Origin of the sequence: Roseofilum sp. Guam, from assembly GCF_017746735.1 — a bacterium.
Taxonomy (GTDB): Bacteria; Cyanobacteriota; Cyanobacteriia; order Cyanobacteriales; family Desertifilaceae; genus Roseofilum; species Roseofilum reptotaenium.
In genome coordinates, this window is the sequence record NZ_JAGHZN010000008.1 from 1 (window position 1) to 57671 (window position 57671).

At 44.2% G+C, this 57671-nt stretch carries 35 protein-coding genes and 1 pseudogene (1 of these 36 running past the window's edge); 18 read left to right on the plus strand and 18 right to left on the minus strand.

The window, feature by feature from the left end:
• Positions 1–454: 454 nt before the first annotated feature.
• From J7529_RS03960 to J7529_RS03970, 3 genes are all read right to left on the minus strand, one after another.
• Positions 455–2512 (minus strand): DUF6077 domain-containing protein, encoded by a 2058-nt coding sequence (locus J7529_RS03960; protein ID WP_318727922.1) that lies wholly within the window; start codon positions 2510–2512, stop codon positions 455–457.
• Positions 2513–2913: 401 nt separating this feature from the next.
• Positions 2914–4794: a mechanosensitive ion channel domain-containing protein gene (locus J7529_RS03965; RefSeq protein ID WP_318727923.1), complete on the minus strand. Its 1881-nt coding sequence runs from the start codon at positions 4792–4794 to the stop codon at positions 2914–2916.
• Positions 4791–5369 (minus strand): FHA domain-containing protein, encoded by a 579-nt coding sequence (locus J7529_RS03970; protein WP_318727924.1) that lies wholly within the window; start codon positions 5367–5369, stop codon positions 4791–4793. The genes J7529_RS03965 and J7529_RS03970 overlap by 4 nt, the downstream gene beginning before the upstream one ends.
• Before the next feature lie 200 nt (positions 5370–5569).
• Between J7529_RS03970 and J7529_RS03975 the strand changes: the two genes are divergently transcribed.
• From J7529_RS03975 to J7529_RS04010, 8 genes are all read left to right on the plus strand, one after another.
• A complete protein-coding gene (locus J7529_RS03975; protein ID WP_318727925.1) occupies positions 5570–6052 on the plus strand; it encodes a type II toxin-antitoxin system VapC family toxin in 483 nt (160 codons plus the stop codon).
• A complete protein-coding gene (locus J7529_RS03980) occupies positions 6039–6230 on the plus strand; it encodes a hypothetical protein (RefSeq protein WP_271939440.1) in 192 nt (63 codons plus the stop codon). The genes J7529_RS03975 and J7529_RS03980 overlap by 14 nt, the downstream gene beginning before the upstream one ends.
• Positions 6231–6300: 70 nt before the next feature.
• Entirely contained in the window at positions 6301–7050 is a 750-nt protein-coding gene (gene phnC, locus J7529_RS03985; RefSeq protein WP_318727926.1) for a phosphonate ABC transporter ATP-binding protein, read from the plus strand.
• Positions 7051–7179: 129 nt separating this feature from the next.
• Positions 7180–10674 (plus strand): PAS domain S-box protein, encoded by a 3495-nt coding sequence (locus J7529_RS03990; protein ID WP_318727927.1) that lies wholly within the window; start codon positions 7180–7182, stop codon positions 10672–10674.
• Between the two features lie 103 nt (positions 10675–10777).
• Positions 10778–12280: an adenylate/guanylate cyclase domain-containing protein gene (locus J7529_RS03995; RefSeq protein WP_318727928.1), complete on the plus strand. Its 1503-nt coding sequence runs from the start codon at positions 10778–10780 to the stop codon at positions 12278–12280.
• On the plus strand, positions 12277–13140 hold the full coding sequence (locus J7529_RS04000) for a DMT family transporter (RefSeq protein ID WP_318727929.1): 864 nt from the start codon (positions 12277–12279) through the stop codon (positions 13138–13140). Before J7529_RS03995 ends, J7529_RS04000 begins: the two co-directional genes overlap by 4 nt.
• Positions 13141–13209: 69 nt before the next feature.
• The gene (gene glyS / locus J7529_RS04005) at positions 13210–15348 is read left to right on the plus strand and encodes a glycine--tRNA ligase subunit beta (RefSeq protein ID WP_318727930.1); all 2139 of its coding nucleotides are present in this window, start codon (positions 13210–13212) and stop codon (positions 15346–15348) included.
• Between the two features lie 158 nt (positions 15349–15506).
• Positions 15507–15851: a hypothetical protein gene (locus J7529_RS04010; RefSeq protein ID WP_318727931.1), complete on the plus strand. Its 345-nt coding sequence runs from the start codon at positions 15507–15509 to the stop codon at positions 15849–15851.
• Positions 15852–16215: 364 nt separating this feature from the next.
• Here J7529_RS04010 and J7529_RS04015 read toward each other — a convergent pair whose 3' ends face one another.
• The 3 genes from J7529_RS04015 to J7529_RS04025 all read right to left on the minus strand — a co-directional run bounded on the left by J7529_RS04015 (position 16216) and on the right by J7529_RS04025 (position 17499).
• Complete coding sequence (locus J7529_RS04015; protein ID WP_271939426.1) at positions 16216–16455, minus strand: CopG family transcriptional regulator; 240 nt, start codon at positions 16453–16455, stop codon at positions 16216–16218.
• A gap of 138 nt (positions 16456–16593) precedes the next feature.
• Positions 16594–16722, minus strand: coding sequence for a hypothetical protein (locus tag J7529_RS04020; RefSeq protein ID WP_318727932.1), 129 nt, complete (start codon positions 16720–16722; stop codon positions 16594–16596).
• 84 nt (positions 16723–16806) lie between these two features.
• Positions 16807–17499, minus strand: a complete 693-nt coding sequence (locus J7529_RS04025; protein ID WP_318727933.1) for a class I SAM-dependent methyltransferase — start codon at positions 17497–17499, stop codon at positions 16807–16809.
• A gap of 120 nt (positions 17500–17619) precedes the next feature.
• Here J7529_RS04025 and J7529_RS04030 point away from each other — a divergent pair, with 120 nt between their 5' ends.
• Positions 17620–18741 carry a WD40 repeat domain-containing protein gene (locus J7529_RS04030; RefSeq protein WP_318727934.1) on the plus strand — a complete coding sequence of 374 codons (1122 nt, stop codon included), beginning with the start codon at positions 17620–17622 and terminating at the stop codon, positions 18739–18741.
• A gap of 277 nt (positions 18742–19018) precedes the next feature.
• Complete coding sequence (locus J7529_RS04035) at positions 19019–19783, plus strand: HEAT repeat domain-containing protein (protein ID WP_318727935.1); 765 nt, start codon at positions 19019–19021, stop codon at positions 19781–19783.
• A gap of 59 nt (positions 19784–19842) precedes the next feature.
• On the opposite strand, the gene J7529_RS04040 is transcribed toward J7529_RS04035, so the two are convergent.
• Positions 19843–20427, minus strand: a complete 585-nt coding sequence (locus J7529_RS04040) for a DUF3611 family protein (RefSeq protein ID WP_271939419.1) — start codon at positions 20425–20427, stop codon at positions 19843–19845.
• Between the two features lie 490 nt (positions 20428–20917).
• Here J7529_RS04040 and J7529_RS04045 point away from each other — a divergent pair, with 490 nt between their 5' ends.
• Entirely contained in the window at positions 20918–21313 is a 396-nt protein-coding gene (locus tag J7529_RS04045; protein ID WP_271939416.1) for a PadR family transcriptional regulator, read from the plus strand.
• Positions 21314–21788: 475 nt separating this feature from the next.
• Here the strand turns inward: J7529_RS04045 and accD are convergent, their stop codons facing one another.
• The 5 genes from accD to J7529_RS04070 are packed head-to-tail and all read right to left on the minus strand — an operon-like array spanning position 21789 to position 26293.
• Positions 21789–22754: an acetyl-CoA carboxylase, carboxyltransferase subunit beta gene (gene accD, locus J7529_RS04050; RefSeq protein ID WP_318727936.1), complete on the minus strand. Its 966-nt coding sequence runs from the start codon at positions 22752–22754 to the stop codon at positions 21789–21791.
• 35 nt (positions 22755–22789) lie between these two features.
• Positions 22790–23005 carry a hypothetical protein gene (locus J7529_RS04055; RefSeq protein ID WP_271939410.1) on the minus strand — a complete coding sequence of 72 codons (216 nt, stop codon included), beginning with the start codon at positions 23003–23005 and terminating at the stop codon, positions 22790–22792.
• Between the two features lie 4 nt (positions 23006–23009).
• Entirely contained in the window at positions 23010–23792 is a 783-nt protein-coding gene (locus J7529_RS04060) for a prepilin peptidase (RefSeq protein WP_271939467.1), read from the minus strand.
• Between the two features lie 33 nt (positions 23793–23825).
• Positions 23826–24119, minus strand: a complete 294-nt coding sequence (locus tag J7529_RS04065; RefSeq protein WP_318727937.1) for a hypothetical protein — start codon at positions 24117–24119, stop codon at positions 23826–23828.
• Positions 24120–24148: 29 nt separating this feature from the next.
• On the minus strand, positions 24149–26293 hold the full coding sequence (locus J7529_RS04070; protein ID WP_318727938.1) for an IMS domain-containing protein: 2145 nt from the start codon (positions 26291–26293) through the stop codon (positions 24149–24151).
• Positions 26294–26513: 220 nt separating this feature from the next.
• On the opposite strand from J7529_RS04070, the gene pdhA reads away from it, so the two are divergent.
• Positions 26514–27545, plus strand: coding sequence for a pyruvate dehydrogenase (acetyl-transferring) E1 component subunit alpha (pdhA, locus tag J7529_RS04075; RefSeq protein WP_318727939.1), 1032 nt, complete (start codon positions 26514–26516; stop codon positions 27543–27545).
• 206 nt (positions 27546–27751) lie between these two features.
• On the opposite strand, the gene J7529_RS04080 is transcribed toward pdhA, so the two are convergent.
• Positions 27752–28138, minus strand: a complete 387-nt coding sequence (locus J7529_RS04080) for a hypothetical protein (RefSeq protein WP_271939398.1) — start codon at positions 28136–28138, stop codon at positions 27752–27754.
• Positions 28139–28457: 319 nt separating this feature from the next.
• A complete protein-coding gene (locus J7529_RS04085) occupies positions 28458–28715 on the minus strand; it encodes a hypothetical protein (RefSeq protein WP_271939396.1) in 258 nt (85 codons plus the stop codon).
• Between the two features lie 151 nt (positions 28716–28866).
• Here J7529_RS04085 and J7529_RS04090 point away from each other — a divergent pair, with 151 nt between their 5' ends.
• The 4 genes and pseudogenes from J7529_RS04090 to J7529_RS24625 all read left to right on the plus strand — a co-directional run bounded on the left by J7529_RS04090 (position 28867) and on the right by J7529_RS24625 (position 30851).
• Positions 28867–29439 (plus strand): hypothetical protein, encoded by a 573-nt coding sequence (locus tag J7529_RS04090; RefSeq protein ID WP_271939394.1) that lies wholly within the window; start codon positions 28867–28869, stop codon positions 29437–29439.
• A 151-nt stretch (positions 29440–29590) separates the two neighbouring features.
• Complete coding sequence (locus J7529_RS04095; protein WP_271939392.1) at positions 29591–30043, plus strand: SRPBCC family protein; 453 nt, start codon at positions 29591–29593, stop codon at positions 30041–30043.
• A gap of 155 nt (positions 30044–30198) precedes the next feature.
• Positions 30199–30441: a hypothetical protein gene (locus tag J7529_RS04100; protein WP_318727940.1), complete on the plus strand. Its 243-nt coding sequence runs from the start codon at positions 30199–30201 to the stop codon at positions 30439–30441.
• Positions 30438–30851: pseudogene (locus J7529_RS24625) on the plus strand (PIN domain-containing protein). Before J7529_RS04100 ends, J7529_RS24625 begins: the two are co-directional and overlap by 4 nt.
• A 211-nt stretch (positions 30852–31062) precedes the next feature.
• On the opposite strand, the gene J7529_RS04110 reads toward J7529_RS24625, so the two are convergent.
• Positions 31063–31398, minus strand: a complete 336-nt coding sequence (locus tag J7529_RS04110) for a hypothetical protein (RefSeq protein ID WP_318727942.1) — start codon at positions 31396–31398, stop codon at positions 31063–31065.
• Positions 31399–31833: 435 nt separating this feature from the next.
• Between J7529_RS04110 and gltB the strand changes: the two genes are divergently transcribed.
• Positions 31834–36426: a glutamate synthase large subunit gene (gene gltB, locus J7529_RS04115; RefSeq protein WP_318727943.1), complete on the plus strand. Its 4593-nt coding sequence runs from the start codon at positions 31834–31836 to the stop codon at positions 36424–36426.
• 159 nt (positions 36427–36585) lie between these two features.
• On the plus strand, positions 36586–38070 hold the full coding sequence (gltD, locus tag J7529_RS04120) for a glutamate synthase small subunit (RefSeq protein WP_318727944.1): 1485 nt from the start codon (positions 36586–36588) through the stop codon (positions 38068–38070).
• Positions 38071–38283: 213 nt separating this feature from the next.
• On the opposite strand, the gene J7529_RS04125 is transcribed toward gltD, so the two are convergent.
• The 3 genes in view from J7529_RS04125 to J7529_RS04135 are tightly spaced (at most 49 nt apart) and all read right to left on the minus strand, a layout consistent with a single transcriptional unit that may run on beyond the window.
• Positions 38284–45993, minus strand: a complete 7710-nt coding sequence (locus J7529_RS04125; protein WP_318727945.1) for a polyketide synthase — start codon at positions 45991–45993, stop codon at positions 38284–38286.
• A 49-nt stretch (positions 45994–46042) separates the two neighbouring features.
• Positions 46043–52837, minus strand: coding sequence for a type I polyketide synthase (locus J7529_RS04130; protein WP_318727946.1), 6795 nt, complete (start codon positions 52835–52837; stop codon positions 46043–46045).
• A 5-nt stretch (positions 52838–52842) separates the two neighbouring features.
• On the minus strand, positions 52843–57671 hold the 3' portion of the coding sequence (locus J7529_RS04135) for a type I polyketide synthase (RefSeq protein ID WP_318727947.1). The gene runs 946 nt beyond the window's last position; only the last 4829 of its 5775 coding nucleotides appear in the window; its start codon lies beyond the right edge, outside the window — the gene reads right to left on this strand; it ends in the stop codon at positions 52843–52845.

Sequence of the window (57671 nt, forward strand, 5' to 3'; positions counted from 1 at the left end):
TTCTGTTGTTGATTCCTTGATTTCTATCTTCAGCCTTCCTACCATTTTTCTCTCTCCTTTGATATAATCTTTACACAGATCCCCTTGCCCTTAGCGATCGCACCCCTTTCACCCCCCCTCAATTGTAGCAAACATTTAAGGATTTGATATAACTCTCCCTTTCTCTGCTATAGTCATTTTAATTAAGATTGACACACCAAGGTTTATCTACAACAACGGTATCTGTAGGGGCGAACGGCCGTTCGCCCCTACAACCATGTCCCATCCTTAATTACAACAACTATATATGTTGTGGAAGCGAGTTTAAAACTTGCCCCTTTCTCCTACTACCAGCTCTGTGATTGATGTTATTCGGGCTGTAGCCCTGGACTTAATTAATCCGAAATATTTAAGAAATTAGTTTGCTTATTGTTGCTACTGTACTTTATGATAGCGCGAAGCATCGCATACATAATTATAAAATCCAAAGAGCATAATGATCGATGATGGTTACCTGAAAACCTAATGAGGAGAGAATAGCATTAATTTCGGGTTCCCAGGGATTACTCAGGGGGACAATGGCTGCTTTTATGGAGAGTTGAGGAATAGAAGATTGTAAAACTTGGGGAGCGTTTGAGGGACGATTTACGCCACTAATATATTGGGATAAAATACGGCGCTGCTGTGCTTCTAATTCAGGGAAAAAGTTGGTGACGTTTAGATAGCTTTCGGTGACAACAATGGGATATAGGGGAGTTCGAGGGACAATCATCCATCGGGCTAGTTCATCTCCAGCGACTTCTTCACCTACAGGAGAAGCGGGAGCTAAGACATAGCTTCCAGGGGGAACTTTAGCTTGAATGCGGTTAATGAGATCGAGCCGTTCTTGGGGGAGTTTGGGTTGGGGAGGAAAGCGGTATTGAATATGGTTAAAGTCGATTTGGGGAGAGTAGGGGTTAGGGGAAAGGGCGGTGGTAAGAACAATCAGAGCGGTGGAGACGAAGGCATAAAAGGTGATTTTAGCTTGCTTTTGATAGTGGAAAAAGGAAGAGGATATGAGAGGAAAACTGAGTAAAATGCCAAGAAGAAGATGGCGAGGAATGATCCACCATAAGCGGCGAAACGTGGGGACTCCGGTGAGGTTAACTGCCCAAAATTCTTGCAGGAAGGGATTCATAAATAGGAGCATAAAGATGAGGATTGTCCCTAGAAGAAATCGGCGCAGGTTGAGATCGGTTAAAACTGCCCAACTGGCTAAAGTGGCTACCCAAAAAAAGTATCCTCCCATGCCGTGTTTGAGGTGTAGCACGAAGTCGTTATTGATAATAGCTTCAAAGTTGAGATTGCTCATGTTGGGGGAGGAGGTTTTGACTTGGGTGATGAAGAGGAGGGCGATCGCCAACGGATAAGCACAAGTCGTCAAAACAGATACCGCTATCCAGGTGGCTTTCCTAGTAGGATTCCAATATCCGCAAGTGGTGAGAAATACTGTCAGAGGAGCGGCATAGAGAGCGGTAGAGCTACAGCCGACGGCGGCAATATTAGCCAAGGTGAGAATCATCCATTTCCAAGCACTAGGTGCAGTTAGATACCGGAGAGTATAGACAATAATCAGGGGGACGAGGATGGCAACAAAAAGGGGTTTTCCCTGTTGCAACCGCGCTAGGGAGAAATTTCCTAACCCAGCAGCCGTGGTTAAAATTACTAATAAAAAAGTGGTAACAGTGGTGACACTTAACCAGTGACGAGGGACGATCGCCCGGAAAAAGAGAGCAGAGGCAAAAACAACTAGGGGTGCGATCGCTAAGGGTTGCCAGAAGTTACGAACCCAGAGATGGGAAATGCCGGTTATTTGGCTGATGACTGCGGCTAAAAGTTCGATTGAATGCACCCGATAGACGGGTAACAGTAGGGGAACATTGGGCACACCATGCATCGTGTCTTGTACCATCAGGGGGCGATCGGGATGATCTAGAGCGGCTACCATCAGGTTTAGATAAAAGGCATCATCCCCATGGGTACGATGGATAATCGCTGTAGCGATAATAGCGAGAGCGCCTAATCCAAGCAGCCATTCCCAGGAGGCAATAGTCGGTGATTTTAAGACCAAATTTTCTGGAGATTTGCGGAGCAGTTGCCCGTAGGAAATGGTTAATCCCAACGTGGCTAGACTCCAAAACAGGACAAAATTATCCGTAATTCCATAAATGATGACTAGGATTACTGCTATACCCAAAGGAAGCGCTAAATCTTTTCCAAGCTGCTGTTTAGGACGTTCTGGGCTGTCTTTTGCTAGGGAGAATGAGTCAGGAATAACAGTATGAAAACTGAGGAAAAAACCGACAATGGCTAAAATAAGGGCGATCGCGGAAAATGGTAATAGAGTCTCAAATGTCGCTTGACGCAACACCATGGTATTACACAACAGCGTCCATACCCCAATCAGCCAAACCCAAGATAAACAGGACACTTCAACGATTAATCCTGCCCATCCTTGGCTCTCCTTCATCTGGGTGAAATTGGTAAAATTCATAGCAATCCTAAAACGGTTAATCCAGCCAAACCTAATGGATTATACAGGGATCTACCGTTGACAGCTAGAGCAAGTCCTAAATATAATCCTAATCGTATGAAATTATTTTAGATCTAAAGGAGTAAAACAATTGAGTGAGGAATGCTTTAGTTTATGATGGCAAACCATTATTGGAAAATTCTTAGAATTGTATTGTATAGAAATTCTTTCTTCTATGGAGTACAGCTTGACAGCTAGACTCCAAGCAATATAATCGATTGCCTATTGACTAGTACTTCGCGCTCTCTTGAATTTTAAGAATTCCGCTATCAATCAGGATAGAGTAAGTTGAAAATTTATAAGTTATGACTTACTCTATTTTGGGGGCTGAGTATCACTTCGTTTTAGCCAAGCTACAACCTTCAATCAGCATAAAAGCGGTAAAAGTCATAACTATCTTGAAAAGGGATATCTTGAAAAGCGTGATGAATGATTTGGCGATCGCACAGCACCTGCCCTAACGCCACCGCTTGTACTTGTTTCAGCTTCAGTTCTCTCATCCACCAATCTACCGCTTCGGCAGCCACAAACACACCCGGATAGAAATTCCCCCGATACCATCGATCCTTGATTTCTACTCCTTCTTCCCCTTGCATTCTCTGCACTAGATACGCTAATGCTGTATCGGTTAACTCTAAGGGGGAACTATTCTGGGGTTGGGGATTTTCTTTGCCTTTTTGCAACTGCTCTACAACTCGGTCTAAATGGGTCGATCGCAAACGTAAATCCCGTTGAGGATAAGGAATCTCCATTTTATAGTAGCGCAGTGCTCTCTCTAAGCGAAAATAGAGGTCACTTTTAAGATTAAACTGTTGGCGCGGTTCCCTCATCCACACCAATAACTCAAAATCCAAAGAACTCTCCCCAAACCCCTTAAATAAAACATGGGGAGGAGGTTCAACCATCACATCTGGATGTAATTTAGCCGTATTCAGCAGGACAGAGCGTACCTGTTCTGGGTCACAATCGTAGGAGACTCCCACCGGTAAGCGCAACCGCGACACGGGGTTACCATGGCTCCAGTTAATCACCTCGGTTTCCAAAAACCGGGAATTGGGTACAATGATGGACACCCGATCCAAGGTTAAAATCTGGGTACTACGAGCGCCTACCTGTTCCACCGTTCCCATTAAGTTGGCTACTTCTACAAAATCTCCCACTTGTACATGGCGCTCGAAGGTAATAATCAAACCACTAATCAAATTATTGGCGATATTTTGCAGTCCAAACCCAATCCCTACCCCCAACACACTGGCGATAATCGTGAGGGAGCTAACATTCAATCCCCAAATTTGTAAAATAATGAGTAAGCCTAAAAACATGAGTAGGGATTGCACCAACACCCCTAAAACATCTTGCACGGCGCGATCGGTATCCGTAAAGGCTAGGACACGGTTGCGGAAGAGCCGAGTGAGCGATCGCACCCCAAACCATAATCCCACCGTCAAGGCAATCAATGTCAGCAGATCCAGCAGAGAATAACTATTCTCATTCAGGATAAAAACTGGGTCAGTTAAACTCTGGAAAACGAGATCGAAGAGCCAATAGCGCGATCGCCGCAACCAGGGAAACAGATCCGTGAGATAATAGCCCACTGCATACCATAATCCCAACAACAGCCCCAAGCGGCCTAATTTCATTAACCGATGCAGTAATTGATCCGGGATTTGCAAGTGCCTAAACTGACATCTCTCGGAGTCGATCAACAGTCTGAAGTAATGCTCTGACAACTCCACCCCCTTATTCACCCCCACATGAAGGCCGATCGCCACCAAAAGCACTCCCAACATCACAAATACCGCTTCTCGCAGGTACTTAGCCGTACGCTCGTACTGAGCTGTTTCAATTCCGCTTAAAATCCAAGCCGCATAGCGCCGTGCTTGGAATTCTGTGGTTCGCTCGCCCCGCACATCCACCGGAGTCACGGTTAACAAATAAGTATCATTAAAACTTAAAATCGATTGCTCATTATCCCGGTCGATCGAGTATTTTGGCAGAGGTAAACCGTACTTTAAATGGGTTTGCAGCAATTGTTCAAGCTTCGTATTAATCACCTCTGCTCTCTCAGAAGCGGGAAAGCCCACAATCCCCCTAATTTCAAATAAAACCTTACCATCCATTTCCACCGTTGCCCGTTGTTCGATGGGGCTAAACGGAGAGCGTCCCCAACTCGGGTAAGCCACTAGAGTGAACCAACACACCAACAGGCTAATCAGTATCCAACGCCATCTCAACTGAATCATCTGTGCAATTCCAGACTTACCGCTTCTTCTACCGTAGGTCTAGAGGGTCTAGACTTCTCTAACAACCAACTCATCAGGGCCCAAGTTCCCACTGCCATACAACCTGCCATCAGTGCGCCGACCATACTAATGATCCAGGACTGAGACCACCAAGGCGTTGATGGGACTGGAGTTTGAGAATTCAGTGTAGATCGCCGGGCAGTTTCCGGTTCAGTCGCTTGCGGATCGGTCTGATTGACCAACGTTAATGTGATGGGATAGGGGCCAATTTCGATCCGGTCTTGACTCTGAAGAGGTAAGGTTCCTTGCTGCAAGAGATGATTATGTAATCGAGTCCCATTAACACTATGGTCAGTCAATAGGATCTGCTTGCCTTCGAGGGTAATTAAGGCATGGAACCGAGAGACTTTCTTATGGTTGAGGACGACGGGGGTAACCATCTTATTCTCCACGGTTTTGGGCATTGCGTCCTCCTCTCGACCGAAGGCAACAGGTAAGGGAAATAGGTAGTCTTGGCGATCGCCCGTTTCCGGATCTTGCCAAGTTAACTGAATCAAAAACGGCTCCTCAGACATAGGGAAAGGGCAAACATGGTTGTTTATAACCTATAGTTTTAGCGTTGAATTGACAACGATGAGCGCTCATAAAGGCAAAAAATAGGCAAGCTCTTACTGCCTATTGCTTAGGGCGAAGTTCTAGATAGCGATCTCCTTACCCAATTCTGCATACAGGGAAATATTGGGATATCATAGGTGATTAGCACTCAACTAATATTATGCCTAGTGTTTACCTTGAAACCTCAGTTATTAGCTACCTTACGGCACGCCCTAGTCGTGACCTTATTATTGCTGGGCATCAACAAATCACTAGCGAGTGGTGGATAACCGAACGTCCTAAATTTGAGATTTATATTTCAGAACTCGTTATTCAAGAAGCTCGTAGGGGAGACTCTAATGCTGCACAAGAAAGATTAGACTTACTGGAACCCCTAGCTGCTTTAAAAATTTCTCCTCTTGCCCTACAACTGTCTGAACTCTTTTTACAGAAAGCTGCTATTCCCCAAACAGCAGCAGCCGATTCTCTGCATATTGCGATCAGTGTGATCAATGGGATAGATTATTTACTCACTTGGAATTGCAAACATATTGCCAATGCCATAACCCGAAAAAAGATTGAACAAATCTGTCGTGAAAGGGGTTATGAACCCTCAGTTATTTGTACCCCTGAAGAATTAATGGAGGATAATGATGAAACGTGACCCCATTGTGGAAGAAGTCCGTCAAGCACGAAGGGCGTATATGGAGGAGTGCAATAACGATCTACAAACTCTATATGAGGATCTTAAACGTCAGGAAGAACAGAGTCAAAGAACGTACTATTCTTTTGAGCCAAAACCCTCTCCATTCAAACTTACAGGAATTTCTTCTAGCCAGTAGTAGGCTGGCAAGTTTAAGAATGATTAATTATTGAATGGTTAATGGTTAAAGTGTTGATGGGAGGACTCAGTTGCTTAAAGTTGAAGGACTGACCAAAATTTATTCTGGAAATCAAATGGCCTTAGATGAGGTCAGTTTTACTCTGGTTCCTCACCAGTTTACCGCCGTGCTGGGGTTGAGTGGAGCTGGAAAAACGACCTTGATGCGGTCTATTCTACAACTGATGCCTGTCGATCGCGGTCGAATTTGGTTTGGAAATCAAGAGCTAACCAACACTTCACCCAAGGAATTACAAAAAATTCGCGCTCAGATCGCCTTAGTTGCCCAACAGTTTAATTTAGTCCGTCGTCGCAGTGCCTTAGAAAATTGTTTGGGAGGACGGTTGCGGGAGGTATCCCTATGGCAATGTTTGAGCGGACAGTTGCCGCGATCTCTATTACTCGAAGGAATGGCTGCCCTAGAGCGGGTTAAACTGATGGATATAGCCTTTCAACGAGCCGATTGCCTATCGGGAGGACAACAGCAACGGGTGGCGATCGCCCGTGCTCTAACACAAAATGCTCAGTTAATCTTAGCGGATGAACCAGTAGCCAGTCTCGATCCGCAGACTTCCCATCGTATCTTACAGATTTTGCGATCGCTCTGCGAGCAAGAAGGATTAACCGTTTTATGTAATTTACATCAAGTGGACTTAGCCCAAACCTATAGCGATCGGATTTTGGGGCTACAAGCTGGCAAATTAGTCTTAGATGTAGCCACCGATCAACTCACTCCAGAGCAATTAAGTTATCTTTATACTGATATTCCCCAACTCACTTAAAGAAATACCGATTTGCATTTATCATAAGTATCAATCCGACTCAGCCCAGGCAGGTTGTCTATTCAAACACCCTAGAAATCACTCTGATCTGGCTTAAGCGTCTTGTTGTTTTCTTGGGAGTTTGCAAATATGCTTCATCCCCTTCCATCTTCACCGACTAGACTCATTATCGCCCATCCCCAACCGGAATCTTTAGCGTGGCTCTCTACCTTTTTACTGGAACAAGGGTATCATCTCGAATGGGCTACCGCTCCTTCCCAAGTGATTCCCTTACTTGATGCGGTAGATCCAAGTTTGATCTTCGTAGAAGTGAGTATCCCCAGCTTTCTCGCCCTAGAACTCTGTGAGTCCCTTCACACCGATCCGAGTCATAAAAATGTACCCATTTTTGCTCTAAATTCCTCCGGTACTTCCGTGGATAGAATTGCCTTTTTTGAAGCTGGAGTTAAGGATTATCTAGTGTGCCCCCTCAGCTTAATCGAACTGCGCGTTAAAGTTGAGAGTTATATTCAATACAACAGAAAAGACAAAGAAAATGTCGCTTTATGGCGATCGCTCCAGAAAAAAGACTATATTATTGAACAACTAGAAGCCAGTTGGGTCTTATCAGAAGAACGATTTCATAAAATCTTCTTTTCTAGTCCAAGTTTGCTGTTTTTGATGAGCTACGATCAGGGCACAATATTAGAAATAAATGAACACTTCATGGCATATACTGGCTACGATAGGGCGGAGGTGATTGGAGAAAAAATATCTAACTTGAAGTCCTTTTTATTCTCTGAAGATTGGGATTCTTTAGTTCAGAGACTTGAACAACAACAAGAACTGTCTAATATTGAAATTATCTTCAAAAACAAGGACAATCAACAAAGAATTGGCTTGATATCAGTCCAAATCATTAAACTGGGCGGCCAAAAGTATTTGTTATTCAACATTAATGATATCACTGAATTAACACACTCCAAGCAGTTATTACAAAACTCTGAAAATCAGCTTTTAGCCATGTTTGGGGCGATGGATGAAGCAATTATGGTCTTTAACTATGAAGGGAACTGTATTAAAATTGCTCCCACTCGCTCTCCGATCAGCTTGTACCACCAAAAACAAAAATCACCTCAAAAAAATGAATATCTTATTCCCTCTCAAATAGCTGAATTTAAAAAGTATTGGACGCGGTATGTCATCGATCAGAGAACAACCATAGAAAATCTTGAATACTGTTGGCCAATTGAAGGACAAGAACATTGGTTTATGTCCACAATTTCTCCCTTAAACAAAGATACAGCTATTTGGGTTTCCCGTGAAATTACTCATCGAAAAGAGACAGAAAGAAAACTCGGGTTACTGGAGAGAGCGATCGCCGCCAGCACCAATGGTATTACTATTAGTGACTCCACTAAACCCGGAAATCCGATCATCTACGTCAATTCCGGATTTGAAAAACTAACTGGTTATACAAAAGCTGAAATTCTTGGTCGAACTTGTACCATTTTGCAAGGAGACGATCGGGAACAATCCGGATTAACGATTTTAAGAAAAGCTCTAAAAGAGAAAAAAGCTTGCCGAATTACTCTCAAAAATCACCGCAAAGATGGCACAGTTTTCTGGAATGACCTCTCCTTATCGCCCATTTTCAACGAACAACAAGAACTCGTCTATTATATCGGTGTGCAAACCGATGTTACCGAACTACAGTTGGCTAAAGATACCCTCAATCAACAATATCATTTGTTGGAACAAGAAATAGAAGAGCGCAAACGAATCGAGTCTGCACTGCGGAAAAGTGAAATGAAGTATCGCCAATTGGTGGATTCGGCTAACAGCATCATATTGCAAGTTGATTGTAAAGGTAATGTCGTATTTTTTAACGAATTCGCCCAACGTTTTTTTGGGTATACAGAAGCAGAAATTATCGGTCAAAATGTTAAAGGTACAATTGTGCCAAACCAAGATATAGAGGGCAACACTCTACACTCCATAATCGATCATATTTTAGAGAACACAGACCAGTATGTTACCTATGAAAACGAAAATCAACTCAAGAATGGCGATCGCGTCTGGATTGAATGGACGAATCGTATACTACATAATGAATCTGGAGATATAACCGGTATACTCAGTGTAGGCATGGATGCCACAGCCCGGAAACAGACTCAACTGGCCCTACAAAGTGCCAAACAAGCAGCAGAAATTGCCAATCAAACCAAAAGCCAATTTATTGCTCGTATGAGTCATGAATTACGCACTCCTCTGAATGCAATCTTAGGATTTACCCAAATTCTGAGGCGAGAATCTCTTGTTAGTTCTGAACACCAGGAATATTTGCAAATTATCAATCGCAGTGGAGAGCATTTATTAGAACTGATTAATGATATTCTGTCCCTATCTAAAATTGAAGCCGGTAAAATTGGTCTCGAAGAAAGCTACTTTAATTTGCATCGTTTATTCTATGAAGTGCAGGATATTTTAAAACTCAAAGCTGACCAGAAAGGCATTTTGCTAGCAACCCTTATTAATCCCAACGTTCCGGGTTGGGTGATTGCGGATCAGAGGAAGCTGCGGCAAATTTTGATCAATTTATTATCTAATAGCGTAAAATTCACCCATCAAGGAGAAGTGAAAGTTCGGGTTTTTCCTGCACCTCAGAATAATCAGCTTCCGATCCAAGACTATATCTGGGAAATCCAAGATACGGGTGAAGGAATAGACTCACAGGAATTACCCTTATTATTTGAACCCTTTATGCAAACCAGCTCCGGGGTGAAATCTGGACAAGGGACGGGGTTAGGTTTGACTATTTGTAAACAACTGCTTCAACTAATGGGAGGGGATATTCATATCTCTTCCCAGGTGGGTGTGGGAACCTTAGTCAGAGTCCGACTGCCCTTACGAACCGTCCATCCGGAAGAAATTCCAGAGCAGAGAGTGGAAAAACAGGCGATCGCCTTAGCACCGAACCAACCCATCTACCGGATTTTAGTGGTTGATGACCATTGGGAAAATCGGCGACTGTTATTAAAACAACTCCAGCTTCTAGGATTTGAGCTGCATGAAGCCGAACATGGAGAACAAGCCTTAGACTTATGGAGAAGTTGGTCCCCCGATCTGATCTGGATGGATCTACGAATGCCAGTGATGGATGGGTATCAAGCCACTCGCTTGATTCGGATGCAAGAACAAAACACCGGCCGAGCTGCCATTCCGATTTTAGCCCTCACAGCCAGCGCTTTGGAAGAAGACCAAATCTTGATCGAAGAGGCTGGATGTAACGAATTGGTTTATAAACCCGTTACCCAAGCCGTTTTATTAGACAAAATGAGTCATTATTTAAGTATAGAGTACGTCTATGAAACCAGTGACGATCGGGAAATGATTGCACACCCGGTTGATCGGACAGAAGCACTATTAAATGGAACGCAGTTAATGAAGATGCCCATGGATTGGCTTAATCAGTTACATCAAGCTGCCACTCAAGCCGATGAAGAGTTTATTCAAAAACTATTGCAAGAGATTCCAGAGGCTGAGTCCGACTTAAGGGAGGCGATCGCCGATTTACTCCACCATTACCGCCTAGATCGGATTCTCGATGCTACCCTAGAGGCAATCGAGGGTTTGGCGTATTGAACTGAGGATCGATCCAAATGTTATAACGGGGAAGAGGCGATCGAGGCTCAGAAAGTTCGACTATTTTGTTCACGCCCCCCATTTTTCTTTGGGATTTCCGATAATGCAAGACCATACTGTTTTACCCTTGTCTAAGGATATTTTAGTCGTCGATGATAACCCGAATAATATTCGATTTTTATCCCATATCCTCACTCAACAAGGGTATCGTGTCCGCAAAGCTATTAATGGCGAATTAGCACTCAATGCTGTACGCCATTCTCAACCGGATTTAATCTTGCTTGATATTATGATGCCAGATATCAATGGTTACGAACTGTGTGAAAAGATTAAATCCCATCCAGAATATCGAGCAATTCCTGTTATTTTTGTCAGTGCATTAGGGAGCGATTTAGATAAAACCAGAGCCTTTCAAGTAGGAGGGAACGACTATATCACTAAACCGCTTCAAGTCACCGAAGTTCTCTCAAAAATCAACATTCAACTGAGCTTGCTTAACCTTCAAGAATTGCTCACACAGGAAGCTCAAGCTCGCCAAAAAGCGGAAGAAAACTATCGCAGTATTTTTGAAAATGCTATTGATGGCATGTTTCAAACCACTCCAGAGGGGCAATTTGTGAAAGCGAATTTAGCTCTCGCTAAACTCTATGGATATGATTCTCCAGAGGACTTAATTGATACAATCCCCAATATTAATGAAAATTTTTATGTTCGTCCTCAACGGCGAGATGAGTTTTTAGCCTATATGGAAAGTTATGAGTTTGTTGATGAATTTGAATCAGAAGTATATTGTAAGAACGGGGATAAAATTTGGATTTCTGAGAGTGTCCGTAAAGTCAAAGGTGAGAATTGCGATCTACTGTACTTTGAAGGAACAGTTCGCAATGTAACCGAAAAAAGGAAGATCGAAGAAGAATTGCGCAAACAAAGAACAATATCAGAAAAATTGCTTTTAAATATCCTTCCTCAATATATTGCCGAGAAGCTCAAAAAAAATCGCCATACTATTGCGGATTACTTGCCTGAAGTCACTGTTTTATTTGCCGATTTGGTTGGCTTTACAGAACTTTCGGCGAAAATAAACCCGACGGAATTAGTGGATTTGTTGAATCAAATATTTTCTGAATTTGATAAACTAACCCAGCATTATGGACTAGAAAAAATAAAGACGATTGGTGATTCCTATATGGTGGTCGGAGGCTTGCCTGTTTACCAGAATATACAAGAGGAAAAATCTATTAAAAGAGTTGCAAACTTGGCTTTAGATATGCAGGAAGTCATCAAAGAATTTAATCGTCCTTGTGTCCTAGAAAATCGGTTGGAACTGCGCAATAGTCAACCGTTTCAACTGCGAATTGGGATCAATACGGGGCCGGTAGTTGCTGGGGTTATCGGAGTGAGTAAATTGCAATTGGATTTGTGGGGAGATACGGTTAATGTAGCGTCTCGGATGGAATCTCAAGGTTTACCCGGTAAGATTCAAGTGACTCAAGCCACCTACGATCAATTACAAGATACATTTATTTTAGAAAAACGAGGCTCATTTACGGTGAAAGGACGAGGAAGAATGACGACTTATTGGCTATTGAGTGAGCGGGAAGGATGAGGACTCAATCTCGTTGGGTCGGCTGGTGCTGGGCATCTATTTGTATCTTGCTTTGGGGTTCGGCTTTTCCGGGAGTTCGTTATGTGGTACAAACGATTCATCCCCTCAATTTCGTGGCGTTTAGATTTTTGATTGCTTCTTTGGGACTAGCAGTGTTTGCTATGGTTTCTGGAAAAATTCGTCGCCCCCATTCGTCCGATTTACCCCGATTATTACTTCAAGGATGTTTAGGGGTTTCTTTCTATCATTTACTCTTATCTTGGGGGCAGACGGTGGTTCCCGCCGGTACGGCCAGCATTTTAAATGCTTCTAGTCCCTGTATAGCAGCGATTCTTGCCGCTACAATTCTCAAGGAATCCTTACCGCTTCAAGGGTGGTTAGGAATGGCTTTGGGGTTAGGGGGGATCGTATTAATTGTTCTGGGAAAAGGACAAGATTTGACTTTTGCTCTATCCTCTGGGCTGATTTTAATGGCAGCATTTTCCCAAAGCTTCTATTTTATCCTTCAGCGACCGTTTTTTGAGCGCTATTCTCCTTTAGAATTAGCCAGTTATACGGTCTGGTTGGGGACGTTGCCGATTCTGTTCTTTGTCCGATTTCCGGATACGCTGAACGTGGGTTTAGTGGTGGGTTATTTGGGGATTTTTCCAGGCGCGATCGCCTATATCGCTTGGACGTATACCTTAGCACATTTATCCACGGCCCAAGCTTCTAGCTTCCTCTATTTAGTGCCGATTATCGCTACCGCAATCGGTTGGCTGGTTTTGGGAGAACCCTTAACTCTGACTGTGGCGATCGCAGGTGCTATGATTCTGATGGGTGTATTTTGGGTTAATCAGAGCCAGAGCAAGGTAAACTAAGGACTCCAGCGATAAAGATGGTTTTCCCATTCCCCATTCCCCATTACCCATTACCGCGCAAAGCGCTCTATGTCTACATTCCTCTTAGAAGTTGGTACAGAAGAACTCCCTGCTGATTTTATCACCAGTGCGATCGCTCAGTGGCGATCTCTCATTTCCCAAAGTTTAGCAAACGACCTGCTGACACCCAGAAATATTGAGGTCTATGGGACTCCCCGTCGTCTCTGTGTCCTGATTGAGGGATTACCTCTGCAACAACCTGACCGAGAAGAAGAGATTAAAGGCCCTCCCGCTAAAGCTGCATTTAAGGACGGGAAGCCAACCAAGGCCGCAGAAGGATTTGCTAAAAAGCAAGGGGTAAAGGTAGAGGATTTCGAGATTCGACCGACGGAAAAGGGTGATTTTGTCTTTATTCGCAAACAAATTCCTGGCTGCGTAGTTCCCCAATTGTTGACTGCATGGGTTCCCCGATGGATTTCTGGATTAGAAGGAAGACGGTTTATGCGTTGGGGAGATGGTCAGATTCGCTTTCCCCGTCCCATTCGCTGGTTAGTGGCCCTGTTCGATCGGGAGGTACTGCCGATTATACTCGAAAATGGTTCAACTCCAATTTTTGGCGATCGCCTCTCCTACGGCCATCGCGTCCTCCATCCTCAACCGGTGAGTCTAGAGCAAGCATCGGACTATTTGGAGTCCATGGAGTCGATTTTTATTCAAGTTGATCCCCAAAAGCGGGAAGAAATCATTAAAGCTCAAGTTGAAGCGTGCGCGGAAAAATTAGGCGGATATGCACGAATTTCACCGGATTTACTGGCAGAAGTAACCCATTTAGTCGAGTATCCGACCGCAGTGACGGGTCAGTTTGATGATGAATTTCTCGAACTCCCCACGGAAGTGACGACGATGGAAATGGAGTCCCATCAACGCTATTTTCCCGTATTTAAATCGGCAGAATCTGGGGAATTGTTGCCCTATTTTATTACGGTTTCTAATGGTGACCCCGCCAAGTCAGACTTGATTGCCCAGGGAAATGGGCGGGTGATTCGCGCTAGGCTGGCTGATGGTCAGTTTTTCTATCAAGCGGATTTAGCGAAACCCTTGGAAAGTTATGTCGAGAAGCTCGAAACGGTTACATTTCAGGAAAAATTAGGCTCTGTTCGAGATAAAGTGGAGCGTATTCGTACTTGTGTTAAGGTTTTGGCCGAGCAACTCCAGTTAAGCAGTGAAGAGCGGGAATTATGCGATCGCGCGGCCCTATTATGTAAAGCAGATTTAGTCACGCAAATGGTCTACGAGTTCCCCGAATTGCAGGGAGTCATGGGAGAAAAGTATGCCCTTTGTAGTGGAGAACCGGAAACCATCGCTACGGGGATTGTGGAGCATTATCTACCCAAAGGTGCTGGGGATAGTTTACCGCAAACTCTGGTCGGTCAAGTGGTGGGAATGGGCGATCGCCTGGACACATTAATCAGTATCTTTAGTTTAGGCATGATTCCCAGTGGCTCATCCGATCCCTTCGCCCTCAGACGCGCAGCCAATGCCATTATTAGTATTACCTGGGAGGCTAACTTACCCCTGGATCTGCATCAACTCCTCGTCGATAGTGTAGCGTCCTGCTGGCCTAATGCAGATCTTCCCGATTTAGTCCCCACATTAGAAGACTTCTTCTTGCAACGCATCCGTACCCAACTCCAGGAAGACAAAGGGATTGATTACGATCTCGTCAATGCCATTTTAGGGGAAGATGACCCCGAATATGCCAGTCGCTCCTTAGCCGATCTGCTAGACTTGCTCAAACGCGCCCTATTTTTGCAAGAAATCCGCACATCTGGACAGTTAGACGCAATTTACGCTACCGTCAACCGTTCCGCTCGGTTAGCAGTTAAGGGAAGTTTGGACAAAGAACAACTCGATCCCGTGGGAGTCGTCAAACCCGACTTATTCGAGCAAGCGTCAGAACAAGCCTTTTACGATGCCATGGTAAAAATTGTTCCCCAAACCCAACGCTGTCAAGAAACGCGTAACTATCAAGATTTGGTCAATGCTTTAGCGGAAATTGCCCCTACCGTCAGTCGCTTTTTCGATGGCGAAGATAGCGTTTTGGTGATGGCAGAAGATGAAAATATACAAACTAATCGGTTAAATTTACTGGGAATTCTGCGGAATCATGCGCGGGTATTGGCGGATTTTGGGGCGATCGTCAATTAACCTCCCAAGAGTGTCAAGAAAACCGGTTTCTAGTCCCTAGCGGTGGGGTCGGGTTCAGGGAATTAATCCTTGTGTATCCTAAATTTGGGAGAACCCGCTCCTACACTATGTTTTTTCTATTGGAAGAGATATTCCGACTCTAAATGAATAATTTAAGAATGGAATTTACCTTACATGAATTGGAAGACGAAATTGATGGATTGAGCCGAGGGCACATGACTATTAAGGGTGAATATGGTATACATTCGTCAATGAACCAAACTCCCGATCAGTCAATGATGATTTTTCTAGCTATTTCTGAATTGTTAGATGGAATTCGTTATTTGGTTAATAATCCAACAAGGGAAAAGTATAAATTTATAGGAATGGATTGTTCTTTCAGTTTTACAGTAAAGAAAAAGAAAGACCAAATATTAATAATTAGGAAAAGTGATGAAATAATATCAAAAACTGATCGAAGTAATTTCATTCAAATATTTTTGAAGAAGTACAAAAATTTGTAAATAAATATGAAAGCGCTCTTGTCAAAGGTGAAATGGCAGGCGATTCGCTTTCTGTTTCAATAAATGATTTTGAGGATAGTTTTTATGATATTATTAATTTATAGTTGAATGGGATCGCGTTTGGATTTTAGAGTAGTATAATTGGTGCAAACGCGCCGTTTTTTCCGAGTAGGAATTCCTGAGAGGGTGAAATTGGCTAAAATGCGATTTGGGTAGGTAGCCCCACATCGAGTATAGCCTAGCCCGTGGGAATAAACCGGATTTCTACCCAAGTTGAGGACACCAACAAAAAGATACGCGAGAAACCTGGTTTCTGGGATTTGGGGGGGCAGGTTCAGATTATTCCATATCTTCCTAATTTTTCTCAAATCAACTCATCCCCAGGGATGGGTTCTGCGTTAGGAACTCTATCTAAGATTTGGTCAAAGTGGCTATAATCAGCTTGTTTTGCATAAGTCTCCAGCAAGTGAACTCTCTTCTGCGCTTCTATTTTCTCAGTTATGGCACTTAAGAGCCAGCGATCGAGGGAAACTTGTTTTTCTTCAGCCAAACGTTGAATTTCAGTCAATAATTCATCGGGTAACTTTAGAGAATAAGTATTCATTCGCCAACTTTCTCCTGTAATTTGAGAGACTGAACTAAACTTCCCGGTTTTACCACTTGAATTCCAAATAATTGGGCAGCAGGCAAAAAATCCTGAAGTTCTGTAGATTTTAATCTCGCTTCAAGACTTCAGTATACTCTAAAAATAAGGCTTCAGAAACGGCTGGTATAACCCATCGTTGACAAATGGCTTTAAGGAGAATAAACTAGCTCCTCTACGCGATCGCAATCCAGCAACCCAAATATTGGTATCAAAGACGTACATCATTCTATCGCCATGGGACTCACTCCAGGATATGGACTTTTTCTCTATTCTGACATAGAGGCGATCGCCATCTTTTCCTAGTATCTCCTACTCTATACTAGGCTTATACCCTCCGTATACGGAGAAATTGTAGTATTTCCAAATCACATCAATGTCCACAAAACCTATCTCTCGCAGCCACTCTACTTGACTCATGAGGGGGGAGGGATGATCTTCATCATAATGTTGAGGAATCCACTTTTCCTCGATTTCCTCTAGGGAAACTTGTCGCAGCATATACTCTCGCCATTGTTCCATATAACGCTCTTGCAGACGCGAATTAGAAGCTAATACCACATCAGCATTAAAAAAAAGACCGCCGGGAGCCAGCGAAGCATAAATTTGCTTGTAAAACTTTATTTTGTCACTATCATTAACCAGATGATGTAAGGCAAGTGAAGAAACAGCTACATCATAAACCGCATCAAATTCATACTCTTCAAAATTAGCCAGTTGATATCGTATATCTTCACCCTTACCGAGTTTAGTTTGGGCAATTTGCAACATTTTCTCGGCAATATCAACACAAGTAATCTGAGCGTGAGGATAAGTGTTTTTAATTCGTTTGGCGATTGTCCCTGTTCCACATCCAAGATCGACAACCCGAATCACCTGAGATGAACTAAAGGGAATTGCAGCCACGATCGCATCAAGCATTTGTTCGTAGTAAGGAATGAGACGACGTATAATCCCATCAAATTCTTGAGCTTCGCTTTCAAAATGTTGCTTGACGTTTTCCATCACTCGTTCTTCAATCTAGGTAAGAGATAGTAGCTAATATAATGTAACATCTAATCTAATGAGAGTAAATGGGTTCACCAACCGATCTCGCTAGATTGCCCTGTATCCAGAAGCAGCAAAATGTCAGAATCCTTTTCAGCAGATTGTCCTACCTCTCACTACTCATCATTCCAGCAGTTGCACACCCTAGAGGGGGGCGCTGTATACCAAGATATACTCTGGGCTTTTCCCTTCGCACTCACCCCTAATTCTCAACGATTAATCACCGTAGAGCTGCATAAGACGCTGAAAATTTGGGATTTCCAACAGGGATTACTTCAGGTATTTCTAGGCGATCGCCAAACATTGAGCCATGCACAATTTCTTCACTTAAGTCCTGATGGTAAGCGGTGTTACATCCTCTATCACGAGCGTCCGAATAGATATGAGAAACGATATTATATTGAAGTCAAAGATATCAGTACAGGAGAAATATTCAATACTATTGAGAGTAAACAAGACTGGATAGACTCCATTGTAGTGAGTCCAGATGAAAAACTCTTAACCCTCAGCAATCCTAGAAAAGGGTTTGAAGTTTGGGATCTACAAGCCAAGCACAAACTCTATTTTCAGCCCATTCCACCATCTCGATACTTGCGTCATTTTACCCTTCAATTTAGCCTGGATGGTCAACTCTTACTCTACAATGTGGATGGAAAAACCCAAATTTACAAGAGTTATAGTGGCACTCAACTTTACAGCATTCTCTGGGAAGACGGGGGGAACTATCGGCCGATCCATATCTGTGCAGATCGGACAACGGCTATAGGACTCGATTACCGTGGATTTATTCAACAATGGGAGCTAACGACGGGTGGTCTAATCCAACGTTGGCAATTACCCAATCCAGAGGTGTCTAAGGCAAGTTTCTTTAGTTCTGATGGTGTCGTGTTGTGTGGTGTTTTCAAAACCGGTGAAATCAAAATCTGGAACTGGAAAACGGGTGAGTTGCTCAACACCTTATACTGTCCAACCTATCACCAGCGAGGCTATCAATACTACTCGATTCAAAGAGTTCAATTTACTCGCGATAACCAATTTATGCTCACCAGTGGTACAGATTACACGATCCGCATTTGGGGCAATACCCAATATCAATCCTGCAACCCTCCATTTCGGTATGACCAGGATATGCACCAAAGACGTAGCGATCGCGAACAGTGGTTACTTGAAAATCTCTTTAGAGGAGCATTTAATGATTAAAGTAGAAATCGCACGTAGCCCTATAAAGCTCGTCCACCAATGGGGCGTATTGAGCAGCCAACTTACCATAGAGAAAAATTCTTTGCTTATCCCCTAACATCTCCACAGTTTTCTTGCCATCAACCCAACTATCTTTGAGATTCAACTGAGGCACGCTAAAATCAGGATGTAAAGCAACTAAATGACACTATATACAAAGGATTCAAGGAAAGCATAAAACCGGATTTTCCCTATTCCCTGTTGAGTCTGACCCCCAAGATTGAGTACACTGCAAGTTATGCAAATCAATGATAACGACCAATCTGTACTCAACGACAACGTTGACTTGAGTAGTCCCCTGGATAACCTAGGGCCCATCGAAGGTACTCCAGAGAGCGCCCCCCCTCCCGATCCAGAGGAAATGTTGCCTTTGCTAGAATCCCCAGTCACCCAAGAGCGGATGTTAGCAGCGAGGGTATTTTGTGAAATCCAAGACCATCGAGCGATTCCCCATTTAATTCGTCTATTGGGCGATCGCTGTCCTTTGGTGCGCGTCAGTGCAGCCTATGCTCTGGGCCGGAATCCCTCCTCAGAGGCGATCGAACCCATGATAGACCAACTACAGCGGGATTGGAACGGCTATGTCCGCAAGGGATTAGTCTGGTCTTTAGGCAATAATCGCGATCGCCGCAGTTTAAACCCTCTCATTGACTCCCTGCGTACTGATATTCCAGCCGTGCGTCTCTGGGCTGCTAGTGCTTTAGCCCAAATGGCCCAAGTTAGTTATGAAGCGATCATTAGCACGATTCCTCCCCTAATTCAAGGCCTGCGCCGAGACCCTATTCCCGCTATTCGCAGTAACTGTGCCTGGTCGTTAGGCCAATTAGCCCGCGAATTGCCCTCGAATGTGGTCTATGCTGGGGCGATCGATGGTCTGATTGAATCTTTTGTAGAAGATGAAGATCTAGGGGTACGCGAAGATGCGCGATCGGCTCTGCTGAAAGTCGGAGACCCCAGAGCCTTACAACTGATTGAAGAGTTAGAACAAGAAGGATGGTTTTAATTGGGGTTGAGGAAACAGGAAATAGACTATCTTCTAACTTCCCTGGCGGTTGTTATCGTTTAGGACTTAGGCCGATTGATAGCATTCAATAGCCAGAGACTGCCCACAATAGAGACAAAATGAGAGACCGTGGTATGAGTATTGCCGAGCAAGACAAATAAATCAATGGGTTCAATAAATCTTCCTAGATCCGCTCCTGTGGGAATTAAGCCCTGGGGTTGAAAGAGGGATTTACCCAGTAAAATACCCGTGATCGCTTCGGCAGCCAAGAGAGATAAGCTCATGCCCACAATATTACAGACCAGGCCAAATTTAATCATCTGGATGGTTGCAGCTTTAGTGGGACGCACGCTGCTATCAGGCGATCGCAATTGTCGTGCTAACCGAGTGTAGCGAAAGGCTTGCACAATGCTGAAATAGAGGACGAGGAGACCACAAATGGCAAAAAATGCCCCTCCTCCACGACCGGGGTCTTGAATTCCTGCCCTGGTCTCTTGACCAATTAAGGCAAACAGAAAGATGATAGAGGCGATCGCCCCTAATACCACCTGAGTCCAAAAGCTAATCCAAGCTGTCAGACGCAAGTTCCCCGAAAATTTCTCTACAGCGGGGGGAAGGGCATAGAATTGGTCGTTCTCAGGCATAGTGATTCGCTACAGCTCCATCCCTTAATCTAGCAGGAAACTCGAAGCGGCGATCGCCTCTCGATTCAGAATTATTTGTAGCTTCCAGAATAATTATGTTATCCTGCATGGTTGATAGGAATTGAGCGTATATCTTAGTGCCTCCAGCTCTGGATTCTAAGGGAAGCGCCTGTATCTATTGATGTAAGGAGTCAAGTGACTCACCGTCCTGTGTTCATACAGGGCTTTAGACTTTAGCTCAAAGGATTTCACCTGCCAATCGGGGTAACCATCAACTACTAAACCCAAAACACTGGCATTTGGGGCAACATATTTAGGCTTTTAGGCTCAATCGGGTGTGCATCTCAAAATGACCCAATATTTCTTTTCAACTTAACCTGAGCCAGTCTTTAACGTTTTGTAAGGGAATTTTCATAACCAGGGCTGCATTTACTCAAGTCCAGTTCATTGGCCTGATTTGAGTTCATTCATGCTTGTGCAGAGAAAAGCTATGACCTTTGATGAAATTTATCGTTTTTTTCAAGACCCACCACCGATTCACCTGAATACAGAATTAACAGTCTGTTATGTCTTGTCCATCTTGCTCAATAAAGACTCCTATGGAACTGAACTGATTCGAGTCCTAAAAAAACAGTATCCCCAATACCGCCTATCGGATACCGTCCTCTACAGCGCCCTCAAATTCTTGGAAGAGGAAGAGATGATCACCGGATATTGGAAGAAACTCGCTCGACGAGGACGGCCTCGCAGGATGTATCAGATCCAATATCGCGGACGCTCCCAAGCTCAAGAATTGGCGCTCTTGTGGCAAGACTATACCCGTAATGGGGCCCTGGAACTTGCTACTCCTGCCTTCAATCTTCGTCAAACTGTCTCCCAATCCTAGGCATTCTATGCCATTGAGAGAAGTTATATAGCAGAGAAAAGAAAAGTTAGGACACTTTCGATTGCTAGAGTACCTATTGCCTCGAACAATACCCTAACCGTCCTAACTTAACGAGTTCACTGCTATAGCGCTTCGCACTGGTCTAGTGATACCCTTTCTCTTTGATCGTGCAACTCATGAGTCCTGGAGAGACCAATTGCTCTCAACCACTTGTAAAGTGCAACTTCATACAGAAATAGTATGAGACGAAGCTCATTGCATCGATCACTGAGTAGACCAGACGTAGGGGTGAAAAGCTTTTCGTCCCTACATGCGGTCTTTTTAGCAATTAATTTCATCACAGGGCAAAGCGCTGTTATAGAGTAGAGTGTAGTCGTCTCGTGCATCAATACAGTGCTTTGCGATATTGTGGAGTACAATATCGAATCCCCAAACCCATATACCCCAATCCTATTCCCTAGCGCAAAGTGCTATATCAATTATCAACGGCCAAGTGATGGGTGTTGAGGGTAGGATCGGGCAGGGGATAGTTGGGAGAATCTCCATTGTGTTGTACCTTATCTATCGGTTTATGAACCTGTTCTACTCCTCCATGAAGACGCACCAACTGAGCTAAGGTTTTCTTCAGTTGGGTACGGGGAACAATTAAATCGACAAAGCCATGTTGCAGCAAATATTCCGAGGTTTGGAAATCATCTGGGAGCTTTTCCCGTAGGGTTTGCTCAATCACTCGTCGTCCAGCAAAACCAATGGTAGCTTTTGGTTCAGCCAGAATCAGATCGCCCAGCATAGCAAAACTGGCAATTACACCACCAGTGGTGGGATGGGTGAGGACGGGAATATATAATAAACCAGCTTCTTGATGGCGCTCTAAGGCTCCTGAAATTTTGGCCATTTGCATTAAACTGAGCATTCCTTCTTGCATTCTTGCGCCTCCAGAGGCACAAATAACGATCGCAGGGATTCGCTCTGAAGTAGCTTTTTCGAGCAGTCGGGTAATCTTTTCTCCCACTACTGACCCCATGCTGCCTCCCATAAAACCAAAGTCCATGACGGCTAGAGCGACTTGCAAGCCATCCAACTGACCTAAACCACTTTGTACAGCATCATTGAGATCGGTTTTAGCTTGATATTCTTTGAGGCGATCGCTATACCGCTTACGGTCTTTAAACTTTAAGGGATCATCGGGTTGCAAATGGGCATCCAAAGGAGTCCAGGTATTACGATCAATCAATTGAACAATGCGTTCATTACTATCTACCCGAAAATGGTGTTCGCATTCTAAACACACCATTTGATTTCCCTGTAAATCTTTTGTATAGGTTAAAACTCCACACATGGGGCATTTAGTCCATAACCCATCAGCAATTTCCCGTTCCTGACGTTCTGGACTGATGGGAGAATTTTTTTGTCTGTTGGCAAACCAATCAAATAAGGACATGAAAAATAAAGAGATTATCTAAAGTAAAAGGGACATTATTCGTCCGATATCTCCTCGATTTCGCTTAGAAGTAACAAAGCACTCCAACGATGTTCAAGGGCAACTTGTACGGCAGTGGGCGATCCCATCCCGAAATAGGAGACTACTCCACAATCAACTAGGCGAGTGGGAATTTCCTGGGCACTGAGTAACTGTTCCATCAGTTCTGCCTCCCAGCGAGTTGAGGTCGTGCGAATCGTAATCCAAGACACTCGATTATCCTATCAGGTTAGGCGAGAAAAAGAACTGTATATAAGCTGATATCATCCGATCGCCCCAGAAAATCGTCAGGGCCCCGCCGAGGGCAAGAAAAGGCCCAAAGGGCATTTTTTGACGGCGTTTGAGTTGGCCAGAGGCGATCGCCCCCACCCCAACACCAGCGCCAATCAAACAGGCAAGAAATCCTGATAATAACAGAAGTTTCCACCCCAACCAAGCCCCGATCGCCGCCGCGAGTTTAGCATCTCCCTCTCCCATGGCAGCTTGACCGAGCAGAAAAGACCCTAAAATAATAATAATTTCAAATAACCACAAGCCTAGGATTGCTCCAAATATGCCATCAAGAAATGGAGATGCCTCTCCTGCCCCTCGAAGCAGTTGATAGAGTAAACCCATGACGAGTCCAAACTGAGTGAGGACATTGGGCAAAGTGAAGGTATCCCAGTCAATCATGGCTAACACCAACAACCAACTCAAACAGAAGCAATATCCCACCGTTTCCCAAGAGAGGCCAAACTGGAGATATACTCCTAGAAATAGTAAACCTGTGATCGCTTCAATGGTGGGATAGCGCCAAGAAATGGGACTGTGGCAATAGCGACATTTTCCCCCCAACGCCAACCAACCAAACACCGGAATATTATCAGCCATACTCAAGCGATGGGAACAGAGGGGACAATGGGACGGAGGGAAGAGGATCGATAAACCGGCTGGAATGCGATAGATCGCCACATTTAAGAAACTACCGATCGCCAATCCTAATAATACGGCGATCGCCATACTGGGAATTTCAATCCACACCCGACTCCTCCATCAATACAATTTAGTTTCTAGATGATTAAACGGAATAAACACCTCTGTGGGCAACAAAGCTAACTCTTCCTGAAATACCAAAACTGCACGATAGCTGACCTGATTTACCACAACCCCTAGGGGTTGTTGAAATCTTCCCGAATGCTTCTCGGCTGCACCATCAGCCACCGTCCGATAGACTCCATAGGTATCGCGCGCAATTCGTACTAAAGCTGGATCGAAGATATCCAGACCATTAGGGACATGAATCGGATAATCGGGATAACTTGGAGATTCTAAAAGGACTTGTACCACAGATTAACTTTCCTAACCTTACGGGCTATCTACACCGACCAATCTTGAATTCGCCATTGGCCATCTTCACGAATCAACTCATACTCAACTCGAATTTCATCATTATAGGAAGCCCCTCGATCTACCTCACCATTACGGTAAAACTCTACTGACTCATTCACTGTTGCATCGACCGTTGCTCGATCTTCATCATCGAGATTTATTGTCACATCGTTAATCGTCAGCTCATGCTCATACTCACCATAGAAATTATCTTGCTGATCTTGCGTCGCCCGTTGTCTTTGAGTGGATAAAGCTGGATCGACCAAAATTGAGGACAACTCATCTACTTGATGATTAGAACCAAAGGCATTTGCCTTCGTACTCAACCAAGTTTCAATCACCACTTTTGCCCTCTCTTCGGTCAACGGCCCCGTATCGGCTGTCGGTTGGGCTGGTGGCTCAGGAATCTCTATGGGGGGTTGATTGAGCATCAATTGTAACTGTTCCCCTTCTAAGCCAGGAGTAGTATTGAATAGGGAACCCACCAAACCGATCACTTGGCCGATCAGCCAAATCAAAAGCCATAATCCCAATAATCCACTCGCCGCCAGGAGAGCCAACCGTCCCCAATGAATGGAAGACTTACCCGTTGTAGAATTGCTTCGGCGACTGGACCCCCGCCTCTGACCGCTAGGGACTGGACGCTGATTGGCTGGGCGATCGCCAGAGACAACTGGAGAACGGCCAGTTTTTGCTTTAGGCGGCTCGGAGCGCGTTAACATAGCGGTGGTTGCTGGCACTCTCCTTCCCTGATGATCTCCCTGTTCTCTGACCGCAGCCGAAGAGATAGAAGCCATCTCTTCTGTTTTCTTCAGACTGACCTTCCCTTGCCTCTCGCGCTTTGAAAGGGTTTCTGGTTTGGACTCCACCACACTCCATTGATTTTGCTCAGTGCGATCTAAAGGCAAAGCTTCTAAATAGGCTTGTACTTGGTCATCGGCAAAATACTCTTTCAACGTCTGCTCACAACCGGCCAGATCCTGAAAATGGGGAAATACCTCTTCCTGTAGCCAACGCTCACTATACAAACACAAGCCCGGTAACAAATCGGGAGCGCCCTGAGAATTTTCTCGAATAAAGCCTAATTGTTCGTATTCCCGACTTAATTCAAGCGCTCTGGTCGCTTCTTCCGTTTGCCCCAAGAGCAAACAACACACCGCCTGCTCTAAATGTACATCTTGCCGAGACCCCAACCGCATCAGCATTCGTTTAGCTCGGTTAATCAGGGCAGGTTGTTTGTAGGCAAATCCACGTACCAATAGGGCATAAACCGCTAAATAGGTCGCCACAGCCGAAGGGCGCTGGGCTTCGGTTTCAAACAGGGTTTGCTGTTCTAGGGATGTTAGATAACTGCGTAATTGTTGGATAAAGCGCAGGAAATCATCAATACTGAGTCCCGACTGATCGTCACCTGTTCCATCGAGTCCGCCCCGTTCTTGTAGCATATCCCGCAACATTTGAATCCCGTGGCGATGGGCGATCCCATCCTCAGAATTTTCGGATAATAATTCTAGAATGCGGTAGGGACGCAGTTTATATAAGTCAGCTTGCAATTCTCCACGCAGGCTCGGAAATACGCCTTCTTTCAACAGCAGTTTTTCGGCATTTTCTAAGGATAGGGCGGCTTGCTCATAGGTTCCCTGTTGCCATTGTTCTCGCCCCAATTCCAGACCAGAGAGTGCTAAGGTTAAAACCACATCAGCGCGGGATAATTGAGGAATAGTATTGATCTGCGATCCTTCAGGAGGCTCAGAAGAGAAATGTTCGAGATACTCTGTCCCCAGATTTAAGACCAGTTCATATTCTCCCAATTCTAGGAGAATCAACAGGGCCCCCAAAACTTGAGGGTCTTCGACCTCCAGTGAGGGCAAGGTTTCTTGAATCTGTGTCTCTTCTTGTCCTTGTCCTGGGAGCTTATGAAAGGTTTTTTGGTCGTAAGCTGTTTTTGCTTCTGGATTGGATAAAATATTGTAGGCGCGATCGAGCAGGGATTTCCGAGAGCCGATCGCCGTTTCCGAATATTCCCGCCGAGGCAACTGCATCGTGCGATCGCGGTGGGCCTGTTGCAACTGTTCGGCAGTTGCCTGTAGTGGGACACCTAAAATTCGGTAATAATCCAGCGGAATACGCACAGTCTACTCCCTCAGCAGCGATGCTTACAGTTTAGGGTCTGGAAAACCTGCCCCCCTTGTAACCCTTAGAATTATACTTCGGACAACGATTCTTGTCTTGCCCTCCTTTAGATTTTTTCATCAAGTTCCCATCTCCCTATCTCCCCATCTCCCCATTGACGTATACTAAGTCTTTGCACAACAATAACATCAGCTTGTAGTGGTAGTAAGGGACGCATTCATGGCTCAAGAGAGGATCGTACCAGAATTTGATTCATCTTCCGTGAAAATGAGTCGAGAGGAAGGACTCAGACTCTATGAAGATATGGTATTAGGGCGGGTATTTGAAGATAAGTGTGCAGAAATGTATTACCGGGGCAAAATGTTCGGTTTTGTCCATCTTTACAATGGTCAAGAGGCAGTGGCTTCTGGCGTAATTAAATCCATGCGCCAAGATGAGGATTTTGTCTGTAGTACCTATCGAGATCACGTCCATGCGTTGAGTGCTGGAGTTCCGGCACGAGAAGTCATGGCTGAACTGTTTGGCAAAGCGACTGGATGCTCTAAAGGTCGGGGTGGCTCGATGCATATGTTTTCTGCCGAACATAAGCTCTTAGGGGGTTATGCATTTGTGGCGGAAGGCATTCCTGTGGCGACAGGTGCAGCATTTCAGAGTAAGTATCGTCGGGAAACCATGGGAGATGAAACTGCCGATCAAGTGACGGCTTGCTTTTTTGGGGATGGGGCTTGTAATAATGGCCAGTTTTTTGAATGCTTGAATATGGCGGCTTTGTGGAAGTTGCCAGTTCTGTATGTGGTCGAAAATAATAAGTGGGCAATTGGTATGGCTCACGATCGAGCCACTTCAGTACCAGAAATCTACAAAAAGGCCCATGCCTTTGGAATGCATGGGGTTGAAGTTGATGGGATGGATGTTTTAGCGGTTCGCGAAGTGGCTAAAGAGGCGATCGCCCGCGCCAGAGCTGGAGAAGGGCCAACCGTAATTGAAGCCTTAACCTATCGTTTTCGGGGCCATTCCTTAGCCGATCCCGATGAACTGCGCTCTAAAGATGAGAAAGAGTTTTGGTTCCCCAGAGATCCCATCAAACGGTTTGCTGGCTATTTAACCAGTAAAGAATTAGCAACTGAGGCACAGTTAAAAGACATCGATCGCAAAATTCAAGCCCTGGTAGATGATTCCGTCAAATTTGCCCTCGAAAGCCCTGAACCCGATCCAAGTGAACTCTATAAATATGTGTTTGTAGACGATTAATAGATGACTTGCAGAAGTTAGGAAATCATCAATAGTCCTGAGAATCCAGGAGTATTGTATTGCTATCTATTTTCTTACTACCTATGCAAGAAATCTAATGAACATTAATGAAGTAGGGGCGAACTTTTTTTCGCCCCTACTCTTATCGCTTCATGTAATCAGTCACCAACTGATTACTTCAAATTACCCCTTACCAGTGCCAAGCCCTACTCACGAATCGGCCCGTTATAGTCTACTCTCACCCAAGAACCATCTTTCGCAACTGTGACCACACTTTCGACTGTGGGAACAGAGAAACCCGGTTCTCCCCCATAGAATTTAAACATCCAACTACCATCCTCGTTATCCACAAATGGAGAGGAGGTGGCATCTCCATGCATGGAGCTTTCTGCACGATATTTGCTCAATCCTCCATTGGCTTGTTCTGCTGCTTGACGAGCCAAATTTTTAGCCCGACTTAAGCTGAAAATATCTTCAACTTCGACTCTAACTTCTGGATCGATGGGTAAAAGAGTTGGTGTTTGGGCAAAAGCACCCAGAGGAATTAAGGTTAAACCAGTAAGCGCTAACACACTAATCAACGTATTAGACATTTTTACATGACCTCATATTGACAATCAATCTATCCTAACTTTACAGTCTAAAGACCATTAGGTGGCGTTTTAAGTTCCCAACTTAGAGAATAGTTTAGAATCAATTAATCCATATAAAGTGAAGATTAAATGAACCTGCCTTCGGAACGAGAAACAGAACAAACTGGTTCTCCTCGATTGCTAGAGTAACTATTACCTCGTCGGAAGTATAGCGCTTCGCGCTAGGGAATAGGGAATAGGGAATAGGGAATAGCTTGTATGGCTTGGGTTCTAAGGTTTCAAGCTGTACCTCACAGAAGAGAGAAATGCGATACTATGCCTATTTCTCAATTCTTTTTTTCAAAGTATAAACCAAACAATATCCTTCGGCAAATTTCAGGGAATAGTTACTGACAAGTTCCCAACCGCTTTTGCCATATATATTTAAGATTTTGACGACCATTTTGGGTTTACACAGGAGACCCTTTTGGCGACGAAAATGAGTGATTTGACCCTGGGGATAGAGCGATCGCACAGCGGTGATTTTCCCGGTGCGATCGCACATGACCAGTAGTTCTAAATAGCGCCAAATACTCATCAATCTTTCGGGAACTCCATCTCTCACCCTCCGTTAAAAAGTTCACCCTTTTTCCTGGCGATCCGGAACTTCCCCGATCTGAGCAATTGTTGATTGACCGCTATACCGTTACCATAGTTTAGAGTAACCCCATCGTTGCTTTATCTGCGCTATGGTTAAGCTCCGTTCCACCTTATCTCTACTTCTCGGATACATCCTTACTCTGACGATCGTTTCAGGGGACTCTCAACCCGCACAGGGACAACATCAATATCAAAATCCGGATGTTCCTTTTCCTTCGATTCTGCCATTGGACACTGAGCTATTGGAAGCAATTGAGCAAGGAAAACCTGTCTCTATCAGTGAAGGTGCAATTGTTACAGAAAATACGATTAAAGAGGGTCGCTTAACCCTACCAAGTTTATGGTGGGCTAGCAAGCAATATGGGAAGAATTTGCTGGTCACCTGGTTTGCCTATCCCAGTGGCGATCAAAACACCCCTGGGCGAGTCGATGTCGTGGTCAACCGTCAAGCTTGGCGCGAGACTTGTTATTTGAACCGCTATGAGTTCGTGACCAAAATGGGAGCGATCGCCCGCGACTATGGCTATAATACTCGTCTGTTTAACCGTCAAGGGGAAGGTTTAGCCAGTTATACTTGTAATTTTGCCACTCCTAACTTCTGCAATGTTCAAGGTCTGATTGTTAATCAAGGCGTTAACCAAGATTGTGTAGTGAGTCAGTAGAACGTTCTCTAAACTAATATGATAGACTAGGGAAATCTTATATTTTCACTTCCTCTTGCCCTAATAGCATTTCTCTATCAAGAGGCAAAAAACAAAGAACTTAAAACCCTTAGATTCCCAAAAATACGATCGCTCATTCAAAAATACTTTTATGAAAAACTGGTTAGAACATAGCGTACAAGTCGAAGTCGAAGCGCCGATTGATTTCGTTTGGGAATTATGGTCAGATCTCGAACAAATGCCCCAATGGATGAAATGGATTGAATCGGTTCACGTATTAGAAGAAAATCCCCAATTGTCTCGATGGAAATTGGCTTCAGGAAACTTTGAATTTAGTTGGCTCTCACGGATCTTAAAACAAAGTCCCAATCAAATTATTCAATGGGAATCAGTTGATGGGTTGCCGAACCGGGGGGCCATTCGCTTTTACGATCGCCATGAAACCAGTATTGTTAAACTAACCGTCGCCTATGCCATTCCGGGAATTGTGGGCAAACTGATGGATAAATTGCTCGGCCCCACGGTAGAATCGACCATTCAAGCGGACTTAGACCGCTTTCGAGCCTATGCGCTCCAGAAAATGGCAAATGACTTTAACGGGTAGTTCATTAGAAGTTAGCTATGAATTTCGTATGGGATGGGGATCATACAAGCATTCAAACTGTTGAATGCTAAAATTGAATATCGATCCAGATGCTCTTTAATTTGGTACGGATGCGATAATAGGGTCTAGACCTAGGATAGGAGTTAATAAGGCTAATGACATGGCAAGAATTACAAAGTCAGGCGTTGCACTTACCCATTGGAGATCGTTGGCGTTTAGTACAAGTCTTGTTAACCTCTATTCAACAAGAAACTCAAGTCTCTACTGCTTCAACCGCAAACCTCAATTCTTTAGCAGATCTCGATCCTTGGACTCAAAGCCTTATTGGTGTCATTGAATTGGATACACAAGAGATAACCAACTCCTATATCGATTACCTGGAGAAGAAATACAGTTGAAGCAAGTTTTATTTGATAGTGATGTTTTGTTGGATATGCTCGTTCAACGACAACCCTTTGTTGTTGCCTCTGCACAAGCTTTAAATAAGGTAAAACAACCGCAAGTGTAAGGATATGTTTCTGGTCATAGTATAACCGATATTTTCTATATTTTGCGTCGTCAAGTAGGGGGTGAAAGAGCGCGTCAGCTTTTATCGATATTATTGGAGCATCTTCACATTGCTAGTGTAACCGATGAGGTTATTCGGGCTGCCCTGCAAAGCTCTATGACTGATTTTGAAGATGCTGTAACCAGTGAAGCAGCAAAGGCCGCTGGGGTGGAAATTATTGTCACCCGAAATATTCCAGATTTTGTCGCTTCATCAATCCCTGCCATATTACCAGAAGAATTTTTAGCTATGCCATATTGATGCGAAAAAAGGACAGTAAAAGTGTGTAGCAACTTCTCTGCATTATTTCTGCTAGATCTGATGATTTTATTAAGAAAACGGCGATCGCCAAAAACAGCGAGCCGATCGCGCCGAATCAGATTTACAACAGCTACGCGAGAAGCTACGCCAGTTAAATATCGATCCTGATTCTCTATCGTCGTTTCTTCAGGGTTAGGTAAGGTGAGTTTAATTAAAGAATAAAATCAGAGTAGATGCTAAAGGAATCATCATTTTCTTCTTGAATCAGTAGTATAACGGCTTTGGGTTCTCGCCATTGTTGCTTCTGTATGGTTTCGATAAAGCCCTTGGAATTGAAATAATTAAATGAACCACCATAAACACAAGCCTGCATTCCCAATGTCACATGATTATCTAAACGATCTAATAGAAGAAAGTTGTTTTCTTGCAGCCACCTATTTACATTCAATAATGGTAGAACTTCTTCAATTTCTTCATCATATTCATCATCTTCGTTCAGATATTCTTCTAAACTAAATATCAACAATACATCGGTAATCCAACTCATGGTTATAGACCAGAAAACTGCAATGAATTATAAATTTCTAAATCATCCAGAATTGAGGCAAAAAAGAAAGAGTAAAATGGTCTAGCAAGCGATCTGCTGGATTTCTGCTAGATTGGCTACAAATTTTCAGACTGACTCTTGGGTTAAGGAAATGCTAAGAAATATTTCAGAAACCTTGGGGCAGATCTGATCATTTTATTAAGAAAAAGGCGATCGCCCGGGTTTACCGGCAAAATCTATCCTACATCTAAAAGCAACGGTTTCCAGTTCAGGAGATGAGGTGTCAAGAAAATTAGGGATTTGACTTAAACAACCCATAAGCCGTGTGCTTTAGGGCGTGTATCACAGATGCACAAACCTAGGCTTTATTGCCTCCTGTATCCGGTTCCCTCCTTCAGAGAACATTGAGGATTGAAAAGAAACTATACCAAGACCATGAACAGAACCACATCACCCCAAAAACAGGGTCTATACGATCCCCAATTTGAACATGATGCCTGCGGAGTTGGCTTTATTGTACACATGAAGGGGGAGAAATCTCACTCAATTGTTGAGCAAGCTCTCACTATTCTGGTTAACCTTGAACATCGTGGTGCAGTCGGTGCAGAACCCAACACTGGAGATGGAGCGGGTATTCTGCTGCAAATGCCCCATAAATTTATGGCAAAAGTTGCCCAAGAGCAAGGCATCAACTTACCGGAGGCAGGGCAATATGCGGTAGGCATGATTTTCTCATCTCCCGATCGCGAAGCCAGAAGCAAAGGACGAGAAATTTTTGAGCAGATTATCGCTGAAGAAGGGCAAAAAGTCATCGGCTGGCGGGATGTGCCCACCGATAACAGTAGTTTAGGGGCAACCGCTCAAGCGAGCGAACCCTTCATGCAGCAAGTGTTTATTGCCCGAAATCCAGATATAGTTGAAGATCTCGCCTTCGAGCGCAAACTCTACGTGATCCGCAAGCGCTCCCATACAGCTATTCGGACTCCAGGAATCGATCGCTATTGGTATCCCAGCAGTATTTCTTGCCGTACCTTAGTGTACAAAGGCATGTTAATGCCGCCCCAGGTAAAAGCCTACTTCCGGGACTTAAGCGATCCAGACTTAGAAAGCGCCCTCGGTTTAGTCCATTCCCGGTTCAGCACCAACACCTTCCCCAGTTGGGAGCGATCGCACCCCTATCGCTATGTTGCCCATAACGGGGAAATCAATACCCTGCGCGGTAACATTAACTGGATGCACGCTCGCCAATCTCTCTTTGGCTCTGCCTCTGAAGAATTTGGCTCCGATCTAGACCGTATCCAACCCATTATTAACATTGATGGCAGTGACTCCGGGATCTTCGACAATACCCTGGAACTGATGACCCTGGCTGGGCGAAGCCTTCCCCATGCAGTGATGATGATGATCCCCGAACCCTGGGCGGCTCATGAGTCCATGAGTGACGAGCGCAAAGCCTTCTACGAATATCACGCTTCCTTAATGGAACCCTGGGATGGCCCTGCATCCATCGCCTTTACCGATGGCACTATGATGGGAGCGGTCTTAGACCGGAATGGTCTGCGTCCTTCTCGCTACTATGTGACCAAAGACGACCTAGTCATCATGGCCTCAGAAGCTGGCGTTCTACCGGTTGAACCAGAGAACGTAGCCAAAAAAGGTCGCTTAGAACCCGGTCGTATGTTCCTCGTGAATATGGACGAAGGGCGGATTGTGGCGGATGAAGAAATTAAACACCAAATCGCCAGCGAGCATCCTTATCGAGAATGGCTGGATCGATACCAAGTCAAACTCTCCGATCTGCCAGAAGCCAAAGAAGAGTCAGCTCCTAGCTTGCCCTTAGTTCAGAGACAACGGGCGTTTGGCTATACCTTTGAAGAATTACGGATGCTAATCGCCCCCATGGCCCAAAATGGAGTAGAAGCCGTGGGAGCGATGGGAACTGATACCCCCCTGGCAGTACTCTCCGATCGCCCGAAATTGCTCTATGAGTATTTCAAGCAACTGTTTGCCCAAGTTACAAATCCCCCCATTGACTCGATTCGGGAAGCGATTATTACCTCGCCGATCACAACCATTGGTTCCGAACGTAACCTGCTCAAACCGGAACCGGAAAGCTGCCACCTGATCCAGTTGCCCACTCCCATTTTGAGTAATGCGCAGTTGGCGAAACTGAAGCAGCTCAGTGAAGGTAAAACCGAGGGGTTTCGTTCGCTAACGCTGCCAATTCTCTTTGACCCCAAAACTGGGGTAGAAGGTCTCGAAAGCACCTTAGAGGGCATATTTGCCCAAGCAGATGAGGCGATCGCCGAGGGGATTAACCTAATTATCCTCTCTGACCGAGATCTTGATGGCGATCGCGCCCCCATTCCCGCGCTGTTGGCCGTTTCGGGACTCCATCACCATCTGATCCGCGCTGGCACTCGCACCCGTGTGGGCATTATCCTGGAATCCGGAGAACCCCGCGAAGTCCATCACTTTGCCGTTCTGATTGGCTATGGTTGTGGGGCAATTAATCCCTATTTGGCCTTTGAAACCATCGGCTCGATGATCGAGCAGAATAATATACCGCCGATGGATTATGAAAAAGCCTGCAAGAACTACATTAAGGCTGTGACCAAAGGGACGATTAAAATTGGCTCGAAAATTGGCATTTCTACGATTCAGAGCTATCGCGGAGCGCAGATTTTTGAGAGCTTGGGCTTAAGTTCTGAGGTGGTGAATAAGTATTTCACTTGGACAGCTTCGCGCTTGGAAGGGATTGGCGTGGATGTGATTGCCAAAGAGGCGATTGCCCGTCACCATCAAGGATTCTCCAGCGACATCCCCACCCTAGAAGCTGGGGGCGAATATCAATGGCGCAAAGATGGAGAAGCACATCTTCTGTCTCCGGAAACCATTCACCTGCTGCAACGGGCAACTCGCGAAGGGAGCTACGAGCTGTACAAAAAATACAGCGCCCAAATGAATCAACAGGGGAAAGAATACTTCCGGCTGCGAGATTTGCTGGAGTTCAAGGCGCGCGATCCGATTCCCCTAGAAGAAGTGGAACCGGTAGAAGCAATTACAAAACGCTTCAAAACCGGAGCGATGAGTTATGGATCGATTTCTAAGGAAACCCATGAGAGCTTGGCGATCGCCATGAACCGGATTGGGGGTAAATCCAATACTGGGGAAGGCGGTGAAGATCCGGAGCGCTATACCTGGACAAACGAGCGTGGTGACTCCAAAAATAGCGCTATTAAACAGGTAGCTTCGGGACGGTTTGGGGTCACCAGTTTGTACCTCAGCCAAGCCAAGGAAATCCAAATCAAAATGGCTCAGGGGGCAAAACCTGGAGAAGGGGGACAATTGCCTGGACGGAAGGTATATCCTTGGATTGCCAAAGTGCGCCACTCAACCCCTGGCGTGGGTTTAATTTCTCCTCCCCCCCACCACGATATTTATTCCATTGAAGACTTAGCTGAGTTAATCCATGACCTGAAAAATGCGAATCGCCAAGCGCGGATTAATGTCAAATTGGTTTCAGAAGTGGGTGTAGGGACGATCGCCGCTGGAGTTGCCAAAGCTCACGCTGATGTGGTTCTCATCTCTGGGTTTGATGGGGGAACAGGAGCGAGTCCGCAGACCTCGATTAAACATGCAGGTCTACCTTGGGAATTGGGTGTAGCAGAAACTCACCAAACTCTGGTGCTGAATAATCTGCGATCGCGCATCGTGGTGGAAACCGACGGACAAATGAAAACCGGGCGCGATTTGGCGATCGCCGCCCTCCTCGGTGCGGAAGAATATGGCTTCTCCACGATGCCCCTCGTTAGCCTGGGCTGTATCATGATGCGGGTCTGCCATAAAAACACCTGTCCCGTCGGTGTTGCCACGCAAAACCCCGAACTGCGGAAAAACTTTAACGGCGACCCTGAATATACGGTTAACTTCATGACCTTTATCGCCCAGGAACTGCGGGAAATCATGGCTCAACTTGGTTTCCGTACCGTGAATGAAATGATTGGGCGCACCGATGTTCTGGAGCCAAGGAAAGCGGTCGAGCATTGGAAAGCCAAAGGTATTGACCTCTCTAAAGTTCTCTATCAACCCGAAGTCGGCGAAGATGTTGGGCGCTATTGCCAGATTCCCCAAGACCATGGATTAGAGAAATCCCTCGATATGACGGTACTGCTCGATCTGTGCAAAGAGGCGATCGAAAATGGCACCCCCATTCGCAAAACCCTACCGATCCAAAATACCAACCGCGTCGTCGGTACAATCCTAGGCAACGAAATCATTAAACGCCATTGGGACGGACTGCCAGAAGACACCATTCATCTCCACTTCCAAGGTAGTGCCGGTCAAAGTTTTGGGGCATTTGTACCCAAAGGAGTCACCCTAGAATTAGAAGGGGATGCCAATGACTACTTTGGCAAAGGCTTAAGCGGCGGTAAGGTGATTCTTTATCCCCATAAATCCTCGACCTTTGTCCCGGCTGACAATATTGTGGTCGGTAATGTAGCCTTCTACGGTGCAACCGGCGGCGAAGCCTATATTCGCGGCATGGCGGGCGAGCGGTTCTGTGTTCGCAACTCCGGCGTGCAAGCTGTGGTTGAAGCTGTGGGAGACCATGCCTGCGAATACATGACTGGCGGTAAAGTCGTCATTCTGGGCAAAACCGGACGCAACTTTGCTGCTGGAATGAGTGGCGGTGTTGCCTATGTTTTAGATGAAGCTGGCGACTTCTCCACCCGTTGTAACCGGGAAATGGTGGATCTTGAGAACTTAGAAGATCCAGAAGAGATCCGCGAGATTCATGAAATGATTACCAAACATCGCCAATATACCGAAAGCAAACGGGCTGAGTTGGTGCTGGCATCTTGGGAGTCCATGAGCCGGAAGTTTGTCAAGGTGATGCCTCGCGACTACAAGCGGGTTCTCCAGCATATTCAAAATGCTTTAGCCAATGGCTTAAGCGGTGATGATGCCCTGTCAGCCGCATTTGAAGAAAATGCTCGCGACATTGCTCGCATCGGCGGAAGCTAGGGGGAGATTCCAGACACGGGGACGCGGGGACGCAGTAGCTCCCTGAGCGGAGTCGAAGGGAGTGGCAACACTCCAAACACGGAAGTAAATTCCTACTCCCCACTCCCCCAACCCTATTGAAGCGTGTTTTGTATTTATCAGTAGAGAGAGGGATCGATTATGGGAAAAGCAACGGGTTTTATGGAGTACCTGCGCGAAGTCGCAGAAGAGGTATCGCCCCAGAAACGTATAGAAAATTGGGATGAATTCCATCTGCATATGGAGGACGATCGCCTGCAAACCCAGGGCGCTCGCTGTATGGACTGTGGCACACCCTTTTGCCATACGGGATTAGAAATTAGCCGCATGGCAAGTGGTTGTCCGATTAATAACTTGATTCCAGAATGGAATGATTTGGTCTATCGGGGATTATGGCAAGAAGCCCTCGATCGCCTGCACAAGACGAATAATTTCCCTGAATTCACTGGCCGGGTTTGCCCCGCACCTTGTGAAGGGGCCTGTGTTTTGGGCATTACCAACCCTCCAGTAACGATTAAGAATATTGAATATTCCATTGCTGAAAAAGGCTGGGATGAAGGCTGGATCACACCCACATTACCTCCGCAACGAACCGGGAAAAAAGTGGCTGTTGTCGGTTCCGGGCCGGCTGGTTTAGCCGCAGCATCCCAACTCAACCACGCGGGTCATTGGGTAACGGTCTACGAACGGGAAGACCGTCCTGGGGGACTACTGATGTATGGTATCCCCAATATGAAGCTGGATAAGAAAGAGGTGGTTTTACGCCGGTTGGATGTTTTGCAAGCAGAAGGGGTAACGTTTGTTTGCAATATGGAAATTGGTAAGGATCTGCCAGTAGAAAACCTGCTCAATGACTTTGATGCAGTGGTTCTGTGTACGGGAGCGACGAAACCGCGCAATTTAGAAATTGAAGGCCGGGATCTCAAGGGCATTCATTTTGCCATGGAATTTTTAACCGGCAATACGCGCACGGTACTCGACGGAAATCCCACAGAGCATTATATTTCCGCAGCCGGTAAGGATGTGATTATTATCGGTGGTGGCGATACGGGGACGGACTGTGTGGGCACTTCGATGCGCCATGGCTGCAAGAGCGTCACGCAGTTGGAAATTATGCCTAAACCGCCAGAGAGCCGAGCTGCCAATAATCCCTGGCCGGAGTGGCCGAAAATTTACCGCATGGACTACGGTCAAGAAGAGGCAGCGGCGGTGTTTGGAGACGATCCGCGCGTTTATACCACCACGGCGACCCGATTTGAGGGGGATGAGCAAGGCCAGGTGAAGGCAGTGCATACGGTACAGGTGGAATGGACGAAAAATGAGCAAGGGCGCTTTATTCCCCAACCTATTGAAGGTACAGAGGAGGTTGTACCCGCACAACTGGTGCTGTTAGCCATGGGATTTTTGGGGCCGGAACAACCTCTATTAGATGCTCTGGGTTTGGAACGGGACGGCCGCAGTAATGTGAAAGCCGATCAGGGTGATTTTGTGACCAGTATCCCCGGTGTTTTTGCGGCAGGGGATTGTCGTCGCGGTCAAAGTTTGGTGGTTTGGGCGATTAATGAGGGTCGCGGTGCAGCACGAGAGTGCGATCGCTACCTAATGGGATCGACTAATTTACCTTAAGTTCTGTTCTCCACAAGTCAACTTCTGTAGAGGCCAACATCTGTTGACCTCTACGAAGTTTTATCCCTCTTCTGTCATTCTGCGAGTTCTTAGACTTAGTCCTAATCTTAGCGATTGTTTCCCTTCCGTCCCAATGATGGCTATTTCAACAGACTTGATATCACACACTGAGGCTAGGAAACACGTTATTTTTTATGATTTCATACACTTATTTTATATCCTATTATAAGGTAAGTTGATAAAGCCACTTTTGTTCAAATATGAAAGCATTTTTTCTAGGTATGGCTTATTTATAGAACTAAAGGTGATTTCACTGCCGAGCAACCCATTCTGAGTATCGCGATCGTCAATAGTAACTCCTGAAAGTATACCCGCCTCTTTTTCTGTCAATTTTTCCACTCCAGACTGCACACCAAAAAAGTAAGGATAGAGCGGATTGTTGGGATGATTTGATAAAGCCATCTCCCAATCAGTTGATGAAACTTTTTTGACAGAGGAAACTAAAGAGCAAATTAAATCAAATACATCATTCCAAGATGTGGATTTAGGATTAACGATATTAAATGTTTTACCCAAGGATGTCTCTTTTTGAGACAAGTAAATAATTGCTTGACTTGTTTCATTTATAGGAACCCAGTTCTCTCCTAACTTACCTCCTAAAATTGGCACCATTCCCAATTCAATACAACCCATAACATAGCGACAAATTCTATCATCAATCCTGCTAGCACCAGTATTAGCATCTGATGTTATCGTTGCTAACCGATATATAGACGTAGGAATCCCGATATCCCTCCCTGTCGCTACTAATTTCTCCGCTACCCATTTACTTTGGGAGTAACCAGTTGTCAGATTATTAGCTTCCTCACTTTCATGATTACTAGATGATAATAAAGTTACATAGCTAGATAAGAAATGCACGGGTTTTACATGAGTTTGACTAGCTAATCTCAAAACTTCTTGAGTTCCTAAAACATTAGTCGGTTTGAGTATAGTATAGGGATAAAGATGATTCGTCCAAGCTCCACTGTGATAAATCACATCAATCTGGTTGGCAAGAAAGTTAAATTCTTCCGTTGATAACGCGAAAAATTTACTAGATAAATCTCCTACTACAGGGATGATTCTGGAGCTAAATTTTTCTTCATCCCAGAGCCAATAAGATTCCAATTTATCTTTGAGTTTCTGTTTAGCTAAATCCCTATTATTAGCCCGAATTAGGCAATATATATTTGCTGAAGTTTTTTGCAATAACTCATCAAGCAAATAAGCTCCAATAAAACCGGTTGCTCCTGTCAAGAAAATGTTCTGAGGTTCAGCAATACTTCGGGTCACAGTAGAGTCAACAACAATACTCGGATCTAAGGTTGCTTCGGCATTAAAATCAATTTCTTCAGCAGACAAGTCATGACTAGGTTTATCTGAGCTATTTGTGACAGCAAATTCCAGAGGAATTATATCGGCTAAATGCTCTACTAATGCCTCAACAGTAGGGTAGTCAAATAACAATTTAGAACTCAAATTGATCTGTAAACTTGACTCCAACCTGTTTTTCAATTCCACTGTCATCAGGGAATCTAATCCTAAGTCAAACAAAGGCTGACGCATTCCTATCTGTTGTGGATCTTTCCAGCCCAATGTTTTGGCGATCAAAGAGCGAATCTGATTTACCAATAATTCTTGACGTTCTGAAACGGGTACTGATTCAAGTTGTTCCCTGAAGGCTGAATTTTGGGTTAATGATGGCTCACTTGACATCAAACCCTCTAAGAAGGGTATCTTTCGCCCGCCAGGGAGCTGCTTGACAAATTTTGACCACTGAATAGGCCACACTATAACTTGACTAGAAGAGTCAGATAGCAATGAACCCAATGCCTGCATTCCCCTTTCTGGTTCTATGGCAATTACCCCACTACTCTCCAGTCGCTTTTGATTGAGACTATCTAAACGAGCCGCCATTCCTACCGATCCCCAAGCTCCCCAGTTGATACTCAACCCTGGTAATCCTAGACCTCGACGATAGTGAGCTAATGCATCCATAAAAGAATTGGCCGCAGCATAATTTCCTTGGCCAGGCCCCCCCAAAATCGAAGCTACAGAAGAAAAGCAGACAAAGAAATCTAAGGATAAATCTTTGGTGAATTGATGCAAATGCCAAGTTCCTTGAACCTTGGGTGCCATTACTGTGGTAAACTGTTCCCAACTCATCTGTTGCAGTACTCCATCATCCAATACTCCAGCGGCATGAATCACTCCTTTGAGTGGGGGGAATGATGTTGATATTGCCTCTAAAGTTTTGGCGGCATCTTCTTGACGGGAAATATCCCCTAATAAGATATCCACAGAAGCTCCATCTGTTTGTAAGTTGCTTATGATTTGTTGTGCTGTTTCACTGGGAGCGCGACGGCTGCTCAAGACGAGATGCTTGGCCCCCTGTTTTACCAACCATTGGGCTACTTCCAATCCTAATGCTCCTAATCCTCCTGTAATCAAATAACTTGCTTCTGATTGGATGGACTTTGGCTTGATAGAAACTTGTGGCATCTCCACAACTACCTTGCCGATGTTCTTAGCTTGTTGCATGTACCGGAAAGCTTCCGTAATTTCTGTGCTGGCAAATACCTTGTGAGGTAGGGCAACAAGTTCTCCTTGGTTGGATCTATGGATTACTTCCTCTGACAACTGAGTGACTACTTTGGGTTGTTGTTGGAATACTTCTCCTAAATCAAAGGGGAAATAGCTGATATCTGGTCGTTTTTCTTTGACTTGCTGTTCTCCCCAAATCCCAATTTTTCCAATTTCCACAAATCTTCCTTGAGGAGCTAATATTTCTAAATTCTTGGGAATGTACTCTCCGTTGAGGCTATTGAGGACTATATCTACTCCCCCTCCTCCAGTAAGCTCCAGAACTTGGTCAGCAAAATCTAGGGTGCGGGAGTTCATAATATGTTTGATGCCTAGGGACTTGAGAAACTCCCATTTGGGCGGACTAGCTGTGGCAAAAATTTCGGCTCCTGCCCGTTGAGCTATTTGTACTGCGGCTTGCCCTACGCCTCCTGCTGCTGCATGAATTAATACTCGTTCTCCAGGTTGAATTTTGGCTAACTTCTCTAATGCGTAGTAAGCCGTAGAAAATGTTACTGGTAAAGTGGCTGCTTCGCTGAAACTCATGGGTTTCGGCTTGGGGATGAGATATTCAGCTAGGGTAATGGTGAAGCTGCTGAAGCCATCGTGAACCATATTTGTAATTACTTCGTCTCCTACTTGCCATTGTGAGACTTCTGCTCCGACAGCAGAGATTATTCCTGTACATTCCAAGCCAAAGGTGAGTTGTTTGGAACTGGTAATGCCCAGGTATTCGGCATAGTAATCTTGGAGTAATCCGAGGGCATTAAGCACGTCTCGAAAGTTTAGTCCTACTGCCGCTACCTCAATTTCGACTTCATGGGCTTCAGGAAGACGACGCTGCATTGGCTGCCAACTGAGGTTCTCTATCACTCCGTATTCTGCTAGTTTTAATTGCACCGGTTGCCCTGGGGAACTCATGGATTGTTGCTGTGGTTTTTGTTCGAGTCTGGCGACATAGCGACTTCCCTGACGTATTGCTATTTGCTCTTCTACATCTTCTGATAGGAGTTCATCGACTAGGAAATCTAAGTTTTCATTAATACTTGCTTCTGGATCACAGTCGAAGCGTTTACACCTTAACTCTAAGTGTTCTTGGGCAATTACTCCTCCTAGTCCCCATAAACTTCCATACTCAGGGTTAATGACTTCGGAGTCTGTTTTGACGCTCTGGGTTCCTTGAGTTACTAACCATAGCTGTGGTATGGTTCCGTCTTTGCTCTTGAGGATTGCTTGCACCAAATGCAGCGCTGCGGCACAGCTATTTTCTTGGATTTTCTCTAATTCTAAGTTATCTTTGTTTGCTGATGGCTGCACTCCCCACAAATGCACAACGCCTGTAATCCCTGGATTTTCCTCTAGCAGTTGCTGAAATTGCTCCTCGCTGGTGGGATTGATTTGATAGTGTTGTAGACTTAGCTGCTTATAGGTCTGTCCTGGTGAGACTTTAATGCACTCGTGACCTTTGTGTTGGAGTGCTTCTAGTAGTTGAGTCTCTTCTGTCAAGACTAACCATTTGCTGCTTGCTGTTGATGGGTGTGTTGAGGATAGGACTTGGGCTTGCCAGTGGATTTGATAATACCAATGGCTGATATCTGGTTGCAGACTTTTGAGGAGGGTATCAGTTGTTGTAACCATTATCCTTAATCCCTCCAGCTCGGCTACCACAGTTCCCTGATTATCTACGAGGAAAATATCGGCTGTTAAGCTGTTTTCTGGTATTTCGGCGATCGCCCATGCTTGACTTATTGCCTGACGATACAGCTTCAATTTCTCTACCCCTACTGGTAGATAAGTTTTATCACCTGTTTCTATGTTGCCCAGAGCATGACCCGTGATTTGTATCGCTACATCTAATAAGGCTGGATGTATATGATAGTTTGTTACCTCTCCTATTAACTCCTCCGGCAAGGCTATTTCCGCGAGGGCTTTGCCTTCACCTTTCCACAACTGTTTGAGTCCTTGGAAACTTCTTCCGTGCTTTAAACCGGTTGACCCACAGAGTTGATAATGTTTTTGGACTTCTATTGCTTGACTACAGTCTCTTTTGTATTGTTCGAGGTCAATTTTAGCTCGGCTTTTAGCAATGGGCTGGGGATATATTTTTCCTTCACTGTGCAATTTCCATTGTCGCACCTGTTGATTCCCAGCTTCTGATGCGCTAAATATTTCAAACTTGTAACTATTATTGTCTAAAAGACTGACGACTGTCTGTACCTTCTTAAGTTCTGTTCCTGGTAGGATCAACCCTTGCGCGATCGCCACATCAGAAACGACGACTTGTTCTTGGGAGCTGAAGAGATTTTTTCCCACTGCCATTGCCATTTCTAGATAGCCTGTACCCGGAAATAGAGCCTGATCAAAGACTTGGTGGTGATTCAAGTAGTCTGGAGATTGAGCGCCTAGGTCGGATTGAAAACGATGTTGATCTTCTATTCCCGCTAGTTCTAGCTTTTCTCCTAGTAATGGGTGTAAATATTGTGTTGTTGATAAACGCGGCTTTTGTTGGTATCGATTATTGCTTTCTATCCAGTATTTTTCTCTTTGGAATGGATAGGTCGGCAAAACTACTTTCTCCCGGTTATAGTTTTGGTCAAATCCTAACCAATCTACTTTGGCTCCCTGTACATACAACTGTCCTAAACTTGAAAGCATCTGTTGCCATTCATCCACTCCAGGACGCAACGATGGTAACCACACACCGACCTCTTCTGGTAAACATTGTCTTCCCATTCCCAACAAAATGGGTTTGGGGCCAATTTCTAGGAAAGTTGTACAGCCTTGCTGGTTTAACTCCTTCATTCCTTGAGCAAACCTTACAGGTTGGCGCACGTGACTCACCCAATATTGTGCGGAGGAAATCGCGTTGTCTGCCTTGGTTCCTGTAAGGTTAGAGATTACTGGTATTGTGGGTTGATGGTAGGTCAGTTGATTGGCGATCGCTTCAAATTCTGCCAACATCGGTTCCATCAATGATGAATGGAAGGCATGGGAGACTTGCAGTTGTTTGGTTTTGATTCCGGCTGATTCCAGGCTGCTGACAATGGCTTTGATGGCCATAGAGTCACCCGAAATAACTATACTTTCTGGTCCGTTGATAGCTGCTATCGATAGTTCTGGATGGGCAGCGATCGCCCCTTTCACCACCGACTCTGATGCCATTACTGAAAGCATCTCCCCACCAGTTGGTAATTTTTGCATCAACCTTCCCCGGGCAGCAATTAATTTCAAACCATCCTCTAAGCTGAATACTCCCGCTACCGTTGCGGCTACATATTCACCCACACTATGACCCATGACGACATCTGGTTTAATTCCCCAGGATTGCCACAGTTGATACAAAGCATATTCTATAGCAAACAAAGCCGGCTGGGTATAGGCTGTTTGGTTTAGTCGGGATGCATTCGACTCATCTATGCTTTCTGGATAGAGAATATCTCGTAATGAAGTGTCCTGGAAAATTTCGACACGACTCAGAATGTCTTCACATTGGTGAATTGCTTCACGAAAAGGGAGGGCTGTTTGATACAACTGTCTTCCCATGTTCACATATTGAGAACCTTGTCCTGTGAAGAGGAAGGCGATTTGGGGGATCGTGGTGTTATTGATCAGTTCTCCTGAGTAAATTCCGGGGACTTCTTCTCGTTCTTTGTACTGTCGGAGTTTCTCCACTAATTCTGATTGGTTGTCTGCAAGGATTGCTAGTCTGTGGTGGAAGTGGGCACGACCTATATTAGCGGTATAGCAGATATCAGCCACCTCTAATTCCGGATAAATAGTTATATAATTTTGATAATTATTGACTAAATCACTAAGAGCAGTTTCAGTTTTGGCGGAGAGAGTTAATAGATGAGCTGCCCGTTCTAAATCATCTTCACTGTTGCCAGTTGCCAGTTGCCAATTATCTTCTCTTGGTGCTTCTTCTAATATTATATGAGCATTCGTCCCACTAAAACCAAAGGAACTCACTCCTGCTATACGAGTTTTTCCATTGGTTTGCCAAGGAGTGAGTTGAGTTGAGACTTTTACGGGTAACTGAGACCAATTAATATAAGGATTCGGTTGATTAAAATGTAGGGATGGTGCGATTTGTTGATGTTGCAGTTGTAGAACTAATTTTATCAAGCCTGCAACTCCTGCTGCTCCTTCAGTATGACCAATATTCGTTTTAGCTGAACCCAGGATTAAAGGGTGCTCTTGAGAGTGGGTTTTGCCAAATACCGATCCTAGAGCTTCCACTTCCATAGGGTCTCCCAAGGAAGTTCCTGTACCATGAGCTTCAATATAACTAACCTCTGCTGGGTCTACTCCTCCATTGGCCAAAGCTTGACGGATAACAGCAACTTGAGACGGACCATTAGGTACTGTCAAGCCACTACTCGGTCCATCTTGATTCATAGCCGTTCCACGAATTACTGCCAGAACATTATCTCGATTGGCCACTGCATCACTGAGGCGCTTTAATACAATAATCCCACATCCATCTCCACGCACATAACCATTTGCTGAAGCATCAAAGGTCTTGCACCGACCATCCACCGATAGCATACGACCCTGAGACAGGGCGATGCTAACCTCTGGAGATAGTAATAGATTCACCCCTCCTGCTAGAGCTAGATTGCACTCTTGATTCCTTAAACTCGAACAAGCTAAATGGATACTAACTAATGAAGAGGAGCAAGCTGTGTCTACGACTAAGTTAGGCCCAACTAGCCCCAGCATATAAGAAATTCGCCCTGATGCTGTACTGTGAGAATTACCCGAACTTATGTAAGCATCAATTTGTTCTAGACCGTGACTCAATATACGGTGGCTATAATCACTGCTACAAATACCAACAAATACACCGGTTTGACTCCCTTTAAGTTGTTGCGGATTCTTTCCTGAATGCTCTAGAGCTTCCCAACTGACTTCTAAGAGTAATCTATGTTGAGGATCTAAATGAATGGTTTCTTTAGGAGAGATACCAAAAAAATTGGCATCAAACTCTTGTACTTGGTCAATAAACCCTCCATAGGGACTGTGCATTTTGCCAGGAGTGTCTGGGTCTGGGTTGTAATAATCATCAAGATCCCATCGGTCTTTTGGGACTTCAGCGATCGCATCTACTCCATTTTGTAAAATATCCCAGAAGCCTTCTGGAGTAGATGCACCTCCAGGGAACCGACAACTCATACCAATAATGGCTATTGGCTCTGTAGCGGCTGCTCTAATTTCTTGTATTTTTGCAGTTGCTTGTTTAAGTTTTAGCAGTAGACGTTGCTCATTTGAGAGCTTTTGGGATGCGTTAAGTTCCATCTTTATTTCTCCTAATACTATTAATTAAAAATAAGCAACTTTATCTAATTTACTGTAAAAGTTGATCGAGTTCCCCAATCGCTTCGTCAACCGCCATATCAATTTCCTCTTCAGAAAGCTGATGGATTTCAGTAAGCATATTTTCTGGAGATTCTATCTCTAAACAATCCTTATCTAATGGTGTTTCAGATGGTGATTTCTCCTCATCTAATGATAGAATTATTGCTTCTTCCAGGTGATCGGTTAGTGCCTGAAGATTCGGATAATCAAAAGCTAGAGAAGACGGCAGTGAACATTCTAAACTGGTCTGCAACTTATTCCTTAATTCAACAGAAGTCAAAGAATCCATACCTAAATCAAAAAATCCAGTCTCTAATGAAATAGATTCAGGATGATTGATCCCTAAAACTAGAGCAAATTGACGGCGGACATGAGCGACTAATAACGAGCGACGTTCGTTAGGTGCTGTTGCCTTCAACTTTAACAGAAACTCTGACTGAGATATTTCAGAAGTTGTTGGGTTGGTTGCTTGCCAATCTACCAAAAAAGGCCATTCGGCGACTCTTTCCTGCCAAGCTGACCACTGAATCGGTAGCACTCCTACTTCTATCTCCGAACCACTCATCAGTAGCTCTAGCGACTCTAGCACCTGAGTTGGAGATATCACCCCCATTCCCTGCTTCTGTAGATTGACCTCCAAACCGGGTTCTGCAACCTCTTCCACTTGAGAAAAAGAACCCCAATGAATGCTTAATCCTGGTAATCCCATCGCACGGCGATAATGGGCTAAACCATCAAGAAATCCACTGGCTACAGCATGATTTCCTTGACCGGGTGAACCCAACAGAGATGCAACGGAAGAAAACAATATAAAAAAGTCCAACTGTTGGTTTTGAGTCAATTGATGCAAATGCCAAGCACCTTTGACTTGGGATGCCATTACTTGCTCAAAGCTAGATCCACTCTGGTGTTGTAGAACTTCATCCGACAACAGTTCAGCCGAATGGATTACTCCTGTTAGTGGTCTGTTTGACTGCTCAATTTTGTGCAGCACTCTGCTCATTGATTCGAGATCCGATACATCGGCTTGTTCCAGTACTACAGAAACTCCAGCCCTTTCTAACTCAGTTATTTTTTGACGGTTAGTATCATCTAGTGAACCGCATCCGAACAACACCAAATGCTTGGCTCCTTTATCTACCATCCAACGAGCCACCAATAAACCTAAATCTCCCATGCCTTCTGTAATCAAATAGGTAGCATCCTCATGGAAACATAAAGGCTTTTGAGTCGTAGCATCAGCTTGCTGACGACGACTAGCCACCAATCGAGGCACATAACGCTCACCTGCGCGCCATGCTACCTGGTCTTCCCTATCCTCCGACCAGATTTCCTGGAATAGTGCCTCAGCTTGAGTTTCTATCGTCTGCTGTGGGTCTAAATCTATGCACACACACTTTAGATCGGGATATTCTAAGCGAATCACTTTCCCCATGCCCCACAGTGAAGATTGGGCTACTCCTGGTATGACTGGATTATTTAACGGTACGGGTTGAGAACCATTGGTCACTAACCATAACCGAGGCGATCGAGATAATTTGACTTTGACTAAGGCTTGTACCAAAGATAAGGTCGTACCACACCCAAGCTTCGATAAATTTTCTAATTCCTCAGCGCTCAGATTTTTATCGACCCCTGCTTCAGTTGTCCAACATTGTACGACTCCCGATAACCAGGGGGATTGGGTCGCAACAGCTTCTATCAGTTGCTCAAATTCTTCTGGATTATGAGGATTAATAATAAATTCTTCCGGGGCAAGCTGTTGGTAATTCTCTCCTGCAAATACTAACGTACAAACCTCTCCTGCTTCGTGGAGTTGACTAGCCACCTGTTGAGCAATTCCTTTTTGGTCTGCTAATATCAACCAGCCCTTCGGTGTCAATGATGTTGACTCTAAGGTAATTGGAGCTGCTTGGGCGACAATGACCCCTTGTTGAGCAAATACTTCTGCCATATTCTCAACTTCCGGTAGAGTCACAACTTGAGTAAAACCGGTTTCACTCAAAACTTTTTTCCACTGCTGGCGACTCAATAGAGGGTAGTCAGATCGTAAGTCATAATCAGTGAACTTCCACCATCCTTCTAATAGCCCAAAGATTAAATCTGAAAACCGAGATCGTGTTGTTGTTTCATACAAGACCAACATTCCCCCTGGTGCTAACAGTTGTCGCACATGGGATAAGGTCTGCTTCATATTGGTGGTAGCATGAAGGACATTAGCCGCAATAATGACATCATACTGATGAGGTGTAAATCCTTGGCTGGTTGGGTCTACCTCAATATCTAAAGTTTGATAGCTGATGAATCGATAATCCTTGAATTGCTCTTGAGCTTTAGTGGTGAATAAAGCTCCAATATCCGTGAATATATATTCCGTTTGGTTAGGGTTGAGATGGGGCAAAATATAACGGGTAGTCCCTCCTGTTCCCGCTCCGATTTCCAATAACCGTATACCTCGGCTCGGTGGTAACTTCTCAATGGCTTGAGTGATAGTTTTTTGCACTATCACGTTCATCACTTTGGTTACTTGTGAGTCTTGATAGAATTGGGTGGCTGTGGTCAAATCTCCTTTAGGAAACACCAGTTCTACCGGATCTATTGCTCCTCGTAGCACAACTGCTAGTTGAGAGGCACAACGGTCTAATAGGGTTAATCCAGCTACTTCTTCTGGATATTGATTCAGTAAACTTTGGCTTTTTTGGGTCGGGTCAACTCTCTCTAAGGTTTGTTGCACCTCCCACTGTTGTTGATTCGGCTGGAGTATTCCTACTTCTGCTAGGATTTGTAGCAAACGCCCGAATAACTGTCGCTGACTCGGAACTATACCTAAACGTTGGACTGCTGCCTCTAACTCGAAGCTCTCTGTTGGTTTATATGACCAACCCATTGATAGCAAGGCTTGCACGATATAATCTACACTTAATGCGTCTACCTTCCTTTGGATTTCTGAGGTAGACGTATTATCTATCTGGGTGACTAATTCTTGCAGGCTGGGAGTTGATTTTTCAGAAACTTCTACGGGAGCAAGCAAAAAGTCAGGAGGTAACAACCTGCCTAAAAGACCTTTGGTTCTCCATTCGACTTCATACAAGCAATTGGTTATTGATTCTCCTTCTGTTCCCAGTAAAGTCTGTTTACTGGCCACTTTTATCTGTAAGCCTTTGACTGTAGCAATGATTGCTCCTTCTGGACTCAGTAGTGTCACTTGAGTGGTTACATTTTCTTGACCTTCTACTCCAGTCGCGATCGCGGATGCGTAAGCCCAAAGAGAAAGCCCTGGACGACTATACACTTTGAACTGCTCTAACCCTACTGTCAGATACGTTTTATCGCTGTCTACTTCTGGCCATATATGACCGATTAACTGCAACGCTGCATCTAATAATGCGGGATGGAAGTGATAGTCTATTGTTTCTGCTATCAATTCTTCAGGTAACTTAATCTGAGCCAAGGCTTTATTTTTACCAGACCATAACTCGCAGATGCCTTGGAAACTGCTACCATAATCAAGCCCGAATTGCCGAGATTGTTGATAATGTTGTTTTACTTCTATGGGTTGACTACACTCTGCTTTGTATTTTTCTAGATCGACTTGGGTTGGAGTTATATCGGTTTGTGCAGTTCGGATTTTTCCTGTGGCATGGAGTATCCAGTTCTGTTCCTCTTGGTTTTTTTGTTGAGAAAATATTTGGAATTGGTAGCTTTTATTTTCTAATGGGGTGAGGATGGTTTGGGCATTTATCAACTCTCCTGCTGGTAGTATCCACCCTTTACTGATAGTTAAGTCTTCTATTATTATATGAGATTTTTTTAATTGGTAACTTCCTGCTGCTCTTGCTATTTCTAGGTAGCCTGTTGCAGGAAACACTGCTTGATTAAATATTCGGTGGTGGCTCAGGTAATTGGGTGAATCTTCTCCTATTTGTGAGGAAAATATGTGTTGTTCGCTTGCACAATTTAGCTTCTGACCTAATAGTGGATGGAAGTTTTGGTCTGTTGACAATTGTTGTTTAGACCAGAAGTTGACGTTATGGTTGGTTTCTATCCAACATCTTTCTCGTTGGAATGGATAGGTAGGTAAGGCTACTTTCTGACGACTATAGTCTGAGTCAAATCCTGACCAATCTATTTTTACTCCTTTGACATACAATTGTCCTAGACTTGATAGCATTTGTTGCCATTCATCTACTCCTGGACGCAATGAGGGTAACCATTCTCCTACATCTTCTGTTACACATTGCCTTCCCATTCCTAACAATATGGGTTTAGGGCCGATTTCCAGAAACGCTTCATATCCTTGCTCTTCTAGCGTTTTCATACTTTGGGCAAATCTTACCGGTTGACGCACATGAGCTACCCAATACTGAGCCGTGGTTATTTCTGTTCCTACTTCAGTACCCGTTACGTTTGATATCAGTGGTATTTTGGGTGGGTTATAGCTGATTTCTTTCGCTACTGCTTCAAATTCTGTTAACATCGGTTCCATCAATGGGGAATGGAAAGCATGGGAGACTTGTAGTTGCTTTGTCTTGATTCCAACTCCTTCAAAGACACTACAAATCTTAGCTATAGCTGCACTCTCACCTGAAATGACTGTACTTTCTGGCCCGTTAACTGCTGCTATTGTTACTTGGGAATTATCTGCTTGTATGGCTTCTGTTACCTGAGATTCTGATGCCATTACTGATACCATCTGGCCACCAGATGGCAACTGTTGCATCAGTTTCCCTCTCATGGCTATTAGTTTGAGACCATCTTCTAGGCTAAATGCTCCTGCTACTGTTGCTGCTACATATTCTCCTACACTATGACCCATAACTACATCGGGTTGGACTCCCCATGATTCCCATAATTTGCAGAGGGCGTATTCTATGGCAAATAGAGCGGGTTGGGTATAAGCGGTTTGATCTAATAGATCAGAACTTGATGGTTTCGTTTCTTTAGGGTAGATAATGTCTAATAGAGGGACTTCTAGATACGGTTGTAAAATTCGATCGCATTCCTCTAAAGCTTGACGGAAAGTCGGTGCTTGTTCGTATAGTTGCCTTCCCATATTCACATACTGGGAACCTTGACCTGTAAATAGGAATGCTATTTTGGGTTCTTCACTATTGGGTTGTCCTGAAAATACTCCTACTAATTGTTTCTGAGTTTTCCACCCCAGCAATTTCACTCTTAATTCCGTCAGCTCAGAAGCAATAACCCCTAGTCGATAATTAAAATGCGCTCTGCCTGTAGAGGCGGTATAACATACATCTGCTAGTACTACATCAGGATTAGTTTCTAGATAACTTTGATAGCTATTGACTAAATCATCTAGAGCCTTTTCTGTTTTAGCTGAGAGAGTTAATAGATGAATTGGACGTTCAATAACATTTTGAGTTTTGACTTGAGAAGGTGCTTCTTCTATAATTACATGAGCATTGGTTCCACCCATACCAAAAGAACTAACTCCTGCTAGTCTTGGTTTTCCCTCGCAAGACCAAGGCATTAATGAAGTTGGAATTTTGATGGGTAATCGATCCCAATCTACATAAGGGTTAGGTTTTTGAAAATGTAGATGAGGAGGAATTTCCTGATGTTGAAGCGCTAAAATCACCTTCATCAAAGAGGAGGCACCGGCTGCTGCTTCTAGATGACCAATATTAGTTTTTACCGATCCCACAATTAAAGGCCGATCTGCTGGACGGTTTTTACAGTATACTTCTGCCAGAGCTTCTATTTCAATGGGGTCTCCTAAAGACGTTCCTGTACCGTGAGCCTCCAAATAGCTAATTTGATGAGGTTCTAACTTTGCATTTGCCAATGCTTGTTGAATTACCTTTCTCTGAGCCATTTTATTGGGAACTGTCATACCACTACTTGGCCCATCGTGATTAACAGCAGAACCTCGAATAAGGGCTAAGATGGAGTCTCCATCAGAAATAGCATCGGACAAACGTTTTAAAACTAGGACACCACATCCTTCTCCTTGACCATAACCATTTGCAGCAGCATCAAAAGTTTTGCAACGACCATCTGGAGATAGGGCTTTCAGTTGGCAACGCCCAATGGTACTAATGGGTGATAAGATTAAATTAACTCCACCGACTAAGGCTAAGTTAGATTCTCCTGAACGTAAGTTCTGACAAGCCAGATGGGTAGCAACTAAAGAACTTGAACAAGCTGTATCGACCTGTATATTAGCCCCCTGCAAACCCAAGAGATGAGAAATACGACCTACACCAACACTTCTATTATTGCCAACACTTATATTATTGCCAATTTGATTTTGGTTCATTAGACTTACAGCAGAATAGTCATCTGTAGAGATTCCCATGAACACACTGGTTTGGCTATCCTTAAGGTTTTCCCATGTTTGTCCAGAATTTTCTAATGCTTCCCATGTTACTTCTAAGAGTAGTCTGTATTGAGGATCTAAAATAATTGCCTCTTTAGGAGCAATGCCAAAAAATAAGGGGTCAAATTGGTCTACTTGCTCAATAAACCCACCTTCCTTAGTATAGGCTTTCCCTGAAACTTCGGGGTTGGAATCGTAATAAGTATTCACATCCCAACGCTCAGGAGGGACTGGTGTAATGGCATCTATACCATTATGCAATATGTTCAAGTATGTTGATGGGTCGTTAGCTCCTCCAGGAAATCGACAGGCCATCCCAACAATTGCAATCGGTTCGGTTTGGGCTTTGTTTACAGCATCGAGCCTACTCCGCATTTCTTGGAGGGCTTTGAGGACTTGTTTAGATGAGAACTTTTGTTCAGTTGTTTGAGAAATTTTGTTCATTTTAGTTAGTTCCCTTCATCTAGAATAGTAAAAATCTCCTTTAACTCTTGTGCTATTGTGTCCTCAATTTCTGTTTCTGATTGAGTTTCTTGAGACTCAACTATGTTGGGATGCCGTATCTTTTTCTTCTCACCGCTCTCTATTTCTGTGTTTTGCTCATCTGGGAGCAGCTCATCGATTAGGTATTTAGCCAGGTTTTGAATATTGGAAGCCTCAAACAATGTGGCGGCACTAATTGAACTACCCAGACTATGACTCAAAATACTTCTCAGCTCAACTGCCATCAATGAATCCATACCCATATCAAAGAATCCTGATTGTGTATTGGGAAGTTGGGATGGAGAAAATCTTAGTAATTCACCAATTTTAATTTGAAGGTAATCAACCATCCGCTGGTAGCGTTTCTTTTCTGGAACTAATGCTAGTTCTCCTAAAAATTCTGCGCTCGCGTTTTTGACCTCTGTTGCTTCTGAAGCTAGTGAAATTTCCGACAGAAATACTCCTTTCCCTCCTAGCTCATAGAGTTCCTTAAATACATCCCAATTGATATCTGCAACTACGGTTTGAGCATTATTGCTGGCTAATACCTTCTCCAAAGCGGCGATCGCTTTTTCTGGCTCTAGAGGTCTGACTCCCGTTTGCTTTAACCAGTCCATCGCTTCCCCTGTTGCCATTCCACCTCCTGACCAAGGCCCCCAATTTATACTATAGGTTGCTAATCCCATCGATTGCCGATAAGCCGTTAATCCATCCAGAAAATGGTTGGCTGCTGCATAGTGCGCTTGACCTTTAGAACCCCATACTGATGCAATAGAAGAGAAATTCACAAAAAACTCTAGCTCTAGCTTCTGAGTTAATTGATGTAGCACCCATCCTCCTACTACTTTAGGACGTAGAATAGCTTCGAGTTCTGACCATTCTAACTCCTGAATTAGCTCCGATCCGATCACTCCTGCGGCATGAATGACTCCTTTGAGAGGGGGTAGGCTTTCTTGTATTTGCTTAAAGGCTTTCTCCATCTCTAGTTCCACAGAAACATCGGCTTGAGTTACCACCACCTCTACTCCTTGCTTCTGTAAACTCTCAATCCTCAGTTGTGCTTGTTCTGATGGTTCAGAGCGACTGATTAATACTAGATGTTGACATCCCTTATCTACCAACCATTGAGCTATCTTCAATCCTAAGGCTCCTGTTCCCCCAGTAATTAAATAACTTCCTTCCTCACTCAAGGATACGGGTTGAGATTCGGCTAAGAGTTGTCTTTCTAAACGAGCTACATAGATCTGTGCCTTCCGAATGGCTAGTTGCTCTTCTTCTTGCTCTTCTTCTAGTAGCTGTAGGAGTCTTTCTGCTTCATTTGTGGACGATTCCTGCTCTAAGTCTATTAATCCTCCCCATAATTGAGGATGTTCCAGAGATATGACTTTTCCTAGTCCCCAAAGGGGGGTTTGAGCTATTTCTACTGCTTCTGAAGGGAGTACAGACTGGGAACCTTTGGTCATTAGCCATAATTTAGGTGAGACTGAGTCCGAGTTCAGATGTTTTTCTATGGCTTGAACGAGGTGCAATACACTACCACAACCCGACTTTTGTGCTGACTCTAAAGCTGACTGAGTGAGGTGTTGAGAAGGTGTAGAGTCCAGACTCCATAAGTGAATGATTCTTGGACTTTCTCCAATAGTTGCCTTTATATCTTGGCAAAAACGCTTAAAGTCTTCTGGATGAGATGGGTTTAGCTCCCAACTTCCAGTTTCTGTGTGCTGGTAGGTTTCCCCGATAAATACCATGAAAGAGCGATCGCCTCTTTGCTCTAAAAGGTTGTGCAGTTTTTCACCGACACCCTCTCTATCGCTGAATATGATCCAAGTTCCTGGTTGTAGTGTTTTTCTCTGCTGCTGTCGAGGGCCGGCTTTTTGCCATTCTACTGTATAGAACAGTTTTTGTAGTGAGACATCAGAGTAATGTAGGGGATTGTGTAGAATTTCTTGGTTCCACTGGTAAATTTCCTCTACTGATAACTGGTCTTGTTTTTGGGCTGTCATGACTACATAGCTGACGAGCTGCTTACGCAACATCTTGTAGAGGTTGTCATAGGATTGCAACCCTATTCTGGCGTTTTCGTTTAAATTATTGCTTTTACATATATAGTTGAAATTCTCTGTGAAATTTACATCGTCTAGTCCATTGGCAATTTCGTGACTAATATCTACATACTGTATTATCTTTAGATGGTTTTTTGACAGCAAATCCAACCATTCTGGTTGAGTGATTAGATAGGATGAGTGCGCATCATAATCAATACTAAATGAGGCGTTGGAGATAAAATCTGCAAAGACTAAATGGCCTTCACTATTTAGGTGATTTCGGATATTCCAAAATAGTTCTTCTTTCTTTTTGATGTGACAAATGACTTCAAATCCATAGATCAGATCGTAATGATCGGGAAACTCATCCTGAGAACTATCTCCATTGATAATTTTTATCTGCTGTTCCAGATCAAATTGATTAATTCTTTGATTTCCCAATTCTACTTGTCGATCTGATATTGTATAGCCACAAAGCTCTAAGTGATCATACTTCTGGCCTAGGGTTATTAAATCTGTACCATGGCCACAACCGATATCTAGAACTTTCTGACACGCAGAAAAGTCAACTTTCTGCCAACCTATATTTCTAATCTCTTCCTGGGCTATTAATGCTAATTGTTGGTATCTTTCTTGTGTGTTGGATTTATGGGATAATAGAATCCATGAAAATCCTCTAATAACCCCCGGCAAAGGAACATAGTTCAAAATTGCCTGTTCATGAACATAAGAAGTTAACTCATCATAAAAGTCACCAACTATATAATCCTGATTTTGCAGAGATTTTTGATACCTGGCAGTCAAAATCTCTAACAACTTAGGTAATAATGTTTGTTCATCTTCTGTTAACTCTTCAGATAACTTCAGTTCTTGAGTTAATCCTTCTGTATCTCCTTGTCTCAGCAGTTTAAGAACTAAATTTGAACTTTGATTTGTAGTCTTCTGATCTTGATTGTCAGGAGTTTCCACCCAATAACGCTGCCATTGGAATGGATAGGTAGGTAATACTACTTTCTGACGACTATAGTCTGAGTCAAACCCTGACCAATCTATTGTTACTCCTTTCACATATAATTGCCCTAAGCTTGATAGCATTTGTTGCCACTCATCTTTCAAAAGCGCAGCATCCTCTGATTTATCCCTTTCTAAGGAAGACTGGAGGGGGATTTGATTCGGACGCAATGAGGGCAACCATTCTCCCATGTTTTCTCTGACACATTGTCTTCCCATTCCTAACAATATGGGTTTGGGTCCAATTTCCAGGAAGGTTTCATATCCTTGCTCTTCCAGAGTTTTCATACTCTGAGCAAATCTTACGGGTTGACGCACATGAGCTACCCAATATTCAGCAGTGGTTATTTCTGCACCTACTTGAGTCCCAGTTACATTTGAGATTAGTGGTATTTGGGGTTCATTATAAGTTATCTCTTTAGCCACTGTTTCAAATTCTGTTAACATTGGTTCCATCAATGGCGAATGGAAGGCATGGGACACCTGTAACTGTTTGGTCTTAATTCCCAGATTTTTGAAGATATCACAAATAGTTGCTATAGCTCCACTGTCACCAGAAATTACTATACTTTCTGGTCCGTTAACTGCTGCTATTGTCACTTGAGAAGTATATTCTTTTATGGCCTCTTTTACCTGAGATTCTGATGCCATTACAGATACCATCTCACCACCAGAGGGTAGCTTTTGCATTAACTGTCCCCGCATGGCTATTAGTTTGAGACCGTCTTCTAGGCTGAATACTCCAGCAATACAAGCTGCTACATATTCTCCGACGCTGTGACCCATGACACCATTGGGTTTGATTCCCCATGAATCCCATAACTTGAAGAGGGCGTATTCCAAAGCAAATAGGGCAGGTTGGGTATAAGCTGTTTGGTCTAAAAGACTTGATTTTTGTGCATCTTTGGGGTAAATAATTTCTAATATGGATGTCTCCAAATAGGGTTGAAGAATTTGGTCACATTGCTCTAAAGCTTGACGGAAAGTCGGTGCTTTTTTATAGAGTTGCCTTCCCATGTTGATATATTGGGAACCTTGACCTGTAAATAGAAATGCAATTTTTATGATCTTACTATTGGGTAACTCTCCATAAAATCGTTCTATTCCGTGTTCTTTTCGTTGGTAAGATTTGATTTTTTCTAGTAATTCTTGCTCGGTTGCTGCAATAGTAGCTAGACGATGATTGAAGTGTTTACGTCCTGTATTTGCAGTATAGCAAATGTCTGCAATTTCTAATTCTTGATGAGTTTCTATAGTGTTTTGATAACGGGCTACCAGTTGTTCTAGTGCTTCTGGAGTTTTGGCTGAGAGGGTTAAACAATGAACCGGACGTTCTGGGGAATTTTCTTTCTTAATTGGTTCTGGAGCTTCTTCCAAGATTACATGAGCGTTAGTTCCTCCAATACCAAAGGAACTAACCCCTGCTCTACGAGGAGTTCCATTGGTTTTCCACTCAGAAAGAGTGGTATTAACATAGAGTGGACTATTCGCAAAATCTATTTTAGGGTTGGGTTGTTCAAAATGTAGCGTTGGTGGTAGCAATTTGTGTTTGAGAGCTAAAACGGTTTTGATCAGTCCGGCTACTCCTGCGGCTGCATCTAAATGACCCATATTGCTTTTTAGGGAACCAATGGCACAGAAACCTTTCTTGTCTGTACTATACCTAAAAGCCTGGGTCAGAGCTGCAATTTCTACTGGATCTCCCAGCTCTGTCCCTGTGCCATGAGCTTCTATGTATG

What these genes read in the sequence shown, in the direction of transcription:
- J7529_RS03960 (WP_318727922.1), bottom strand. Translation starts at nt 2,512, where the DNA reads ATGAATTTTACCAATTTCACCCAGATGAAGGAGAGCCAAGGATGGGCA.
- J7529_RS03965 (WP_318727923.1), bottom strand. Translation starts at nt 4,794, where the DNA reads ATGATTCAGTTGAGATGGCGTTGGATACTGATTAGCCTGTTGGTGTGT.
- J7529_RS03970 (WP_318727924.1), bottom strand. Translation starts at nt 5,369, where the DNA reads ATGTCTGAGGAGCCGTTTTTGATTCAGTTAACTTGGCAAGATCCGGAA.
- J7529_RS03975 (WP_318727925.1), top strand. Translation starts at nt 5,570, where the DNA reads ATGCCTAGTGTTTACCTTGAAACCTCAGTTATTAGCTACCTTACGGCA.
- J7529_RS03980 (WP_271939440.1), top strand. Translation starts at nt 6,039, where the DNA reads ATGATGAAACGTGACCCCATTGTGGAAGAAGTCCGTCAAGCACGAAGG.
- J7529_RS03990 (WP_318727927.1), top strand. Translation starts at nt 7,180, where the DNA reads ATGCTTCATCCCCTTCCATCTTCACCGACTAGACTCATTATCGCCCAT.
- J7529_RS03995 (WP_318727928.1), top strand. Translation starts at nt 10,778, where the DNA reads ATGCAAGACCATACTGTTTTACCCTTGTCTAAGGATATTTTAGTCGTC.
- J7529_RS04000 (WP_318727929.1), top strand. Translation starts at nt 12,277, where the DNA reads ATGAGGACTCAATCTCGTTGGGTCGGCTGGTGCTGGGCATCTATTTGT.
- glyS (WP_318727930.1), top strand. Translation starts at nt 13,210, where the DNA reads ATGTCTACATTCCTCTTAGAAGTTGGTACAGAAGAACTCCCTGCTGAT.
- J7529_RS04010 (WP_318727931.1), top strand. Translation starts at nt 15,507, where the DNA reads ATGGAATTTACCTTACATGAATTGGAAGACGAAATTGATGGATTGAGC.
- J7529_RS04015 (WP_271939426.1), bottom strand. Translation starts at nt 16,455, where the DNA reads ATGAATACTTATTCTCTAAAGTTACCCGATGAATTATTGACTGAAATT.
- J7529_RS04020 (WP_318727932.1), bottom strand. Translation starts at nt 16,722, where the DNA reads ATGATGTACGTCTTTGATACCAATATTTGGGTTGCTGGATTGCGATCG.
- J7529_RS04025 (WP_318727933.1), bottom strand. Translation starts at nt 17,499, where the DNA reads ATGGAAAACGTCAAGCAACATTTTGAAAGCGAAGCTCAAGAATTTGAT.
- J7529_RS04030 (WP_318727934.1), top strand. Translation starts at nt 17,620, where the DNA reads ATGTCAGAATCCTTTTCAGCAGATTGTCCTACCTCTCACTACTCATCA.
- J7529_RS04035 (WP_318727935.1), top strand. Translation starts at nt 19,019, where the DNA reads ATGCAAATCAATGATAACGACCAATCTGTACTCAACGACAACGTTGAC.
- J7529_RS04040 (WP_271939419.1), bottom strand. Translation starts at nt 20,427, where the DNA reads ATGCCTGAGAACGACCAATTCTATGCCCTTCCCCCCGCTGTAGAGAAA.
- J7529_RS04045 (WP_271939416.1), top strand. Translation starts at nt 20,918, where the DNA reads ATGACCTTTGATGAAATTTATCGTTTTTTTCAAGACCCACCACCGATT.
- accD (WP_318727936.1), bottom strand. Translation starts at nt 22,754, where the DNA reads ATGTCCTTATTTGATTGGTTTGCCAACAGACAAAAAAATTCTCCCATC.
- J7529_RS04060 (WP_271939467.1), bottom strand. Translation starts at nt 23,792, where the DNA reads ATGGCGATCGCCGTATTATTAGGATTGGCGATCGGTAGTTTCTTAAAT.
- pdhA (WP_318727939.1), top strand. Translation starts at nt 26,514, where the DNA reads ATGGCTCAAGAGAGGATCGTACCAGAATTTGATTCATCTTCCGTGAAA.
- J7529_RS04080 (WP_271939398.1), bottom strand. Translation starts at nt 28,138, where the DNA reads ATGTCTAATACGTTGATTAGTGTGTTAGCGCTTACTGGTTTAACCTTA.
- J7529_RS04085 (WP_271939396.1), bottom strand. Translation starts at nt 28,715, where the DNA reads ATGAGTATTTGGCGCTATTTAGAACTACTGGTCATGTGCGATCGCACC.
- J7529_RS04090 (WP_271939394.1), top strand. Translation starts at nt 28,867, where the DNA reads ATGGTTAAGCTCCGTTCCACCTTATCTCTACTTCTCGGATACATCCTT.
- J7529_RS04095 (WP_271939392.1), top strand. Translation starts at nt 29,591, where the DNA reads ATGAAAAACTGGTTAGAACATAGCGTACAAGTCGAAGTCGAAGCGCCG.
- J7529_RS04100 (WP_318727940.1), top strand. Translation starts at nt 30,199, where the DNA reads ATGACATGGCAAGAATTACAAAGTCAGGCGTTGCACTTACCCATTGGA.
- J7529_RS04110 (WP_318727942.1), bottom strand. Translation starts at nt 31,398, where the DNA reads ATGAGTTGGATTACCGATGTATTGTTGATATTTAGTTTAGAAGAATAT.
- gltB (WP_318727943.1), top strand. Translation starts at nt 31,834, where the DNA reads ATGAACAGAACCACATCACCCCAAAAACAGGGTCTATACGATCCCCAA.
- gltD (WP_318727944.1), top strand. Translation starts at nt 36,586, where the DNA reads ATGGGAAAAGCAACGGGTTTTATGGAGTACCTGCGCGAAGTCGCAGAA.
- J7529_RS04125 (WP_318727945.1), bottom strand. Translation starts at nt 45,993, where the DNA reads ATGGAACTTAACGCATCCCAAAAGCTCTCAAATGAGCAACGTCTACTG.
- J7529_RS04130 (WP_318727946.1), bottom strand. Translation starts at nt 52,837, where the DNA reads ATGAACAAAATTTCTCAAACAACTGAACAAAAGTTCTCATCTAAACAA.